This window comes from Campylobacter sp. RM9328 (assembly GCF_012978615.1).
The window spans coordinates 1-57,671 of the sequence record NZ_LIWF01000004.1; the positions used below are offsets into that span (position 1 = coordinate 1).

Here is a 57,671-nt window from a genome sequence, read left to right on the forward strand (position 1 = left end):
CCTTTAAAAAGGTATCTTACAAGATATTTTAGGCTTACGCGTCTTATCTACATAAGAGGCGGCGGATATTATATAGATTTAGAGTCTAGGAGGTCTGTGGAGATTAGGAATCTGCTTACTTCGTTTAACGCAACCGCCGATGATTTTACAAAAGATGAATATAAAAAATACATTTGCGATAAAAATTTACCTATTTTGCCTTGGCAAGATAAGCAAAACGAAATTCTTGATAATCTAAAATGCGAAATAAAAGAGCTAGAAAAAAGCTTAAATTTAAAAGAGACTTTTGTGATACAAAGCGATGAATTAGAGAGCCAAATAACAGAGCTTAGAGCTTATAGAGGTGAACTTTTAAATCTGATTCTAAAAGCTAGGTTTGAAAATTTAGACAACATAGACAAGGTAATAGAGGCTTTAAAAAACATAAATAAACTTGATATCAAGCCTAGCATTGCACTTGAAAAATATATAAATTTAGCATTTAATATCATTAATGACGCGATTAAAATAAAGCCCAATTCGCTTTTTGGTGATGATAATGAGATAATATTTACAGCACCCGCAAATAGACCAGATATTGAGTGTTTTTATGATGGGTTTAACTCTATTTGCGAAGTTACGATCCTAAGCGGACGCAATCAATGGTATAATGAAGGACAGCCTGTGATGAGGCATTTAAGGGAGTTTGAAAATGTTTCTGCAAAAGAAGATAACTACTGCATTTTTATTGCTCCCAAAATTCACAGAGACACTTTAAACACTTTTTGGATAGCAAACAAATATGAATATGAGGGCAAAAAACAAAAGATAATCCCGCTAAATATAGCTCAAATCATAGAAATTTTAACCGCCGTCAAAACGGCAAAAGCGGATAAAAAGATGATTTCTCATATTAAATTTAAAAATTTGCTGGATTTTATCATAAAAGATGTGGAGATATCACAAAACTGCGATGAGTGGATGGCAAAAATCCCTGTAAAAATTTTAAGCTATAAAGAAAGCTTGATATGAACAAAATTTATCACGGAGATTGTATTGAAATTTTAAAAACAATCAAACCAAAAAGCGTTCAGCTTGTATTTGCCGATCCGCCATATAATCTATCTGGTAACGGGCTAAAACTTATAAATAATAAAACTGGCGGTGATTATTTTATGGTAAATGAAGCTTGGGATAAAATGGATAGCGATAAATACGAGCGATTTACTCACGAATGGGTGGAGCTTTGTAGTAAAACATTAAAAGATAACGGATCTATTTTTATCGCTTGTAGCTATCACAATATCGCTGAAGCGATTACGGCTTTAAAGCATAGCAAATTTGAGATAAAAAACATAATCACGTGGCAAAAAACAAACGCAATGCCGAATTTAACAAGGCGAGTTTTGACCCACACGACGGAATTCGTAGTATGGGCGGTCAAAGGAAGCGGTTGGGTTTTTAACTATGAAATTTTAAAAGAACTAAATCCTGATAGACAAAAAGATGGCTCCAAAAAACAGCTTAGAGACGTGTGGCAAATCCCGCTTTGTCAAGGCAAGGAGCGACTAAAAGACGAAAATAGCGGCAAGGCTTTGCACCCGACGCAAAAACCGGAGGAGCTATTAAAACGCATAATTTTAGGCTTTTCAAATGTTGGCGATATAGTGCTTGACCCATTTGCAGGGAGCGGAACGACTCCGTTTATAGCAAAAAGATACGATAGAAAATTTATCGGCATAGAAAAAGATGAGAGATATTATGATGCTATTCTGCAAAGGCTCCATTGTAATTGCGTTGAAAGCTTTATAAAATATTAAGATTTGTATTAATTGTTTATGACTTCAGGATAGATAAAAGGAGCAAGAGCTCCTTTTATTAAAGTTTGCCGCCTTCAACAACTAAAGATTCAGGATTTACACTATCGCCGTAAATTGGTTTAAGTGTTGCATCGTAAGCTTTATGGAAGAAATTTTCTTTCGCAAGTTCTGCTATCTCGTTGTTTATCCACTCAAGTAAAGTTTTGTTCCCTTTTCTAACTGCAGGAGCGATCACGTCGATATCTCCAAGAGCTTCAACTCCAACTTTAAAACCTGGATTTTCTTTTGCCCATGCAAAAAGTAGGGCGTTATCATGAGCTAAAGCAGCACCACGACCATCAAGCAACGCGCCAAATGTTTCTGTATTTTGGTCAAATTTTAAAAGCTCTATATCTGGGTGATTTTTAGTAAAATAAGCATCGGCAGTTGTGCCTTTGTTTACGATAAGTTTTTTGCCTTTTAGTTCACTTATGTCTTTTATAAGAGCGCCGTCTGGACTAACTATACCAAGGCTAACTTTCATATATGGCAATGCAAAATCAACTATTTGTGCACGTTCTGGTGTTTTGGTGAAGTTTGCGAGGATTATATCAACTTTGTTTGCAACTAAGAATTCAGCTCTGCTTGCAGCTTCTACAAGTTCAAATTTTACCTTGTTTTCATCTCCTAGCAAGTCTTTTGCGATACGTTTTGCAAAGTAAACGTCATAGCCTTCGTTTTTGCCGTCTTTACCGATATAGCCAAACGGTGGTTTGTCGCTAAAAACGCCTATACGAACAAATCCTTGCTCTTTTATTTTAGCCAGTGCGTCATTTTGCGCATCGGCAACTTTGTCATTACCACAACCCGTTAGAAAGACGGTAGCGATAAGTGCTAAAAATGAAAAAATAATTTTCTTCATCTCTTTCTCCTTGTGTTAAAATAAGACCAAAATAGTATTAGAAATTTACTAAAAAGAAGTTTAAAAATTTAAAAAATAAATATAATGTAAAAAATAACGGCAAAATAATAAAAAATTTGCCGTTATCTGACTAGAATGTAAATAAATTTAAGAATTTTTTAGCGCGTTCGGTTTTTGGATTTGAAAAGAATTTTTCAGGCGTGTTTTGTTCAATTATGTGTCCGCCATCCATAAATACAATCCTGTCCGCAACTGCGCGGGCAAAGTCCATTTCGTGGGTTACGATTAGCATCGTCATGCCCTCTTTGGCTAAATTTAGTATGACATCTAACACTTCTCGGACGATTTCAGGATCAAGTGCTGCCGTAACCTCGTCAAATAGCATTAGTTCCGGGTTCATGCAAAGCGCCCTTACGATAGCGATACGTTGTTTTTGACCGCCACTAAGCTCTTTTGGACGGGCAAATTTTTTATCGCTAAGGCCGACTTTTTCAAGCCACATATCTGCTTCTTTTTCTACTTCTTCTTTGTTTCTGCCCTGGGCTTTTATGGGACCTAGCATGATATTCTCAAGCACATTCATGTGGTCAAAAAGTTCATAACTTTGAAAGACCATTCCCACGCGTTGGCGCATTTTTGTCCAGTTTTTATAGTCTTTTGTCACTGTATCGCCGGCTATGATTATCTCGCCGCTAGCTATACTCTCAAGTCCGTTTATACATCTTAAAGTTGTGCTTTTACCACATCCCGAAGGTCCTAGAAGAACTACGACTTCACCTTGTTTTACTTGTAAATTTATATCATGTAAAGCCTGTGATGATCCATAAAATTTATTAACGTTTTTAAGCTCTAAAATATAGTCCAAATTTCACTCCTTAGCCCCAACGCTCTTCTAATTTTTTTGAAAATTTAGAGATTGGATAGCAGATTATAAAATATAAAAAGAATATAAAACCATAAACCCAAAACGGCGCCATATTGTTTGTAAATACGTGTCGTTCGATGATTTGCTGACCTACTTTTACAACTTCTACAACACCAATTAACACAACAATAGACGTTGTTTTTATCATACGACTAAGTAAATTTACGGCTCCAGGAACCAGCCTACGAAACGCCAAAGGCACGATAACATAAGTGTAAATTTTAAATTTGCTTAGTCCTAGACTCTGTGCACTTTCAAACTGGTGTTTTGGTATGGAGACGACTGCGCCGCGCACGATATCCATCATCTCAAAAACTCCCCATACGCTAAAAACTAAAAGCGAGGCCATAAACGCGCTAATATGCATCCCCGTAGCCCTTGTAAGACCAAAATAGAATATAAAAAGCCAAACGATGGTTGGCATTATGCGCACTATCTCAAGGCAAATTTTAAGTAGCCAATAAAGTGGTTTGTTTTTTAGGCTCATTAAAACGCCAAGCACCAAGCCGCCAAAAACAGAAATAATAATAGAAATGACCGAAATTTCAAGGCTTACTAGCAAGCCTTGCATGAGGCGCATTAGAGTTTCTTGTTCAAAAAGTATATTAACTCCTTGCATTTGCCATCCTTTTTTCCCATATGCTTAAGGCAAACGAGATAGGCAATATGATGGCTAGATAGCTCATCACTAGCATAAACAGTGCCTCATCTGTCTTATAATAAAGTCCGATGATATCTTTTGCGACATAGACAAGGTCAGCTAATGCAACTATGCTTACGATCGAGGTTTCTTTTAGTAAAAATATCACATTTGCACTGATGCTTGGAAGCGCTACTCTAAAGGCTTGCGGCGAGACGATATGGTATAAAATTTGCGTTTTATTTAGTCCGATGCTAAGTCCTGCTTCGATTTGCGATATTCTTACCGACTCGTATCCTAGCCTAAAACTTTCTGCCATATAACTTCCGCCCAAAAAGGCAAGTCCGATAACCGCACATGAAAATGAGCTTAAATTTATACCAAGTTTTGGCAAGCCGTAGTATAAAAAGAAAAGCTGGATAAGAAGAGGGGTGTTTCTGCTTAGCTCGATGTATCCCGTTACTAGCGGTTTTAAAGGCTTAATGTGAAAATATCTAATCGCCATACATAAAATGCCTATAATGATAGAGAAAAATATACCCAAAAACGCTAGTTCAAGCGTTAAAATGCCGGCTTTTATATACATAGGATAAAATTTAGCAATAAAATCAAAATCCATAATTTTCCAAACTGAAGTAAATTTAAAAAGACTGATTTTATCCAAAAAATACTAAATTTATCTTTTACGGAATTACTAAAGCTAAATTTTGATAAGATATAAACTTTTTTCGGGAGTTAATGTGGATATTTTTCAATTTATTGGATTTTTGGGCATGCTCTGCGTTGTTGGAGCATATTTTTTACTTCAACTTGGACGAGTGGACGCCAACAGCATGCGTTTTCAGGTTATAAATTTGATCGGAGCAGTCTTGCTTATCGTGTCGCTTTGTGTTCATTTTAACCTAGGCTCATTTTTGATAGAGGTTTTTTGGATAGGCATAACGCTTTATGGGATTTATAAAATTTTAAGAGAAAGAAAACGATAAGAGCTTACGCGTTATACCGTGGAAATTTAGCCGTGATACTTATAAGCGGGCTTTGGTTTGACGCAGTGTTGCTGTTTGTGTGACAGCTAGAGTAAAGATAGGTTGTGCCTGTAAAGCACTTTTCATCCAAAGCCTTAGGCTCAAGATATCTTGTAGTTTCATTTACTGGCTTTGCACCACATATAATACTCTTGGCATCTATCACGCCGTTTTCATCCATGCCATGCTTTTTTACCTCACAAGGCGTCACATTTTTAGCCTTTGTTTTTGTCGCTTCAAAGGCAAGTGTGTAAGTAAGCGTCGCCTAGACACCGATTAGCAAGGCTGTCATTTTTATAAATTGTCTGTAAAATTTATGATAAAATATCTGCTTTAATAACATAGTAAGTAAATTTTTGTGAGAATTTGTAATGTTGTCACATAAAAAGGAAATGATCAATGAAAGCTTATGCAGAATGGGAAAAACAAGAGAGTTTGCTTTTGTCTTTGCCGCATGAAAACAGCGACTGGGCGGAGTATCTGGAAGAAATTTTAAACTCATACGAAGAGCTTGTCGCAGCTGTTACGCCTTATCAAAAGTGTGTTTTAATCTGTCCTAATGATAAAATTTTAGATCGTTTTAGAAAGTTTCAAAACTGTGAGTTTTTGCGTATCGACACAAACGATACATGGATAAGAGATTACGGTATGATAGATGTTAAAAACGGCGATAAAATTTTAAGTTATAACTTTAAATTTAATGCTTGGGGCGGAAAATTTGATAGTAAAAAAGACGATCTTGTAAATAAAAGCCTAAATGCACATTTTGGCGGTATGATGCAAGATATAGACATGATACTTGAGGGTGGTAGCGTTGAATTTGACGGAGATAAAACGCTTTTGACGACTGAGCATTGCTTGTTGAATGACAATAGAAATAAAAATTTAAGTAAGGCGCAGATAGAAGAAAAACTTAGTGAATTATTTGGCTTAGAGCGTATAATTTGGCTAAAGCACGGCTTTATTAAAGGAGATGACACGGATCATCATATCGATACTTTAGCGCGTTTTATATCGCCAGATACGATAGCTTATGCTAGTTGCGATGATAAAAATGATGAGCATTACGAGGAGCTTAGTAGGATGAAGGCCGAGCTTGAAGCTACGGGGCTTAAGTTGCTCGCATTGCCGCTACCAAGTGCTAAATTTTACGACGGCAAAAGATTAGGTTGCACGTATACAAATTTTATATTTGCAAATAACGCGTTGATCGTGCCGACTTACGACGACAAAAACGACGAGTTGGTTTTAAGCTTACTTAGTAAAGCGTTGCCGAATTTAAAGATCGTCGGGGTAAATTCTTTGGTTTTTGTGCGCCAGAACGGCTCGCTTCACTGCTCTAGTCAAAATAGATTTGCAGGAAAAAGATGATGGACGCAAAAGACGATACAAAAATGTCTGTTAAAAAAACTCAACGAAATGCTGTTTTGATCGCCGGTTTTACGGCTTTTGTGTTGGCTGTTGTTAAATTTATAGCAGGTGTTTTTAGCGGTTCTGTTGCCGTGCTTAGCTCGGCGATCGACTCTATGCTTGACCTGCTTGTATCGGTCTTAAATTTTTTTGCAATTAGAAAATCCCAAGCCTCGCCAAACGCAAAATTTAACTTCGGCTATACAAAAGTAGAGGCATTGGCTGCATTGTTTGAGGGGATTTTTATCATTGGCATCGCGCTTTTTATCCTTTATGAAAGCATTATAAAGATAAGAGCGAACGAAGTTAGCATAAATGTTGATATTAGTATTTTGGTGATGTGTTTTTCGTTGGTTGTAACCGGCATTTTGGTAGCGTTTTTAAACAGAGTTGCAAAGCGAACCAATAACTTGATAATAAAAGCCGACGCGCTGCATTATAAGAGCGACCTTGTAACAAATTTAGCCGTTGTGGCAGCTCTTTTGATTATTAAATTTAGCGGATTTGTTATGATAGATGCTATTTTTGGTATTATAATTAGCGGTTATATAGCTGTGAGTGCGGTAAATTTAATGAAAGAAAGTGTAGGTGTGCTTTTGGATAAAGCACTTGATGAAAACGTAACAGATGCCATAAAAGAGATAATCTTGTCAAAACCGCAGGTTGCAGGCTTTCACGGGCTTACTAGCAGACAAAGCGCAAACATCTGCTACCTTGGGGTTCATTTGGTTTTTAACCGTGAAATTTCTCTCTTTGATGCTCATGAAATTTCAAATGAGATTGAAAGAGAGATAGCTCTTAAATTTAGCGAATTTGAATGGAATTTCACTACTCATCTTGACCCGTATGATGATTAAAATTAAAATAAAGGAAAATAATGAAAACAGCTTTGATCCAACAAAAATTTCACGGCTCAAAAGAAGAAACGATCAAAAAAACTTGTGACCTTATCAAAGAAGCAGCCAGCGGCGGCGCTAAATTAGTGGTGCTTCAGGAGCTTCACCAGACGCAATACTTTTGCCAAAGTGAAGATACGGCCTTTTTTGATCTTGCAAACGAGTGGGAGAGTGATGTTAAATTTTGGAGCGATGTAGCAAAACAAAACAACGTAGTTTTAGTAACTTCGCTATTTGAGAAGCGCACCGCCGGACTTTATCATAACACGGCTTTTGTGTTTGAGCGCGATGGAAGCATGGCTGGTAAATATAGAAAGATGCATATCCCCGATGATCCGCTTTTTTATGAGAAATTTTATTTCACGCCTGGAGACATTGGCTTTGAGCCGATACAAACAAGTGTTGGCAAACTAGGTGTTTTGGTGTGTTGGGATCAGTGGTATCCTGAGGCTGCAAGACTGATGGCTTTAAAGGGGGCTGAAATTTTAATTTATCCAACTGCGATCGGTTGGTTTGACGGTGATGGCGAAGATGAAAAGTCACGCCAGCTTGAAGCATGGGTAGCAGTGCAAAGGGGGCATGCCGTGGCAAACGGAGTGCCGGTAGTGGCTGTAAATCGCATTGGTTTTGAAACTGATAGCTCTGGAGTCGCAGACGGCATAAGATTTTGGGGTAATAGCTTTGTTTTTGGCTCACAAGGAGAGCAAATTTTTAGAGCCGATAGTGCCAGTGAGAAGTGTTTTTTAGTAGATATCGATATGAAAAGAAGCGAAGAAGTGCGTAGAATTTGGCCGTTCTTACGTGATCGCAGGATAGAGTTCTATGGAAAATTAACAAAGAGATTTATCGACTAAGGGCGAAAAATATTTATAATTTTATAAATACAATAAAAAATAATATAAATTTTTTCTTAGTTATTAAAATTTTAAAGGTAATTTCATTTTTACACATTTTTATAAAAAATGATAAATTTTTTACTAATTTCTTGCAAAAAAATTGTAAAAATGACAAAATAAGGTTGTCTATCGACAAAATCACAAAGGAGAAAATATGAAAAAAAGTTCATTGATACTTTCAGGCTTACTGCTTGCTTCTACTTTAGGCGCTAAAGAATTTGTAAGTATAGGCACTGGCGGCATGACAGGCACTTACTATCCTATAGGAGGCGCTATATGCAGACTTGTAAACAAAGATCCAAATATCAAATGTTCAGTTCAATCAACCGGCGGTTCTGTTTATAACGTTAATAACGTGCTTAAAAAAGAGCTTACATTTGGTTTTGTTCAAAGTGATGTGGTTTATGATAAATTTAACGGAACTGGCAAATTTGAAAAAATGGGTGATCAAAGATTGCGCTCGGTCGTATCTATATATCCTGAGCTTTTAGCGCTTGTTGTTACAAAGGATAGCGGTATAAAAAACATTGAAGACTTAGCCGGTAAAAAATACAATGTAGGAAATCCTGGTAGTGGTAACGAAGTAACAACCCTAGCTGTGTTTAAAGCTAAGAAATTTGATGTTGCTAAGCTTGGATATCGTGGTGTTTTGACGGTGCAAGAGTGCCCTCATGCGCTAAAAGATAAAAAAATAGACGGCTATAGCTTTATGGTGGGACACCCTACAGCAAATATCACTGATGCGGCAAACTCAATGCCTATTGACATCTTGGATATTACTGGCGAAGACGTTGATAAGATGATAGCCGACTATCCGTATTTTGCAAAAGGTGTTATACCAAACGGTAGCTATGAAGGTATAAATAGAGATGTAAATAGTATAGGTGTTAAGGCTGTTTTGGTGGCTGATGAAAGTGCTAGCAATGAGGCTGTTAGAGCTGTTGTTAAGTCAATACTTGATAATTTTGATGAGTATAAAACTTTACACCCTGCGCTAAAATCAGTAACAAAAGAGAGCTTAATCCAAGGTCTTTCAGCGCCTTTACACCCTGCGGCTGAGGCTGTATTTAAAGAAGCTGGGATCATAAAATAATTAAAATTTTCAGCAGATTTTTCTGCTGAAAATCACTTAAATTTTTAAAAAATCTATATTTTAAAACGCTAGCTAAGCAGTTAAAAATTTTTATTTTGATATAATCTAGGCTTTTTAAGATTTTAAGCAAGGAGAGGTATGGAGAATAAAACTCACGAGAACGAAGAGCAATTCGTTGAAGTCAAAACGAGAGAGATAAATAGTAATTTTTACAACTATTTTGTAGCTATTTTATGCTTTTCATGGTCTGTATTTCAGCTTTATATAGCGTATTTTCCTTTAAACACAAACATTGCAAGATCGGCACACCTTGCCTTTGCGATATCACTTGTATTCTTACTTTATCCGGTTACTTTTCACAAAAAAGCACATACAAGCTTGCCATTTTATGATCTAATACTATGTGTTGTCGGTACCTTGGCCGTGCTTTATCCGGCTATTGAATTTTATAGTTTGGCTGAAAGACCTGGTGATTATTTACAAAGAGATGTAATTATCGCATTTATCGCGGTTATCGTGCTTATAGAAGCAGGCAGAAGAGTCATCGGTCCGGCACTTGGTATTATTTCGATTTTATTTTTATTGTATGATTATTTTGGGCGATATATGCCAGATATTATCGCGCATCAGGGTGCAAGTTTTGAGAAATTAGCCGGTCATATGTTTTTAACAACGGAGGGAATTTTTGGAGTTCCTATCGGTGTTAGTGTTAGTTTTATATATCTTTTTGTGCTTTTTGGATCACTGCTTGAAAGAGCCGGAGCAGGGCAGTATTTTATAAATTTAGCCTTTTCTTTACTTGGTAAATTTAGAGGTGGTCCGGCAAAAGCTTCAGTTATAGCAAGTGGATTAACGGGCATGGTAAGCGGAAGCTCAACTGCAAACGTTGTGACTGTTGGAACTTTTACCATCCCACTTATGAAAAAAGCCGGTCTTAGTAGAACAAAAGCAGGCGCTATCGAAGTTGCGGCAGGAGTAAATGGTCAACTTATGCCTCCTATTATGGGTGCAGCTGCATTTATCATCGCTGAATTTTTAGGTATGACATATACAAATGTCATGATGGCGGCTGTTATACCTGCATTTGCATGTTATATCTCGTTATTTTTTATCGTGCATTTAGAAAGCTGTAAATTGGGATTAAAGGGGATAGAGCAAAGCGAATACCACTCAAGGCTTAAAATTTTCCTTAGCGGTATACATTATATCACGCCGATACTAGTCCTGCTTTATACGCTTTTGATTGCAAAAGAGTCTGCTATATCGGCAGCGTTTAATGCGATAGGATTTTTATTTTTGATAATGATATTTCAAGAGCCTGTAAAAAAACTAGCCCAAGGCGAAAAGATAAGCAAAGATGACGTTTTGGTCGGTTTTAGCGATATATTTTGGGCAATGGTTTCTGCGGCAAAAAGCATGACTACGATAGCTGTAGCAACAGGACTTGCGGGTATTATTGTCGGCTCTATATCGCTAACGGGACTTGGTCAAGTGCTTTCAGAGATAGTCGAGCAAGTTGCCGGAAATAATATAATCTTAATCCTACTTCTTACCGCTGTTATGTCGCTGGTGCTTGGTATGGGGCTTCCTACTACGGCAAACTACATAGTTGTTTCAAGCTTGGTCGCGCCTGTTATACTGCTTCTAGCGTATAAAAACGGCTTTTTAGTGCCGGCTATAGCTGCACATATGTTTGTGTTTTATTTTGGAATTTTAGCCGACGATACACCGCCTGTTGGTATCGCTGCATATGCGGCAGCAGGTATTGCCAAGGCAAATCCAGTCATAGTCGGACTTCAAGGATTTTTCTATGATCTTAGAACTGCGATCTTGCCGTTTGCATTTTTCTTTAATAACAAACTTATGCTAATCGAAAGCGTAAACCCAGATGATCCGCTTGATACAAAAGGGATAGTTTGGATGAGTAATCCTTTTGAAATACTACTTGTTTTTGCAATGACAGTAATTGGTATGTTTGCATTTTCGAGTGTGTTGCAAGGGTATTTTGTGACAAAAGTCAGAATTTGGGAAAGGGTGCTTTTGGTATCAGTTGCGCCTTTGATGCTTGTGCCAAACATCTGTGCTAAATACTCTGTTGTGCCAAACGAATACGCCGCTTATGCGATAGGATTTGGTATATATATGTTTGTATTTGCTACTCAGTGGATGAAAAATAAACGAGAAAAATCCCTAGCCACTGCTTAAGATTAAATTCCCGATGTTTAGGTTTTAAATTTGAACATCGGTTTTTTTAATTTAAATTTCCTATACGATCTTGCCGTTTAGTCTTTTCTCTCTCTTTCTAAAGTCAGGCATTATACGCTCGATAAAGTTATAAAAACTCTTTTGATGATGCGGATATATAAGATGTGTTAGTTCGTGAAGAACGACGTATTTTATGAGCTCTTCGTCTTTTTCTATCAAATTTATATTTAAATTTATATATCCTTTGCGAGAGTTGCAACTCCCCCATCTAGTTTGCATATTTCTTACGGTGATGCGATTAACCTCACGATTTATAAGTGGCTTAAATTCCATTATAGCTTTGCTAAAAATTTCCTTTGCTCTGGTTTTTTTAAATTTTTCAAGCAAGTTTTTATCTTTTACTAAAATTTCATTGTCATCGATCACAGGTATCTTGTAAATTTCATCGAATTTTATTTTATAAATTTTGCCAAGCAGGATAAACTCACCATCTTTTGGCATGTTTTTTAAAATTCTCTCATGTGTATTTATAAGCCACTCTTTGTTTTTTTCTAAAAAATCTATGGCTTGTTTTTGAGTTGCACGAAATGGTAGCGTCATCGAAATTTGCGCGTTTTTAGCTACTCTTAAATGAGTGTTTTTAACGCGCGGTTTGAAATTTAGCTTGACTTGTAGGTTATAAAAATTTATACAAGCCGTTTTGACTGCCATTTTTTACTCTTCCAGCGCCAAGTATTAACAAGTCCTCTTAGCCATTCATCAGCCGTAAATCCTATCCAAACGCCAAGTATTCCCCAGCCAAGATAAATTCCTAAAAAATACCCAAGCGGAAGACTTACACCCCACATAAAAACTAAGCCCGTCATCAATGGAAATCTAGCATCGCCGCTAGCACGAAGAGCATTTACGATAACGATATTAAATGTCCTGCCGATCTCAAGCACGATAGATAGCGTAAAAAGTGGCAACATAACATCTTTTAACTCTTGTGTTAAATTTAACTCATGCATGATAAGGTCTTTTAACGCAAACATTATAAGCACAACAACAACGGTTGCAATAACGCCGTATCTTAATGCCCTAAAAGTACGGAGATAAGCCTCTTCAAACTGCTTAGCGCCAACCAAATGCCCGACTATAACTTCGTTTGCTATGCTTATGCTTGCCCCGCACAGAAGTATTAAAAGTGTTATTTGAAAGTAAATCGTTTGCACCGACAAACTTGCTTCTCCCATACTTGCAACAAAGCCAAAGGCGACCATGTATTGAGCCATCCAAAGCAGGTTTTCTCCGGCACTTGGAAGCCCGACATGCAAAATTTTACGCAAGACGTTAAATGGTAAGCTAAATAGTCTTTTAATGAAAATTCTAACTTTTGCAAGGCGGATAAGCATAATGGCAAGCACGATAAGTCCGACAAATCGTCCTGCTATGGTTGATATAGCAACCCCGTATAGTCCGTAACTTGGCAAGCCAAACCAACCAAAAAGCATGATGGCGTTACCTGCAACGGTTATAATGTTCATTAAAAACGAAACAAACATAACCTCGGTAGCATATCCATAAACGCGCAAAATCGCAGCAAGCACCATGCCGATACCGTCAAACATGAGTGCAAAACCAAGCATATGTAAGTAGGTATAGCTTTCTTGTTGTAAATTTGCCGGAACTTTTAGAAGCTCTAAAATTTCATATCCGTAAAAAAAGATAAATGTCGCAGACAAAAGCCCTACGATAGAGTTAAATGTTATACTTGCGTGAATGACGCGTTTTACAAGTTTTTTGTTCTTAGCACCTAAGGCTTGTGCCACTACGATAGAGCAACCCACGCTTAAAAAGCCAAATATCGTCATAAATAGGTCCATGACTTGGTTTCCTGCGCCCATAGCTCCGACTAGATGAACGCTTACCTTTGTCACCATATATGTGTTTATGATGAGTGTTATAAAGTGTAAAAACATATCCAAAAATATAGGTATGGTAAGTTTTTTGAGAGATAAATTCATAAAATTTTCCTTATAAAAGTGCTGATTTTACCTAAAATAGTAGAAATTTTAGTTTAAAGCTTGTAAATTTTACACACTTTGGCTTTTGGACGCATTATTGTTTCTTACAAATAAAAGATATATACTTAAAACAATAAGTATGGGTAATCTTTAAAAAGGTATCTTACAAGATTTTTTAAGTATAATCATACAAAAACTAAATTTTAACGGATGAAAAATGGAAAAGAAAAATTTTACCTCTAGGTGGGCTTTTATTATTGCGTGTGTCGGCTCTGCCGTTGGCATGGCGAATGTCTGGGGCTTTCCGTATAAGGTCGGCGCAAACGGTGGTGGTGCTTTTTTGATCATCTATCTAATGTTTATTGCACTTTTTTCTTATGTTGCATTAAGTGCGGAGTATGCTATCGGCAGAAGGGCTAAAACAGGAACTCTTGGCTCATACGAATACGCCTTTGCAACAAGAGGACTCGGCGGAGTTGGTAAAATTTTAGGCTGGATACCGCTTGCAGGCTCTATGTGTATAGCTATCGGCTACGCGGTAATCATAGCTTACGTTTTAAAGGCTTTAACGCAAGCGCTTAGTGGCTCTTTAATGAGCGTTGATACAAATACCTGGTTTGAGTCCTTCGCTCTTACGCCGTATTCGGTTGTGCCTTTTCACATTATCGTTGTGGTCGGCACTTTGCTTACGTTATTTTTTGGAGCAAAAAGTATCGAAAAAACAAACAAGATCATGATGCCGTTATTTTTTATACTTTTTACTATTTTGGCGGTGCGTGTTGCTATGCTTGATGGTGCTTTTGAGGGGTATAAATTTATATTTAAGGCTGATTTCTCAAAGCTTAGCGACCCTATGGTTTGGGCTGCGGCTATGGGACAGGCGTTTTTCTCGCTTTCCATTACGGGCTCTGGCATGATAGTTTATGGTGCGTATTTGCCAAAGACTGAAGACGTGGTTGACTCTGCAAGAAAGACGGCGATATTTGATACCATAGCGGCTACTGTGGCGGCATTTGTTATGATACCTGCCGTATTTGCCTACTCTATGGATCCTGCTGCTGGACCTAAACTTCTTTTTGTAACCTTGCCTAAAATTTTACAAGATATGCCAGGTGGGCAAATTTTTGCGATCATACTTTTTACGGCTGTTATTTTTGGCGGAATTTCATCTTTGCAAAATATGTTTGAGGCTGTAGCCGAGTCGATACTTCATAAATTTCCAAAACTAAAACGAACTCACGTGCTTGTCGCTCTTTGTGTTGTATGCTTAGGAGTTGGTATAAACATGGAGATGATCTCAAGTTGGGGACCGTGGATGGATCTTGTTAGTATATATATCATTCCTATCGGTGCAGTTATCGGCGCTCTTTCTTGGTTTTGGGTGATAAAAAAAGAGGAGATAATGGACGAGATAAACACTGGAGCGGCCAAAAAGCACGGCGACTTATGGTATAACATCGGAAGATATGTTTATGTTCCTCTTGCCTTTGTGCTTTGCGTCATTGCGCTAAGTATGGGAATTTCATTTTAGGTTTAAAAATGGCGTTGATAGATCTTATCGAAGTTAGTAAAAAATTTGGTCCAAATGAAATTTTAAATGAAGTTAGCCTAAGTATAAATGAACGCGAGAGAATCGCCATAATCGGCAAAAACGGTGGTGGTAAAAGCACATTGATGAAGATTATCTGCGGTGCTTATGATGTTGATAGCGGACGTGTTGTAACACAAAACAACATAAGCGTGCAAATGCTCTCTCAGGCCCCAAAATACGATGATGGTTTAAGTGTTAAAGGTGTTTTAAATTTAGAACTTAAAGAAATTTTTGAAGCACGTGACGAGTATGCAAAAGTGGTTGAAATTCTTGCTCATGAGCCTGAAAATACCGCCATACACGCAAGGGCCGATGAGCTTATTAAATTTATAGAGAGTAAAGACGGCTGGGATATAGAGCGAAGCATAGAGCAAGTGCTTGTTCAATTTAGTCTAAAAGAGTATGAAAATCGCCTAGTAAACAGCCTAAGCGGAGGAGAGATCAGGCGTGTTGCACTGGGTGCACTTATCCTTAAAAAGCCTGATGTTTTACTGCTTGATGAGCCTACAAACCATCTTGATGTTTATATGGTTAGATTTTTAGAGGATATGCTTAAAAACTCAAAGCAAACCATTATATTTATAAGTCACGATCGCTATTTTATAGATGCTATCGCAACTAGAAGCATAGAGATAGAAGAGGCGAAAATAAGGTCATTTGACGGCGGATATGCGTATTATTTGGCTAAAAAACAAGAAATTTTAGAGAGTATGGCTAAAACCCATGAGACGCTTTTAAAAAATTTAAAAAGCGAAGAGGAGTGGCTAAGACGCGGTGTTAAAGCAAGGCTAAAGCGTAATGAAGGACGTAAAGAACGTGTGCTGGCTATGCGCGAAGAAGCCAAGAAAAACCCAGGCGTGATAAGACGCGTAAAGCTAGAACTGGAACGCGCAAGTAAAAATTTCAACCAAACCCACTCGACTAATCGTAAAAAAATGCTTTTTGAGGTAAAAGACCTGACGCTAAAAATGGGCGATAAAGAGCTGTTAAAGGACTTTAACGCAAGAATTCTTCAAGGTGAACGTATAGCGATAGTAGGGCGAAACGGAAGTGGTAAAAGCACGCTTTTAAAAGCTCTTTTGGGCAAAATCCCGCCATTTAAAGGCAAGATAGAGCGTGGAGAAGTGAGGGTTGGATACTTTGATCAAAATCGAAGCGAACTAAACGATGATAAAAATTTAATAGAAATTTTTTGCCCAAATGGCGGTGATCACGTGATGGTGCGCGGACGAAATATGCACGTTTACGGATATCTTAAAAATTTTTTATTTCCAAAAGAGTATCTTGATAAGCCAGTAGGTGTTTTAAGCGGTGGTGAAAAAAACCGCGTCGCACTTGCACTTCTTTTTACTAAAGAGTATGATATTTTGGTTCTTGACGAGCCGACAAATGACCTTGATATCGCTACTATAAACATTCTTGAAGAGTATCTGCAAAGCTTTACGGGAGCGATTATCTTTGTAAGTCATGACAGGTATTTTGTTGATAAAATTTCAAATAAACTTTGGGCATTTGAGGGTCAAAATATCGAGGTTGTGCATAATGAATACAGCGCGTATTTGGAGCTAAAAGATGAGCTTGGCGAGATAGATGAGTTTGAAAACGAGTTAATAAAAAACCAAACCACAACCGTTCAAAAGCAAAAAAGCGGATCAAAGTTAAGTTACAAACAAAATAAAATTTTAAATGAAAATCCGGCTTTGATAGAAAGTTTAGAGGCTAAAATTTTAGAGCTTGAAACAGCTTTAAGCGATCCGCAAATTTATCAAGAGATTGGTATTAATAAAATTTACGACGAACTTGAAAGTAAAAAAGCCGAGCTTGAAAAATTAGAAAATGAATATTTTGAAGTGCTTGAAATTTCAGAAAATTTAGAGAATTTAGTGTAGAAAGTAAAATTTTCACTCCTAAATTTTAAAATTCAGGAGTGAATAAGGTTTTTAGCAAGAAGGAACGTTGCCGCTATCTTTTGCGTAATGGATCACAAAGTCACAAATGTCAGGTTGAAATTTCTTAAATTGTGCTCCACTTAAAAAATCATTTGCACTTGGAAACTTCGATGACATCGCCTTTATAAAGCCTTCACCTTCGTTTTCACACATGCCTTTCCACTCTGCTATTGTGTGTTGTGCCGCAAAAGCATCACCTTTTATGCCTGTAGCATCTTTCATAAACTTAAGATATAGCTTTTGACCTCTTGCATAGTCGGCAAATGCCGTAGTACTGGCTATTGAAAGCCCCATCATTGCTATTAAAGCGCATGAGATTATTTTTTTCATTTCTACTCCTTTTGGTATGTTTAAAATTTTGTTTTAACACTGTAATCATAGCTTAATGTCAGTCTAAAATAATGTAACTTTGTTACAAAATAAATTTTTAGATGATGATACAATTGCTGTGTTTCTTAAAAGAACAATGTAACTTTAAAATTTAAAAATATGATTTTATATAAAGGAGTATTTTATGAGCCAAGACAAGATTATCAATGAAGTTCTTGATGAGCTTGAAAAAAATGATCATAAGCTTTCTCGTAGAGAGGCAATGAAACTTATAGCTATCTCACCTTTAGCGGCGGGAGTGTTGTCAAATGCAGCTGCGCCTGTATCAGCCCAAGCTGCCTCTTCGGCTACTGGCAGGATAGTCATCGTTGGAGGCGGTTTGTCTGGTGTTGCGACTGCGGCAAAACTTTGCAAAAGACTAAGAAACCCAGATATAACCGTGATCGAGCCAAATCCTATATCTGTTTCATATCAGGCCGGTCAGACTCTTATAGCCGCAGGTGTATATAAGAAAGAAGATATTATTTATCAAACAAGTGACTTCATGCCAAAAGAGGTCAATTGGATACAAAAAGCAGCTAAAAATTTCGATCCTGAAAATAACAAAGTGATACTTGAAGACGGCACCGAGGTTGGTTACGACTATCTTGTGGTTGCTATGGGTGTTACTTTAAATTATGGAGCCATAAAAGGTCTTGAGGGTGAGATAACCACTCTTGGAAATTGCGACGAAGTGCGTAAAAAAGTCGGCAAAAACGGTGTTTATTCGCTTTATTTTGCAGAAGGTTCCGTTGATACTTATGATGGTATACAAGAGATAATAAAAAAGGCTAAAAATTTAAAAGGTAACGAAAAACTCCAACTTATCTTTACAGACTCACCTACTGCTGTAAAATGCGGTGGCGCACCTAAAAAGGTAATGTATATCGCAAACGATCTAATTAAAAAAGCAGGCGTAAGAGATAAGGTTGAAATTTTATTTTACACAAATAGCGACAAGCTTTTTGGAGTGCCCGAATATGCAAAAGCTATAGAAGAGCAGTTTAGCAAGCGCGATTTTAAATGGGAATTTAAAACACGTTTGGTAGCGGTAGATACTCAAAATCAAGTTGCAACTTTTGAAAAAACATGGGTCGAAAAAGGCGAGTGGGATAAAGACCTAGAAGAGTATGAGATGATAACCAAAAAGGAAACATTTGAGAAAAAATTTGACTTTTTACATGTTGTTCCACCTCAAAAAGCACCAGATGCTGTAGGTAAATCACCTCTTGGCTCGCCTGCTAGCTGGGTGCCGGCTAATAAAGAAACGCTTCAACATACAGCCTATCCGAATGTCTTTGCTATAGGTGACTGTGCTGCCGTGCCTCTTGGAAAAACCGGCGGAAGCTCTAGAAAACAGTATCACGTGCTTGTGGATAACCTAATCGCCGTAATGGAGAAAAAAGATAAGCTGCCTGCTAAATACGACGGATATACAGTTTGTCCGTTTATCACAAGTATCGGCACCGTAATGTTTGCCGAGTTTGACTGGTCTGGCAAGCCTGCGCCGTCTTTCCCTCTTGATCCGACTAAAGAGCGATGGAGTATGTGGTTGCTTAAGGTATATATGATGAAACCTATAATTTTCCACGGAATGCTACCTGGAAGAATTTAAACCATTTTTACAAAAGGAGAAACTATGCAATTGAAATTTATTAGCGCTATTGCGCTTACAACGGCTTTGATGTTTAGCGGTTGTGCTACGTCAAATACTTCTGCTGCAGCGGCACAAGCTATAGCTACAAAACCGTCCGACTCAGTTAAGTCGTTAATCGAAAAAGGCAAGCTTGAGGTTGTAGACTTTTCTTATGCAAGAAGCAAGCTTGGAAGCGGTATGAGGGGTAACTCGGAAGCGTTATTTATAGACGCAAGACCTGATAGACATTATAATGCAGGAACTATCCCGTCAAGTATCCAAATTCATGATACGGACTTTAAAGATCATGTAAAAAGGATAGACGGCACGCCAAAAGATAAAGAGATTATCGTTTTTTGTCAAGGTTGGGACTGTGCAAAAAGTCCAAAAGTAGCCATCATGCTTAAAGAGCTAGGCTATAAAAACGTAAAATTATACCAAGCAGGCTATCCTGAATGGTCTAAAAAAGACTATATCGAAGTTGGTACCCCAACTGTTAAAAATGCATTTGACGCCAACTCGGCATTTATGATAGATGCTAGACCTTATGCTAAATTTCTAGCAGAAAGCATCCCTGGAGCGATATCTATAACAGATACCGAGCTTGATAAACTTAGCGGTAGATTTCCAAGTGCCAAAGATACGCAGATTATTACGTTTTGCCAAGGTTATGACTGCAAAAAGTCACACATAGTAGCTCAAAAGCTAGTCTCTCTTGGTTATACTAAAGTTGCAAACTACTCAGCGGGAGTTCCTGCATGGAAAGAAGCGGGGCTAAAAACAACTAAAGGTGGAAGCGAAGCCGCAGCAAGCGGAGCCGTTACAAAACTTAGCACACCGTTTATGGGGCCGATCAAAAAAGGGCTTGACATAGGTTCTGTTGACGGCGAATGGTTTTTGGCAAATTATAAAAAATTACCGGCAGGCGTAACTATAGTTGACGTAAGAAGAAGCGATGAGAGAGCGACAGGTTTTGTTCCTGGTTCACTTCATATATCTATTGAAGAAAATGACGAAAAGACATTTTTATCAAAACTTCCTGACACTTATGTAATCTTTCACTGCGCAGCCGGCGGTCGTGCTTTAGAAGCACAGTCTAAGGCTAAAAAAGGTGGCTTTACAAAAGGTGTTTATATAGATGCAGCTGTAAAATGCAAAGGTAGCGAATGCACTTTTACGCCTAACGAGCCACTCGATCCAAGTGATTGGTAAGTGATATCTAGCCGTGTTTTACGGCTAGAGCTTTGTTTATTTGTAAATTTTTTAATGAGAGTTTGCTCTTGTTTGTTTTTAGACATTTACTTTTTTGTGTTATTTTTGATACAAATACAGTTTAAAGGTGACAAATGAGAGTAAAAAAGAGTAAATTTAATCCAAAAGTATTTTATCCTTCGATCATTGTTATATTTTTAATAACAATTTTCTCGCTTATTTTTCCTGAAAGTTCAAGACAAATTTTTAAAGGTGCGCAGGATTTAGTAGCTGATAAATTTGGTTGGTTTTATGTTTTATCTATCGCAATTATAGTCTTAAGCGTATTTGTGCTTGGATTTTCGCGTTTTGGAGAGATAAAGCTAGGTGCGGATCACTCCATACCGGAATACACAAATATCTCATGGTTTGCCATGCTTTTTGCAGCAGGCATGGGGATAGGGCTTGTATTTTTTGGAGTAGGTGAACCGCTTATGCACTTTTTAACTCCTCCCATTGGAGAGGGTAAAAGCGTTGAAGCAGCAAGGCTTGCTATGAATATCACGTTTTTTCATTGGGGTATAAGTGCTTGGTCTGTATATGCTATAGTTGCACTGATCTTGGCGTTTTTTGCGTATAGACACAACTTACCGCTTACGCTTCGTTCGGCGTTTTATCCGCTTATAGGTGATAAAATTTACGGCAGGTTGGGAGATGTTATAGATATTTTTGCTGTTATAGCTACGCTTTTTGGTGTGGCTACTTCGCTGGGATACGGCGTTATTCAGGTAAATGCAGGACTTAGTTATGTGTTTAAGATGCCCGATATTAATATAACCTTGCTTGTTATACTCTGTCTTTGTGCAACAGCTTCGGCGGCACTTGGGGTTGATAAAGGGATAAAAATATTATCAAATTTAAACATCATAACGGCTATTGTTTTTATGAGTTTGATTCTGTTTTTAGGAGAAACCACCGGTCTTTTAAGGGCTTTGGTACAAAATAGTGGCGAATACATCGCGGCTCTTACCGCAAATACCTTTAACCTAAATGCTTATGGAAAGATGAGTGACGGTTGGCTTGGCGGCTGGACACTGCTTTACTGGGCTTGGTGGCTTTCATGGTCGCCTTTTGTGGGGCTTTTTATAGCTAAAATTTCAAAAGGTAGAAGCATAAAAGAATTTGTCATCGGTGCGCTTTTTGTCCCGACGGGATTTACTTTTATGTGGATGACCTTTTTTGGCAATAGCGCTATAAATTTAGTAAACGGCGGTGATGTTACTTTGGCAAACGCCGTTGTTAGCGACGTAGCAACTGCTCTTTTTGTTTTTTTAGAAAATTTCGCACTATCAAAGATATTATGTATTATCGCGATTTTAATGGTAGTTGTATTTTTTATAACATCAGCCGACTCTGCTGCGATGGTGATAAATATGCTTTGTTCAAACGGCTCTGATAATACGCCCATTTGGCAGAAAATTTTTTGGGGACTAGCTATAGGTTTAGTCGCGGCATCGCTTATGCTGGGAGGAGGTTTGGCTTCGCTTCAAGCTATGACTATAGTTGCGGCTTTACCATTTACTCTAGCTCTTATGTTTGCGATTTTTGGGCTATTTAAAGCTTTAAGGATCGATCATATTAAAAGTAAAATGCAAAATTTTTCAAATATGCCTATTGGCGAGTTGTCAAAAAGTTGGCAGGAGCGTTTAAAGACTATCATTGAACTACCAAATAAAAAAGATGCGTATAAATTTATGCAAAGTGTTGTTTTTGACGCATTTTCAGAGCTAAAAGATGAATTTGACAAAAACGGCTTAAGCTCAAAAATAGAGCAAAACTCTGGCGGAAATTTTATAAAATTAAGCGTGAGCTTGGAGGACGAACAAGACTTTAGCTACGGCATAAAACTTGTAAAAAGAAATAGCCCAGGCTACACTCAAGCCCTTAACGGCGATGATTTGTATTATAGAGCAGAGGTATTTTTAAACGAAGGCGGGCAGGATTATGACGTGCTTGGCTGGAGTGAAGCGACTTTGATAAACGATGTTGTTGAACAGTATAGAAAGCACATGCAGTTTTTACACACCGTAAGAAACGCTTGAAGACTTTAAAAATTTGTGATATTTTTGTAAGACAAACAAATAAATTCATATCTTTTTATTAAAAAAATAAGCATTTTTTCGTTAAAATCTTTGCTTTAAAATTTATAGACGGAACAAGAAATGAAAAAGAGGCAAAACTGGAGTTCAAAACTCACATATATCTTAGCTGTTGCAGGTGCTACCGTTGGATTTGGTGCAACGTGGAGGTTTCCTTATTTGGTTGGACAAAACGGCGGAGGAGCGTATGTGCTCACATTTGTTGTGGCGATGATAGTGATAGGAATTCCCATGATATTGGTTGAAAATGCTATCGGCAGACGTCTAAAGGTCAATGCGGTTGATGCATTTAGCGGTATGGCAAACGGCAAGCGTATCGCTAAATACTGGAAGATAGTAGGCTGGATGGGACTACTTGGTGCGTTTGGCATTATGTCTTATTATATGGTTATCGGTGGTTGGGTTTTAAGCTATATCGGGCAGATCATCTTTGGATTATTTGACTTATCAAATATCATAACTATCACGCAAACAACAGAATTTTATAATCAAAATATCATAAACAACCCAATGACTATCAGTTTTGCAACCCTTGTTTTTGTTCTTATAAACTACGTTATCTTGGTGCAAGGAGCGGTTGAAGGTATAGAAAAGGCAGCAAAATATCTAATGCCGATTTTGTTTTTACTTATGCTAACAATGGTTGCTAAAAACATAACTCTTGATGGAGCTGCGCAAGGCATTAAATTTTATCTTACGCCAGATTTTTCTAAGATAAATATGAAGCTGTTTATCGACGTTTTGGGACAGGTATTTTTTGCTTTATCACTTGGTTTTGGCGTGATGATAACACTTTCTAGCTTTGTAAAAAAAGACGAAGGTCTTGTTAAAATTTCAGTGATAACTGGCATTTTAAACACGGCGATAGCCGTGCTTGCTGGCTTTATGATATTTCCTTCTCTCTTTAGTTTTGGTATCGAGCCAAACAGTGGTCCAAGTCTTGTCTTTAAAAGTTTACCGATAGTCTTCTCTCATATGCCGTTTGGTAGCCTTATTGCGACGGCGTTTTTTACGCTTTTAATGATAGCGGCACTTACAACATCGCTTCCGATTTATGAGGTTATGATAACAACCTTACAGGAAAAATTTAAAGTAAGCCGTAAAAAGGCGATATTTATAGTTCTTGGAGGAATTTTTGTTTTGGGCAATATCCCTAGTCTAATGGCTACAAATTTACTTTCTCATATTACAATCTTTGGTAAAAATATATTTGATGCCTATGACGCGATAAGTGCGACGATATTTTTCGTTCTTACTTCGCTTGGATGCGCCTTGTTTGTAGGCTGGGTATTAGGCGATGAAGCGAAAGCTGAAATTTCAAAAGGTAGTGAAAAGTGCGTTAAGATCGTTAATTTTTGGCACTGGTATGTTAAATTTATAATTCCTTTTATTATTTTAATCGTATTCATCAGTTCATTTTATGATAATTTTATAAAGTAGGTTAAATGCTTGGTTTTTTTGTAGTTTTATTCGTTTTTTATGCTGCCTTTAAGGCTTATGTTTCGTTTTTGCAGATTAAATTTATCAAACAAGAGAGTTTAAAGCCTGCCGTTGTTTTAGAAGAAGCCGAGTATAAAAACGCGGCTAAAATTGCCATAGATAATCAAAAATTTGAACTTGCCTCTCTTATTTTTGGTACTTTTGTTAGTATTGTTTGGCTTGTTTTTGGTCTTAGAATTTTATTTGAAGCTACTGTCAAAACAGCCTCAAATACCGAATACATCGTTTTTGTAATGAGTTTTTTGATCATAAATTCTTTATTTGATTTGCCATTTAATGTCTATGAAAAATTTATAAAAGACAAAAAGCACGGTTTTTCAAACGTAACAGCTAAAATTTTTATCATAGACACGATAAAATCGCTCGCGTTAACGCTTGTTTTTGGCTCGGCGTTTGTTTGGCTGCTTCTGTTTTGTCTTGAGGCACTTGGCGAACTTTGGTGGTTTTGGGCATTTTTGATAAGCTTTGGCATCATTTTGATAATAAACCTCATTTATCCAACCGTTATAGCTCCTATTTTTAACAAAGTAACTCCGCTTGAAGACGGCGAACTAAAGTCAAATATCGAAAATTTACTAACCTCCCTTGGCTTTAAAAGTAGTGGTGTTTTTGTGATGGATGCAAGTAAACGTGATAATCGTCTAAATGCCTACTTTGGAGGACTTGGTGCTACAAAACGCGTGGTGCTTTTTGATACGCTTATCAAAAAACTAAGCGTGGATGAGATCATAGCTGTTTTGGGACATGAGTTGGGGCATTTTAAACATAAGGATATTTTAAAAATGATAGCCCTAAGTTCGCTTATGTTGTTTTGTCTTTTTGGAGTATTTGGTAATATTAATAAAGGCGCTTATGACGCGCTAGGTATGAGCGGTGGCGGTGCCGTGATAGTGTTTTTGCTTTTATTTAGTCCTATATTTAGCTTTATATTTAGCCCATTTATCTCATATATAAGTCGTAAAAATGAGTTTAATGCAGATAAATTTGGCGCAAAAACAAAAGATAGGCAAAGTATGATAAATGCGCTTAAAAAGTTAGGCAGTCAAAACAAAGCTTTCCCGCTTGCACATCCGCTTTATGCGACACTATATCACTCGCATCCAAGTCTTGTCGAACGTATAAATGAGCTTGAAAATGAGGATTGAAGAGGCTTTAGTAAAGGCTAGAAGCGAGCTTAAGATCCATGAAAGCGGTGCAAACGTAGCAAGAAATTTAATGCTATTTCACCTTAAGGTAAGCCAAAACGAGCTTTTTTTAAATTTAAAAAACGAACTGCAAGACGAGAGCGGATATTTTGCTTTGATAGAGCGTTTTAAAGATGGCGAACCTCTTGAATACATAACGGGTCTTGCCTCGTTTTATTCGCTTGAATTTGACGTGCTTAGCGGAGTTTTAGTCCCTAGACCAGAGACTGAAATTTTAGTTGAAAAAGTGCTTGAGCTATCAAAGGAATTTGATAATCCAAAAATCGCTGAGATCGGCACAGGAAGTGGGATAATAAGCGTTTGTTTGGCTTTAAATTTAGACACAAGTATAGTTGCAACCGATATCAGTGAAATAGCGCTAAAAAATGCAAAGCAAAATGCGTTAAAATTTAACGTAGCGGATAAAATAAAATTTGTAAAAACTGAGTTTTTAAACACAGTGGATGAGAAGTTTGATATCATAGTTTCAAATCCACCCTACATCGCAAATGACTACAAGCTTGACAAATGGGTTTTAAACGAGCCTAAAACCGCACTTTTTGGCGGTGAAAAAGGCGATGAAATTTTAAAAGATATAATAAGGATCGCAAGTCAAAAAGGTGTTAGATATCTTGCTTGTGAGATGGGATATGACCAAAAAAAAGCGATGGGTGAGTGTTTGAAATTTTATGGATTTAGTGCGGAGTTTTATACGGATCTAGCCGGATTTGACCGCGGATTTATTGCAAAAAATTTAAATAAAACTAAAGGGAAAGTATGAAAAACGTGTATTTGTTTTTGTTGGCTGGACTTATTGGTGTGGAGCTTGCTCTTGGTGTATTTGTAGCTCCTGCGATATTTTATCCGCAAAGATATATGGGAGAAAGCCCGCTTACTCACTTTGAAAGTGGAGTGATAATGACGCAAATTTTTATCAAGTATAATTACGCTTTGCTTTTTGTGAGTGCATTTGCATTGTTATTTGAGCTATTTGGTCCAAAAGGAAAAACAAGCTTTTATATTAAAATTTCAAGCTTTGCATTGGCGTTTATAAATTTAGCGCTCGCTCTTGCTTTTGTGTTTTATTTTACGGATTTTATCATCGCTGCACAAGCTATGGGAGAAGAGATGACGATGGGCAATGCTGAGTTTGACGCTATGCATAAAGCAAGCGAATACGTAATGAAGTTAATGCTTATGGCACAGACTTTACTATTTTTTATAAGTGCGATAAAACCTAAAAGTCAGGCATGAAAGAAAAACCTCATATCCAAGCCGTTACCGACTTTTTGATCGAATACGCTACAAAAATGCTAAGTATCGGCACGTATACCGCAAGGATCGATCGTTGTGTTGGTCGTATAGCAAGGGCTTATGGTTATGATGTTAGTTTAACGATATTTGTTAGAAATTTTACCATTAGCGTTATGGACCCGCTTGATAACTCTATTAGGCGGACTTATGTTAAAAGCACCGCGACTTCTGTTGTAAATTTTAGACTTATCTCGGAACTTAGCGCACTTAGTTGGCAGATATATGATGATAGATTTAGTCTTGAAGTAGCAAAGGAGCATTTTGCCGATATCATAACTCATCAAAATAACTCTTTTGCTAAAACGCTCATTTTTATAACGTTTGCAAATTCGGCTTTTTGTAAGCTTTTTGGTGGTGATTTGGGGGCTGTGATCTCTGTGTTTGTGGCTACATTTATAGGGTTTTATTGTAGATTTTTGCTTGCTAAATTTAGCGTAAATTTAAAACTTCAATACATAATCGTCTCATTCATATCGTCATTTATAGCATATTTGGGAGTTCATTTTGGATTTTCCACGACGCCTGATGTCGCCATAGGTTCTAGTATCTTGTTTATGATGCCTGGAATTTTTATGATAAATTCGATATTTGATATTTTAAACGAAAATATACTTGTCGGCATAAGTCGCGCCTTTAGCACGGGTATACTCATCTTATGTATAGCCATCGGTGTTTATATGACGCTTTCTATCTCAAATATAGGACTAATTGGTGTTTGAACTATTTTTAGCAACCATGATAGATGCTTTGTTTGCAGCTGTTGCGGGACTAGGCTTTGCATATGCGAGTTCGCCTCCTGCTAAAACGTTGGCATTTTCCGCACTCATCGCCGCGATATCACACGCTAGTCGATTTTTGATACTTCAGATGCAAATTCTTAACATCACGGTGGCGACTTTGATAGCGTCGTTTTTAGCAGGGATACTTGGTATGTTTTTTGCAAAAAGGCTTAAGGTGCCGGCTGAGATTATCGCATTTCCGGCGCTTTTGCCGATGGTTCCAGGAATTTACGCGTATAAAAGTATACTTGCGCTTTTTTCGTTTATAAAAAGCGATGATGCAAGCGAAAAGACAAATTTGCTTATAATATTTTTTGATAACGCACTTACGACCGCAGGTGTGGCGATAGCTATGGGAGTTGGTGTTTCTATAACTCTTTTGCTTTTTTACGAGCAGTCTTTAATGATAACTCGCGGCGCAAGGTGTGATATAAAAACTAGAAAAGAGGTAAGATAGTGAGAGTTAAAATTTATTACGAAGATACCGATGCAGGTGGGATAGTATATCATGCAAATTATATTAAATTTTGCGAACGAGCAAGGAGCGACCTGTTTTTTACGGCAGGTAGAAAATTCTTCTTGCCAAGTAGCCATTTTGTAGTATCTTCGCTAGAGGCTAAATTTATAAAGCCATCTGTTTTGGGCGATCTGCTAGAGATTAAAACAAGTGTTTTAGAGATCAAAAAGACTTCGCTTGTTTTACGCCAAGAAATTTTTAGAATAGGCGATATAAACGGCGAAACAAAGCCAGAGTCGGTATTTGCCATGAACGTAACTCTTGCCTTTTTAAAGGACGGCAAGCCTCAAAGGCTAAGTGAGGAATTGTTGTCTTTTATCTCTTCTTCCATGAGTTTGACTGGCGAAAATTTATAGCCCTTTGCTTCATAAATTTTTATATCGTATCCGACTTGTGAGCTTTGTATGCTTTCATGAAAGACCCTTTTTTTGGCAGTGTCTATAAAATTTGTATAGATGTATTCAAGTCCGATATTTGAAGAGTAGGCTATCCAGTTAAAATTTAAATTCACGCCAAAGAGCGCGGTTGTGGCTAAAAGTTCATCATTGATCTCGCTTATGGAGTTTGCAATATATAAATTTTGCCTATTTTTTTCATCTATGGAGTTAAAGATATGCGGAGTGTAGTTTATTTGTGTGCTAAGAAGAGCGTGTGTAGCGATCTCGTAACCTCTTGCTTGCGTAGCTATCAAAGAAGCCTTGATAGTTGGTAAATTTAAAAACATGCTTGTGTTGTTGTATTTGGTTTTGTTATTTAGGTATTCGTCTAAATTTAACTCTTTTGAGTCGATTTGTACATCGTAAAATTCACCATTGCTCGATTGTCTCGTATAGTCGTTTAGTAAATTTCCAAGATAGCTTGTATCGCTAAAAGCAGTAATTTTATCATTTGCCATACTCATTAAAATTCTTATTTGAGCTTCGTAGTCTATACCGCCAAAGACGATATTTGACGCCGTTTCTCCATTTGCTCTAACATTAATAGTCGGTATAAATGCAAACTCTTTTTGCTCTAAATTTTTCTTTAAAATTTTAAAACCGTTTTTCGTAAAAGGAGCTATAAAGTAGCTGATGTTGCGTGCTCTTGCTTGGTCTAGAGCACTTGATACCGAGCTTTCGCTCTCATCCCCGCAAAAGATAAATTCGATTTGAATTTTTGCATTTGTTTGCGCTGCATAGGAGACTATCGCGTCAGTTATTACGTTTGTATATGATTTTATGATTTTTTGTGGGATGATGACGGCTATTTTATTTGATCCGTCAGCGACAAACGTGATGTTTCCGCCAAGGCTTGCATACATCATGCTTAAGTTTTGATCTTTTATGACGCTTGGCTCAAATCTAGCCATAAAACTAGCTAACATATCACTTTCTAAAAGCTCGTTTAGACAGGCTATATCGCAAAAATCCGGCTCTAAATTTATATATTGGATACTTGCTGGAGCGATATTTGACATAATGTGGGTTTTGGCAAAAGCACAAAAATAACTCGCCGTAAGAGCTATAATAATTTTTTTCATATCATACCTTTTATCTTTTTTAAATCAGCACAAAAAACATCTTCAAAACTAGGGTTTTTCATAAGCCACATTACCGAATACGTAGGCATTAAGAGGGTATTTTGAAATTTTAAAACACTTCCTCTAAGGCTCTTGAAATTTGTATTTGCAATATTTTGCCCATAAAGCTTAAAAAACGCCTCTTCTCCAAGAGTTATGATTATGCTTGGTTTTATGAGCTCTATTTCTTCCATTAGGTAAGGTCTGCAAAGTTCAAAACACTCATCATTTGCCATATCTTTGCCTTCTAAATTTAGATTTTTACATCTTAAGATAGAACTTACATAAAACTCATCTTTGTTAAGATTTAGCGAGTTAAAGACCAGTTCGCTAAATTTTGCGCCAAGCATCCCAGAAACCAACTCTGCGTTTTTATCGGCATTTGGACTTGGAGCAAGGCAGACGAACATTATCTTGCTTTGCTTGTTGCCATATCCTAGTAAGACCGTATTTGCGGACTTTCTAAGGTGGCATAAATTGCATTGTGAAATTTGATGATTTAGTTCGTCCACATCGGCAAATTCGGATATTTTTTGCGAAAAAATAAAATTTTCATTTATAAATTTATATCCGATAGCTTTTAAAAAATATAACTTTTTTAGTGTTTCGTTTTTTTGCGAAATTTCCATTTTGGTATTATATTTTAATTTGCTTAAAATTTTAATACTTGTGTCTGATTTTAGTTATATTCAAAGGAATTTAAGTATTTTTTTGATAACATCACGCTTTTATATTAATTTTAAGGAAAGAGATGAAAAGGACTTATCAGCCTCACAAAACCCCTAAAAAACGCACTCACGGTTTTCGTTTAAGAATGAAAACTAAAAATGGTCGTAAAGTTATAAATGCTAGACGTGCTAAAGGTAGAAAAAGATTGGCAGCTTAGCAAACTTTGAGTCTTTAAGCGACTCAAAAGAATTCTCATCGGTTTATAAAGATGCAAAAAGATGGCACAGTGAAGTCTGTGTCCTTTTTTATAAACCTTCAATCCAGAACAAATTAGCAGTAGTAGCTAGTAAAAAAGTAGGAAAAGCGGTCGTCCGCAATAGGGCGAAAAGATTGTTACGTGCAGTTTTTTTAGAAGTTTGTGACGAACTTGAAAGCGGCATTTACGTCATAGTAGCAAAAAATGGGCTTAATGAGTTTAGGTTTGATAAAATTCAAAAAAATGTGCGTTGGTCGCTTAAGAAATTAGGATGCCTGAAATGAATAAATTTGCGATTTTGTGTATTAAATTTTACCAAAACTACATTTCTAAAATTCTTCCTAAATCCTGTCGCTATTATCCTTCTTGCTCGGAATACGCCGTTTGGCAATTTAAAAATAATAATATTTTTTTAGCTTCTTTTGCTGTCCTTATGAGAATTCTAAGGTGCAATCAACTATTTAAAGGTGGTATAGATTACCCTGTTGTAGGCAAAAAATTTACATCCATTTCACTATCAAAGCAGGATAAAGTTGCAGATATTGAATTTTGGTTGGTTCCTTGTAAAAATAGTAAATTTTATGTTATAAAAGTTTTAGATTCATTAAGAGGAAAACATTAAAATGAATAACCTATCGACACAAAAAAGGGTGCTTATCGCAACTCTTTTATCCTTTGTCTTTTTTATCGTTTATGATTATTTTTTTATCCCAAAGACGCTTCCAAATGAACAAAATCAAACCGTTCAAGCGCAAACATCAGTTTCAAATTCAGCTCCCGTATCTCAAAACGGCTCTTTAACTCCAAAAACATCAAGTACAAATAGCGATAAAACGCTAGTTGTTGTTAAGGCTAAAGATTATGAAGCTCATATCGATGAGCTAGGTCGTATCAGTAAATTTTATCTTAACGAAGAAAAATATAAAACAGAAGATGGAGAAAGAACTCAGCTAACGGCAATGTCTCCTTTGCCTCTTGAACTTAGATTTAGCGACACAACTATAAACAGCCAAGCCTTTAATGTAAACTATAGCGCTGATGTAAATGAGATCAGTGTTGATGGCACTAGTAGGAGTGTAAATTTAACTCAAAATTTAGACGGTCTTACTATAACTAAAAAGATAACCTTTAGACCAGATGGAAGTTATGATGTTGATGTTGATTTAAGCCGCGAAGTCGAATACTTTGTAACCCCTGGTTTTAGACCAAATGTTTCGGTTGATAGCTATACGGTCCACGGTGTTCTTTTAAGACATGCAGATGAGAAACTTACTATACTTGAAGATGGTGATTTAGATGGCGGAGAGTCATTTAGTGACGTAAATATAGCTGCTGCTTCGGATAGATACTATACAACCTTGCTTTACTCTTTTGACAAGCCTTTAAATGTTGTTACTAGCGTAGACCTACAAAATAATGCAATAGCATTTATTAAACAAAATGGAAATTTTAAAGGCAGTGGATATATCGGCGCTAAAGAGTATAGGGCGTTAAAAGCGATAGATATACGCCTAACCGATGTTGTAGAATATGGTTGGTTTAGCTTTATAGCAAAACCAATGTTTGCATTTTTGAGCTTTCTTTATTCGCATATAGGCAACTGGGGTTGGGCAATAGTTGTTCTTACACTGGTGATTAGGATAGTATTGTTCCCTCTAACATACAAAGGCATGTTGTCAATGAACAAGCTAAAAGAACTATCTCCTAAGCTAAAAGAGCTTCAAGCAAAATATAAAGGCGATCCGCAAAAGCTAAACGCACATATGATGGAGCTTTATAAAAAGCACGGTGCAAACCCAATGGGTGGATGTCTGCCGATACTACTTCAAATTCCTGTATTTTTCGCGATTTATAGGGTTTTATTAAATGCGATCGAGCTTAAAGGCGCTGAGTGGATACTGTGGATACATGACCTTTCTGTGATGGATCCATACTTTATCTTGCCTATCTTAATGGGTGTAACTATGTTTTTACAGCAAAGACTTACACCAACAACATTTAGCGACCCTATGCAAGAAAAGATAATGAAATTTTTACCGCTAATATTTACATTTTTCTTTGTGACCTTCCCTGCGGGCCTTACACTTTACTGGTTTATAAACAACGTTTGTTCTGTTATTCAGCAAATTTTTGTTAATAAACTTTTTGCAAAACAGAAAAAAGCGGAGGTAAAAGCATAATGCGTATCGAAGCTTCAAATTTACAAGAGGCCTTTCAAAAAGCGGCTACGGAGCTAAAATGCTCTGTGACCGAACTTGATATTAAAGTTATCCAACATCCAAGTTCCGGTTTTTTGGGTTTTTTTAAAAAAAATGCCATTATTGAAGCCGATATAGAAAAAAAGTCAAATCACAGACAAAATGATCGTCATGATGAGCGTAAAAAAGAGCAAAAACACGAAAAACGCGAGCATAATTTAGACAAAAAACATATCGAAAATAAAAAAGAAGACGGTAGAGCCGACAAAAAAGAGGACAAACCAAAAGAGGAACGCAGGCGTAACGGAAAAAATAAAAAAAATAAACACTCTGCACAAAATGGAGCAAAGAAAAGCTTAAGTGACAAAAATAACGCATTGGCACAGGATGCTTTTGGTGTGGATATCAGTGAAAGTAAAGAGGAAAAACCAGAATACATCATAAAACGTATCGACACTCCTGAAGTAAAGCCTCAAAAACGAGAGCAAAAAGATATCCTTGATACCTCTATAATTGATAATTTCAATACAGATAGTAATGAAGCTAAGGTTGAGGAAAAAGAGGATAAAAGACAAAAAAATAGTATAAATTTCGATGAAATTTTACCGATAATCAAAAATGATCTAACAAGACTTTTAAATGCTAGTTGCTTTAGTATAAGCAAGATAGAGGTTTCAAAATTTAGTGACGAATGTCTTCTTATCGAGCTTGACGGAGATGACGCAGCTCTACTTATCGGCAAAGAGGGTTATAGATACAAGGCTATATCATACTTGCTTCATAATTGGTTAAATACCAAATATAACTTATCTATCCGTCTTGAGATAGCTGAATTTTTGAAAAACCAAGAGGCTATGATAGATCAATACCTAACGTCGATAATAGAACGTGTGCAAAATACCGGCAAGGCTCAGACAAAGCCACTTGACGGCGTGTTGGTTAAGATAGCACTTGAGAAACTGCGCGCTACTTTCCCTGAAAAATATGTTGGAATAAAATCAAACGGTAGTGATAAATTTGTAGTTGTAAATGATTTCTTTAAAAAATGAAACTATCGCCGCGATAGCAACGGCAAACGGTATCGGCTCAATAGGTGTGATCCGCTTAAGTGGAGCCGATGCGCTTAATATCTCTCTAAAACTTACTAAAAAATCAGAACTTATGCCTCGCATGGCAACATTGTGTAAAATTTACTCGCTTGATGGTGAATTTTTAGACGAAGCTATAATGATTTATTTTAAAGCTCCAGCTAGCTTTACTGGCGAAGACGTGGTTGAATTTCAAATGCATGGCGGATATATGGTTGCTCGCATGATCTTAAACGAGCTTTTGTCTGCCGGAGCTAGACTTGCTAGAGGCGGAGAATTTAGCCATAGGGCGTTTCTAAACGACAAGATGGATCTTGCTAAAGCAAATGCTATACAGTCGTTAATAAATGCAAAAAGTGAAGGCGCTGTTAAAATTCTTGCTCGTCAAATGAGAGGTGATCTGAGCAAATACGCAAATGAGCTTAGAGCAGAGCTCGTAAAAACTTTAGCATTTGTTGAGACAAGTATTGATTATGCCGATGATGATTTACCAAGTGATTTGATGAGTCAAATTTCAGAGATGTTAAGTCAAAATCACGCAAAATTAGAACGTATCGTTGCTCTTAGCAAAAGTCGTCAAGGCTTGATAGAGGGTTTTAAAATAGCAATAGTTGGCAAGCCAAATGTCGGCAAGAGTTCTATCTTAAATGCGCTCTTAAGCTATGAAAGAGCCATAATATCAGATGAGGCTGGCACTACTCGCGATAGGATAGAAGAAAATCTAAATATCGGAACGCATTTGGTGCGTATAATAGACACGGCAGGTATTCGTAAAAATGCCGGTAATGTCGAAAACATTGGCATTAGTTACTCTTTAAAGGCGATCGAAGAAGCGGATATCGTCTTGGCTGTTTTTGACGGGTCAAATTTTAAAGACGAGCAAGATGAGAGAATTTTAGAACTTGTCAGTGAGTTAAATAAAAAAGTCTTTTTTGTTTTAAATAAAAGTGATTTAGATATTAAATTTGAGCTTGAGTTGCCAGATGTCTTAAAAATTTCAGCCAAAAATAGCACAGAGCTTCTTGTAAGCGAGATAGAACAATACTTAAACTCTCAAGATAGCGATGAAATAATACTAAGTTCAAGCATGCAAATAAACTCCTGTATGGATGCTTCTAATGCTATAAAAAGAGCATTAGAGTTGCTTAATGAGAGCGAACTTGAACTCTTTGCTTATGAGATAAATTCTGCCATAAAACACATAAGCATGATAACAAAACCTTTTGAGCGAAATGAAATTTTAGATGAAATGTTTAGTAATTTTTGCTTAGGAAAATAAATTTTAAAAATAGGAATAATATGAAAATCTTACTTATAAACGGTGGAAAAAAATTTGGTCATTCAGAGGGTAGGCTTAACCAGACTTTGCATGAGGCAGCCAAAGAGCATTTAAGCGCGATGGGACATGAGATAAAAGAGTGTGTGATCGACGCAGGTTATAATATAGAAGAAGAGATCGAGAAATTTTTATGGATGGATGTTGTGATCTGGCAGATGCCAGGCTGGTGGATGGGTGAGCCTTGGATAGTTAAAAAATACATGGATGATGTTTTCACAGCTGGTCATGGCAAATTGTATGCAAGTGATGGTCGTCATCGCACTGCGCCTACGAAGGATTACGGAACGGGCGGACTTTTAAACGGCAAAAAACACATGCTATCTCTTACTTGGAATGCACCGATTGAAGCCTTTACGGATAAAAATGAATTCTTTGAGGGAGTTGGAGTAGATGGCGTTTATCTGCATTTTAGAAAAGCAAATGAATTTTTAGGTATCAAACCTCTTGCGTCTTTTATCTGTAACGATGTTATCAAAATGCCTGATGTGCCAAAAATTATAAACGACTACAAAAGCCATCTAAGTAAAATTTTTGGTTAAATTTAAAATTTGATCGGATAAAAATGGGAAGCTTAAAGAATTTAAAAAGTAGAATTTTAGAGTTAGGCGATGAGTTTAGTTATGTGGACGCTGCTGAAAATGCAGCCGATCTGATGTCCGTAAATGACTTTGAGCAGCATTGTGGATTTAGACTTTGCGATGATTTGGTTGAGTTTGTCTGCGCACTTGGCATGATAGCTATAAAGATAAACCCCGAAGTTTTATCAAATTTAAAAGAAAATGATAGCCTAATTAATGAAATTTATGTTTACGGCATAAGCAATGGAAAAACTCCTGAATGGATGAAGCTAAAAGATTTCAACGCAGAGTCTGTTTGCTTTTTTGAGCAGGGCGGAAGCAAAGCGTATGTGGATATAGATGGAGTAGTTTTTACTGACGAAGGTAAATTTGACGGCGATATGTATGATTTTATCATTTCTAAAATAGACGAACTTGAAGAAAAATACAGCCGACTTATACCTTAAAATGCACAAATTTGATACAAATTCATAGGCTTAATAAAGCGGTTATTTTACCCTTTTTTTAGCCTTGTTAGAGTAAAATAGACTAAAATCTCACAAAGGGCAAAAATGGATAAGGCTACGATAAAAGCTCATAAAATAAGCGACGGTGAATATGAAAATATTCTTAAGATTTTAGGACGTGAGCCAAATTTACTTGAGCTTGGTGTCTTTTCTGCGATGTGGAGCGAACACTGCTCATATAAATCAAGTAAAAAATACCTAAACGGTTTTCCGACAAAAGCACCTTGGGTGATACAAGGACCTGGTGAAAATGCCGGAGTTATAGATGTCGGCGACGGATATGCGGCTGTGTTTAAAATGGAAAGCCACAACCACCCTAGCTTTATCGAGCCATATCAGGGTGCAGCCACTGGAGTTGGCGGAATTTTACGCGATGTATTTACCATGGGTGCAAGAGTCGTAGCTAACATGAACTCGCTTAGATTTGGAAATTTCTTAGGATCTGATAAAGTTGCTCGCTATCAACGCCACCTTATCAAAGGTTCGGTAGCTGGTATCGGACACTATGGAAACTGTATGGGCATACCGACTATCGGCGGCGAAGTAAGTTTTGATGAGAGCTTTAATGGCAATATCCTAGTAAATGCCTTTGCTTTGGGTCTTTGCAAAAGCGATGAAATTTTTTACGCAAAAGCTGAAGGTGTTGGCAACCCTGTGATATATGTCGGCTCAAAGACAGGTCGTGACGGTCTTGGTGGTGCGGTTATGGCAAGTGATAGCTTTAATGATGAAAACAAATCGCTTCGTCCTACTGTTCAAGTAGGAGATCCGTTTGCCGAAAAGCTACTTATGGAAGCTTGTTTGGAACTATTTAAGACTGATTATATTATAGGTATCCAAGATATGGGCGCTGCGGGACTTACGAGTTCAAGCTTTGAGATGGCAGGACGTAGCGGTAGTGGTTTAAAAATGCATCTTGATAAAGTTCCTATGAGAGAAGAAGGCATGACACCGTATGAGCTTATGCTTAGTGAAAGCCAAGAGCGTATGCTAATATGTGCCAAAAAAGGCTATGAAGAGAAGATAAGAGCGATTTTTAATAAATACGATCTTGATGCGGAAGTTATCGGAGAGGTAACTAGTGGCGGTAAGATGGAGCTTTACTGGCATAACGAGTTGGTTGGAGAGATACCTATCGAGCCTTTAAGTGAAGCAGCTCCGGTGCTCGATCGTCCGACTGCCAAAGCTAAGTATCTTGATGAGATAAAAAATGTAACGATAAACGACTATAAGGCCGTTAGCAACGATGAAGCCTTTGACAAACTGCTTCGCGACCCACACGTGCTAAATAAATCATTTATCTATGACCAATACGATGCAAATATCCAAACAAATACAATAAAACAACCGGGCTTTTTGGGAGCAGGTGTAATAAGAGTAAAAGAGACCGGTAGAGCTGTAGCTATGGGTATGGAGTGCTCTCCAAGACATAACTATGTAAATCCTAAAATAGGAGCTGCCATGGCTGTTGCGGCAAGTGGACGTAAGGTAGCTATGAGTGGTGCCGTGCCTCTTGCTATAACAGACTGCCTAAACTATGGAAATCCCGAAAATCCTGAAGTTATGTGGCAATTTGCACAAGGTTGCGAGGGTATCAAGGAGGCTTGTCGCGAGCTAAACACTCCTGTTGTAAGCGGCAACGTAAGTCTTTATAATGATACGGATGGAGTTAGTGTGTATCCAACTCCTGCGATCGTTAATGTCGGTGTAAATGAAGATGCTAATAAAAATTTACCAAGCATATTTAAAGGCGAAAATACAGCCATTTATCTTCTTGGCGAGACAAGCGGAGAATTTGCCGGAAGTTTATATATGAAAACACTTTTTAACGTCGTAGCAGGTGAGTTAAAAGACGTTGATTATAAACAAGAAAGAGCATTATGGGATCTTGTGATAGAGGCAAATAAAAACGACATTCTTGAATTTGCAAATTCTATTGGCACAGGCGGAGTTGCTATGACTTTGGCTAAGATGGCTTGCATGAGCGGTATCGGTGCTACTTGTAGTTGCGACTTTGAGGATAAAAGATGGGTATTTGACGAAAGCTTTTCTCGTGCGATAGTTGGAGTAAAAGATGAAGATAAATTTAAATCTTTAGCACAAAAATACGGCGTAAAGGCTGTGAAGATAGGTGTTACCGGAAGTAATAAATTTGAAATAAACGACATTAAAAGAGATTTAAAGCAAATTAAAGAGATATATCTAAACGAGTTTACAAGACTTGTTAAGCAAGACGACTAAAACTAAAAGGAGAAGAAGTGAGAGCGTTAATTAGCGTAAGCGACAAAGAGGGTGTTGTTGAGTTTGCAAAAGGACTTGTAGAGCTTGGTTGGGAAGTGATATCTACAGGCGGAACTCATAAGATGCTAAATGAAAACGGAGTAAAAGCTCTTGAAGTAGCAGAAGTCACTAAAAGTCCGGAAATGTTTGAAGGTCGCGTAAAGACTTTACATCCTAAAATTCACGGCGGAATTTTACACAAAAGAGATGATGTGGCGCATGTGGCTCAAGCAAAAGAAAACGCAGTTGAGGGTATTGACCTTGTTTGTGTAAATTTATATCCGTTTAAACAAACTACTATTCGCACTGATGATTTTGATGAGATCATCGAAAATATCGACATCGGCGGTCCTGCTATGGTTAGAAGTGCGGCTAAAAATTTCAAGGATGTTTTGATAGTTACAGATGTTCTTGACTATGACGAAATTTTAGTAAGACTTAGAGAAAAACGTGACGATATCGAATTTAGAAGAAGCTTGATGATAAAAGCTTACGAGCATACGGCAGCATATGACTCAATGATAGCAAACTATATGAACGATAGATTTAACGGAGGATTTGGCGCGTCTAAATTTATCGTCGGAAATAAAGTTTTTGATACAAGGTATGGTGAAAATCCACATCAAAAAGGTGCGCTTTATGAATTTGAATACTTCTTTAGCAACAACTTCCGCGCACTAAAGGGCGAAGCTAGCTTTAACAACCTAACAGACATAAACGGTGCTTTAATGCTTGCAACAAGCTTCAATGAAGCTCCTGCCGTGGCGATTATCAAACATGCTAACCCATGCGGTTTTGCAGTAAAGTCAAATTTGCTTGAGAGTTATGTTGAGGCACTAAAGTGTGATCCGGTGTCTGCTTATGGCGGAGTAGTGGCGATAAACGGCACACTTGATAAAGAGCTGGCACAAAAGATCAATGAAATTTATGTTGAAGTAATTATCGCTGCAAATGTAGATGAAGATGCGCTTGCTGTTTTTGAAAGTAAAAAGCGTATTAAAATTTTCACGCAAGATAACAAATTCTTAGTTCGTGCAAACGACAAATACGACTTTAAACGCGTTGATGGTGGTTTTGTTTATCAAGAAAGAGATGACGTTAAAGATGCGGAACTTGAAAATATGAAACTAATGAGCAAAAGAGCCGCCAGTAAGGCAGAGCTATCGGACGCTGATGTTGCTTGGAAAGTTGCCGCTCTTACAAAAAGCAACTGTGTAGTTTATGTAAAAGATAGCGCTGTTGTAGCTATTGGCATGGGTATGACAAGTCGTGTGGATGCGGCTCGTGCTGCAGTTGCCAAAGCAAAAGATATGGGGATTAATCTAAATGGTTGCACACTTGCTAGTGAGGCGTTTTTCCCGTTTAGAGATAGTATAGATATAGCTCATAAAGTAGGTGTAAAATGTATAGTAGAGCCTGGAGGTAGCATAAGAGATGATGAAGTTATCGAAGCTGCAAACGAATACGGTATGGCGCTTTACTTTACGGGCATTCGCCACTTCTTGCATTAATATCTCACAAAAAGACCGTTAAATTTAACTAGCGGTCTTTTTAAATTTACTTAATCAAATTATCTTCTTTAATAATAAAATATTTAAATATTAGTAAAAGTAAATTTTTAATTTGAGCTTTTAAATTTAAGCCTTGTTTTGATAATATGCAAATTATCGTTGAAAATTTAAAGGGAAATTTGTGCCAAATAGCAGTATTTTAGAAATTTTATCGGATAAAAAAGTTCTTTGTTTAGAGGACGAAGTTGGAATTTTAAAAAATTTAACCGAAACTTTAGAGCTGTTTTTTGGCGAAGTTATGGGTATAGAAGATGGACTTGAGGCACTTGATCTAGCCACAAGCGGTTTTTATGATGTGCTTGTTTTTGATATAACGGTTCCTCATATGGACGGGCTTGAGGTGATAAAGAGAGTTCGTCAAAATAATCAAAACATACCCATCATCATACTTTCAAGTCATACTGAGCAAGAGTATTTATGGAGAGCGGTAGAGCTTAAGATAACTAGGTTTTTACCAAAGCCTTATGATAAAGAGGCTTTTATAGCCGCATTAAAAGATATAGCTCGTGAGCTTGGGGGCGATAGACAAATTGTAAATATCAACACCCAAGCAAGATATGACTTTGCTAAAAAGATAATTTACATAAAAGATACCGCCTGTCACCTTGCAAAAAGCGAGAGTCGCTTACTTGAGTATTTTTTGAAAAACAAAAACAAGGCAGTCACTTATGAAGAGTTATTTGACTATCTTTGGGAATTTGACCAGCCAAGCAAAGAAGCGATAAAAACCATAGTTAAAGAGCTTCGTAAAAAGCTTGGCAAAGATACGATTAGAAATTTATACGGGGTTGGTTACATCTGTGAAATATAGATTTCGTTTTGTGGTGGCTATCTTTACTATCCTTTATATAATCATCATGGGACTTGTCTTTAGCTTTTATAGACAGCTTGCGTTAAAAGACGCTAAGCAAGAGGCATTTTATGTGCTTGATACGATGAATGCGGTGCGGGATTATATCTCGATAGTGCAGCGTCCTTTGATAGACGAGCTTAAGGTGGAAGGCGTTATAAAAGATGATTTTTTCGACCCAAGACTTCAGTCGTCATCATATATCACACGTGAAATTTATAATATCCAACTTTCAAAAAATAAGATAAATTACGACTATAAGCTTGTCGCGACCAATCCTTTAAACCCAGAGCATGAGGGAGATGAGTTTGAGAATGAAATTTTAGAAGGCTTTAAAGAGAAAAGATATGAGGAATTCTCGCAGGTAATCAAAGACGGCAACACCTCTTACATATATGTGGGACTTCCTGTTAAAAACTCTCAAGCCTCATGTGCGGTTTGCCATAACATAAATTCGGTTCCTAAAAAGATGATGGAGCAATACGGCAGTTCAAAGGACTTTGAGGGTAAGGTCGGCGATACGATAGCGATGATATCCTTTAAAATTCCCATCAAAAACATCCTTGCGTATCACGCAAATGAGCTTATAACAAGCAGTGTGGCACTTTTTGTAGTTTTTGTGCTTCTTGTATTTTTAGTATACAAGATACATGAAAAAATGGCAAAGATCAAAGAGCAAAACGAACAACTTATGATACATCAAAGTCGCCTTGCTTCAATGGGAGAGATGATAGGCAACATCTCGCATCAGTGGAAGCAACCCTTGGCACAAATAAGCTCAACGCTTATAAATTTAGAGCTTTATAATGAAAAAGGAAAATTAACAAAAGAAAAATTAAATGAGAAGATTAAGGATGTAGATGAGCAGGTTAAATTTATGTCTCAAACTATAAACGACTTTAAAAACTTCTTCAATCCAAATTCTATAAAGCGCGAATTTACCAGTGCTGAAGCGATAGAACAGGCTCAAAAAATTTTAAAATCAGCTCTTAAAAATCATGTTATAAAACTAGATGTAGAAATTAAGGAAAATTTCTCTCATTTTGGAAATATTAATGAAATAATACAAATTTTAATAAACATTATAAGTAACGCCAAAGAGGCTTTTGAGCAGTCGCATCCAGGTGAAAAAAGGGTTAAAATTTGCTCTTTTAAGAACTCTTTATCGCGTATGATAACTATAGAAAATAACGCTGGAAATATCGATGAAAGCGTGATAAAAAAGATATTTAACCCAAATTTTACCACTAAAGAAAAAGGTAGCGGTCTGGGATTATACATGAGTCAGGTTATAATGAAAAAAAATAACGGTTTTATAACAGTGCAAAACACAAAAGACGGTGTTATATTTACAATTTTATTTTTAAATTCATAAAATATTAACTTTCCCCCTCTTTTTACCCCTTTTTATTGTTAGTATTATCAATACGAAATCTTCTTGATTTTTGAAATTTGAAAAATTCTTCGAAGGAGGAAAGTATGAAAGGTCTGGATAGAGCACTCCTTGGGTTGCTTACCGGTATTAGCATATTTGCTTCATCTGCCTGTGCGCACGATATGCAAATGACCGGCGCAGCTCGAGGCGTTATCGCTGATCCTAAGGGAACCCTTAAGGATAGAGGTGTCGTATCTTTACAGGATTACATCGTTGAAGAAAAAGAGATGTATGACTGGTTGTTTAAAAATCACCCGATTTTTACAAAGTACGGCGGAAAAGTTGACGGCAAGATAAATGTCGTAGATAGGGGCCACGAATGGCTAGAGGAGGGGCACGGTAAGGATTTGTCAAAAGCAAGCAAACGTGAACAAGGACAAGGCTATAGTTCTATGATGTATAGAATTCCTGCCGGTTCATCACTAGCTTTTCCTAATAAATTTATAGGTTCTGAAAAATGCGGTGAGTGTCACCCTGCACAATACGAAGCATGGAGTAGATCTCGTCACTCAACTACTATTCGCTTCCCTGGCGAACACCCTGAGGTTAATAACAACCTAACAGAGCCGGTATTTACAGAAGATACCGCATCAATCCTACCAAAAGGTATTACTCCTGATGTTATCTTTGCAACCGTAGGTCACCTTAGAACTAAATTTGGTTTCGTTGATGCTTGGATGTTAAGAGGAACTTACCATGTTGATGGTGGTTTGTTAAGAGATGGTACTGGTACTATCACTCCGGGTTCAAACCAATGGCAAAGAACTTGGGCTCTTAACCTAACTCCAGAAACTGTTAAGAAGATCAAAAAATGGGTGCCGGAATTCCCCGAAACGCTTGAAGAATACGGTCTAAATACAGGCTATGTTCGCGGTCTTGCATCTTATGCTGCAAAATACAAACACACTATGAACTTCCAAGCTAATGCTTCATACTGTGAGGTTTGCCACCCATTCAAATTTGACTTCAAGAGCAAACAAGAGTTTTATGCAGCACTTGGTAATGCTAAAGAGCTACAAAAACACACTATATCAAAAGGTGTAAGTTGCGAAGAGTGTCACGGGGCAGGCGGACACCTTGACGGAGCTACAAACTTTAGAACTTCTAACTGTGAACGTTGTCACCAAAGATTTAACTGGAGCCCTGATCTTTACAAAGCTCATCCGCTTGGTAAAATCGCTCCTGACTTAGCACTAAGCTCTAAATTTAAATCAATGGGACCAGGATGTGGTTCAGAGGGTTCTCAATCATACTTTACAGCTCACTATGAAAAAGGTATGAGATGCGTTACTTGCCACGATCCACACGATAATACAGGTTTTGTTACGGGTGATAAGAATGTCAAAGGACTTAACTATAACTCAGAACAAGCTTATCTAAGCTCATTCTATTCAAAACCAAAAATTAGAAAAACTTGCGCGGATTGTCACCAAGAGCAAGCTTATATAGCAGCAAGAGCCGATACACACAAAGATAACTCTTGTGCATCTTGCCATATGCCGTTTATGATGAGTTGTGAGAACTTCTATGCTATCCAGTTCCAAGACAATGCGGGATTTGATACTCAAAGAAGATCACACATCTGGAAAATCGATGTTAGCCCTGATAAAAAATCATTCGTTGCAGGCGCTGCTTCAAAAGAAGCAAGAGACGGTAAGGATTGGCATTTCCAAAGAAATGAAGATGGTAGAAACTTTGTTGACTTGATGTGGGCTTGTGCTAGAACATCTTGGGCGGATCTTGATATGGTTGAAAACAAAGGTTGCCACAGCCCTGTTGTATCAGAGCTAAAAGAGACCCTACACTTCAAAAATCAAAAACAAGCTTATGATGAAGTTATGGGATGGCAAACTCCTATCAAAAACGACTATACTCAAGTTAAGATCGGCATTGAGGGAATGTATAAGATCCTAGAAACCAAAAAACTTGATCCAAGTAACAAATCAAGAGTTTACGAGCTAATTGAAAAAGCTCAGGACACTGTTGATCTACTTGAAAAAGACGGTTCATGGGGTATGCATGGCTTTAAATATACTAAACAAAGACTTGACGCTGCTAAAGGTTATGTAGAAGAAGCGCAAAGAATTTTGAATAGTAAAATGTAAAAAATAGGGGCTACTTTATGTAGCCCTTTTAATTTATAAAATTTTTTAATTAAGGGTAAAACGATGCAAAAAGTTATATTAAAAAGCTTAATTCCTATCTTTTGTTTGTCAAGCTGTGTATTTGGCGCTCAGCTGTCGACAACTGAAGAAAAAGAGTCTTATGCTATAGGTGCATCAACGGGAAGTTATATATCAAACCAGCTTCACAACCAAATGCAAATGGGTGTAAAGTCTGATATTAATATCGTAATAGAAGGTCTTATAGACGCTCTAAAAAAACAGACAAAAATGAAAGACGAAGATATAATCTCTTTGTTAAATGAAAGAGCTGATAGGCTAAATAAAATAACTGAAGAAAATAAAAAAATACAACTTGCTAATAATAAAAAAATCGGTAAAGAATTTATGGCTAAAAATGCCAAGAATAAAAATGTAAAAACAACAAAATCAGGTTTGCAATATGAAATGCTAGTGCTAGGCGGAGGAGATAAGCCAAAACCGGAAAGTATTGTTGAGGTGCATTACAAAGGGTATTTGCCAAACGGCGAAGTCTTTGAAAACACATACGATAACAAAACGTCTATGCACTTGTCTTTGATAAATGTTATAGAGGGTTTTAAAGAGGGTCTTTTGCTTATGAATGCCGGTTCAAAATACAAATTTGTCATACCTAGCGAGCTTGCGTATGCGGATGAAGAGCTAGAAACTATCCCTGCGGGATCTACCGTGGTGTTTGAAGTTGAGCTTTTAAAGGTATTAAAGCCGGGAGAGTATTCTAAGATAGTAGAAGACATGAGTGAACAAGAAATAAAAAATATACATCAAACAAAGTAAATTCTTTGCCCAAAAATGGAGGAGAATATGGACACAAATTTAAAACGACGAGCATTTGTTAAATACCTTGCTCTTGGTTCGGCTTCTATCACGGCGGCATCTTACGGAGCCGTAAATGATAAGCCAAAAGCGCAAACTAAAAAACCAAATTTCGGCATGATATTTGATCAAAACAAATGCGTCGGGTGTACTGACTGTGAAAGAGCTTGTGTGAAAGTAAATCTAGTCCCTAAAGGACAGATGAGGCTTTTTGTAGAGGATAAAACAGATCCAAATAACAGGATGCAAAAACGATATGTGCGCGTTAGCTGCCAACAATGTGTGGAAGCACCGTGTGCTAGTGTTTGCCCAACAAACGCCTGTCATAAGGACTTGCTAACAGGTATAACTACAACAAATGCCGATGACTGCATAGCATGTAAATACTGCATAGTAGCCTGTCCTTATGATGTGCGCTTTATAAATAGCGAAAATCATGCCGCAGAAAGCTGTAACTTCTGCTTAGATACAAATTTGGCAGAGGGCAAAGAGCCTGCCTGTGTCGAAGCATGCAGATACGACGCTTTAGTTTTTGGCGATCTAAACGATGAAGAGTCGCATATAAGCAAGCTTCTTTGTATAAAAGATAGCTTAAGAATGCGTCCCGAGTGTGGCACAAAACCTAGTTTGCGCTATATACCTGCGGTAAAAATGGGGGTGTGAAATGAATGGTGCGATAAATTATACTCATACTTTTTCAAGCGGAGTCGTGTGGCATTGGCCTATCGCTGTGTATCTTTTGCTAGCGGGCATGAGCGGTGGAGCGCTTATCGTTGCACTTCTTATAAGGTATTATAAAAAGCAAACTGGTGTTACGCCTTTGTTTAAGGGTGCTTCTTTGCTTTCTCTTGTTACTATTTTACTAGGTATGGTTTGCTTGGTTGCCGACCTTGATAAGCCGCTTTATTTTTGGAAAATTTTGATAAATTATAACTTTACTTCGGTTATGTCTATAGGTGTTTTAGCACTTTGTATCTACATACCGCTTAGCTTTGTTATGGTTTTATATGCTTTTGAGAAGGAATTAAATGCATTTTTTGCAAACCATTTTACGTTCTTAAAGGCATTTTTTGGACTAATAATGAACATTTTAAATTTTATTCGTCCGCTTATGTTTGTTTTAACGCTTATTTTTGCTGTTGCGATATGCGCTTATACCGGCTTTCTTATCTCTGTTTTGGTAAGATTTCCTATACTAAATACATCTGTGCTTCCGGCTCTTTTTGTAGCTTCTGGATTAAGTGCGGGCATAGCAGGTTCCGGGCTTATTGCTGCAATGTTTTTTAGAGAAGATACGCATTCGAGCGATCTTAAAATTTTACACGCTATAGAGTGGCCTGTAATGGCTGCAGAAATTTTGCTTATCGGTATGATTTTTGTTTCGCTTATCATAGGAAGCGATGTTCAAAAAGCGGCAAGCGTGGCATTTTTTAGTGGAGAATATGCTAAAATGTTTTGGATAGGAGTCGTTGGTATAGGCTTTGTTATACCTATCGTATTTAACTTCTTATTAGGCAAAACATTTGCACATACTCGTTTTGCTTTTTACGTGAGTGCTCTTGCAAGTATCATAGGTGTTTTGATGCTTCGTATGTTTATACTTTATGCGGGACAAACTTACAGTATTTTTATTTGATTTTTTGGAGATAGCATGAGGTTGTTTGGTTTTTTTTCGTCATATAAATTTGTTATTTTCATGCTATCCATTTTAGCTACTGGAGCTGGGGTGGCTACTTTTTTAGAGAGTATTTACGACACGCAGACGGCTAAAATTTTAGTTTATGACGCCAGATGGTATGAGATCGTTATGCTTTTGCTAACGATCTCGCTAGGCGCTATCATCATAAAGACAAAAATGTGGCGCCGTCTTGGTGCTTTTGTGGTGCATTTTGCTTTTATCGTGATAGCTTTGGGTGCTTTTTTGACTAGGTATTGCGGTGAAGAGGGGGTGCTTCACGTAAGAGAGGGCGAACACTCAAACGAAATGGTAAGCGTCAAGCCTTATTTGCAGATCATAACAGAAGATAAAACATTCGAATTCTTCTTAAATTTATCACAACTGGGTGATAATAGCTTTTCTATCTCACAAGCCATAGACGACAAAATTTTTAACGTAAATTTTAGCTCTTATCAAGCTTTTCCAAAAGGCAAAAGAAGCGTTTTAAATGTAAAAGCAGGCTTTGACGACAAAGAGCAAAAAGAAGTAAGTCTTAGGGGTGGAGTAGGCTGGCTTGGAGAACCACAAGTTATCGAGCAAGATGGCAAGCAAATAATGCTTGCATGGGGATCAAAACTAGTGACATTGCCGTTTTCCGTAAAGCTTAACGACTTTGAGCTAGAGCGCTACCCAGGATCACAAAGTGCGTCGTCTTACTCAAGCAGTGTTGAGGTTTTGCAAGACGATAAAAAAGTAATGGACTATAAAATTTTTATGAATAGCCCTTTAAATTTTAGCGGTTATAAGCTTTTTCAATCCTCGTATGACAAAGACGAGCAGGGAACTGTTTTGGAGGTAAATAAAGACCCTGGTAAAATTCCTACTTATGTAGGGTATTTCTTGCTTTGTTTTGGTTTTGTAGCTAACTTTTTTACCAAAAATTCACGCTTTATGAAACTTGCAAAATTTATAAAAAATAACGCCACTTTATTTATCTTTGCTCTTGTTTTTGCGACCAATTCAAATTTATATGCAAATGATGATCTAAAACAGTTTGGTAAATTTACAAGATCTCATGCAAACGGTGTTTTTGCAGAGCTTTTAGTGCAAGACTTCATGGGGCGCATAAAGCCGATGAGCACGGAAGCTAATGAGATAGTAAGTAAATTTGCAGGTCAAAATTCTTTATTTGGTTTAAGTGCAGAGCAAATAATTTTGGGCATGAGTATAAACCCTACGCTCTGGCAGGATCTAAAGATCATAAAGATTAAAAATAGCGATATTAAAAAAGTTCTAAATTTAAACGAGAGTGAAAATTTTGTTAGTTTTAGTTTTATGTTTGATGAAAAGGGCGAATATAAGCTAATGAGTCAAAGCGATGAGGCAAATGCCAAACCAGCCTCGCAACGTTCTAAATTTGATAACGAAATGGTTAAATTTGATGAGCGTATAAATGTTGCATATTTAGCTCTTAAAGGTGTATTTTTTAAATTTATACCGATACCAAACGATCAGAGCGATAGATGGCTTTCTCCAAACGATGCATTTGCTAATCCCGGCGTAGCCAAAGAGGTGAAAATGCTTTTAAATGACTATATCTCTTCTCTTGGAGAGGGTATTTATAAAAACGACTGGACAAAGGCAAATTTTGCGCTTTCACAGCTTAAAAACTACCAAAGAGAAGTATCGGCACACATCTTACCGAGTGAATTTCAGATAAAAGCCGAGGTTGCTTATAATAAACTTGAAATTTTTAAAAAGCTTGTTTATTTTTATATGGTATTTGGCGGAATTTTACTTATTTTGGCATTATCCGAGATACTTACGGGCGGGAATTATAAAGGTATTAAAAAAATATCTTTTTGGCTATTTGTTTTTGGATTTGCAGCTCATACTTTTGGTCTAGCTCTTCGTTGGTATATCGCAGGACATGCGCCATGGAGCGATAGTTATGAGAGCATGATTTATATAGGTTGGTCGGCTGCACTAGCCGGAGTGGTGTTTTTTAGAAGCTCGCTTCTTACGCTCTGTGCTGCGTCGCTACTTGCAAGTGTTGTGATGCTTGTGGCGCACATGAGTTTTGTTAACCCTCAAATAACAAATTTAGTTCCGGTGTTAAAGTCTTATTGGCTAAGCATACATGTTTCGATTATTACGGCGAGTTACGGCTTTTTGGGTCTTGGGTGTTTGCTTGGAATTTTAGCTCTTGTATTAATGATATTAAAAAATGGCAAAAACAAAGAACGTTTAAATGATCAAATTCGCTACATCACAGCTATAAATGAGATAAGCTTGATAGTTGGACTTTCTATGCTTACGGTTGGAAATTTCTTTGGTGGAATTTGGGCTAATGAGAGCTGGGGCCGCTACTGGGGATGGGATAGTAAAGAGACTTGGTCGTTTGTTTCCATTGTTGTTTATGCTATCGTTTTGCATTTGAGGTTTATTCCTAAATTTAATAACATATATACTTTTTGCGTATCTTCGATGATATCTTACGCTAGTATCGTGATGACGTATTTTGGTGTGAATTTTTATTTAACGGGCATGCATTCATATGCTAGCGGTGATGCTATGGGAGTGCCTAAATTTATATATTTTATTTTGACATTTGTGATCTTACTCGCTGTTTTTGCTTATAGAGGGCGAGAAGTAAAAGCTATATAAAAGGAGAGAAGGTGAAGAAGCTTGTTTTGGTATTGATCTTGGCAGTATTGGCAAATGCCGGTTTTATAAAAAAGGGCATTGAGGCGCAGCAAAGCGGAGATCATAAAAAATTAGTAGAAATTTATGAAAAAGCTTGCGAAGAGGATAAAAAGGCATCTGGGTGTTATAACCTTGCGGTTGTGTATTATGAGGGAACAGGTGGCGTAGCAAAGGACTTTGTCAAAGCTGTAAATTTATACGATAGAGCTTGTAAGATGAATTTTGCTTTAGCTTGCAACAACCTTGCATATATGCATGAAAGCGGTCAAGGTGTTGACCAAAACTTTACAAAAGCAGCGCAGTTTTACGACAAAGCTTGTAAAGATAACGAAGGATGCACCTCGCTTGGGCTGCTTTATGCAAATGGTGCAGGAGTGGAGCGTGATTTTAAAAAGGCGATCGAACTATACACTAAAGCTTGTAATTACGAAGATATGATGGGATGTAATAACCTTGGCTATCTTTATAACCAAGGAAATGGCGTAGAAAAAGACTACAAAAAGGCAAAAAGCTTTTACGAAAAGGCATGCAACGGAGGTATCGGTATGGCATGTGATAACCTTGGCTACTTGTATGCGCTAGCTCAAGGCACAAGTCAAAACTACGAGCAAGCAGCAAAGAGCTTTGAAAAGTCTTGTAATCTAGGCTATGCAAAAGGTTGTAATGATATTGCCATAATGTATGCTGAGGGCAAAGGTGTAAAAGCCGATAACGAAAAGGCTAAAAACTTTTTTAAGAAAAGTTGTGACGGCGGGCTTGTAGAAGCTTGTGAGAATGCAAAAATTTTAGAACAACTTATGAAATAAAGGAGTTGGTATGAAAAAATTTATGATACTTGCTTGTATCGTTGGAGCGTTGCAAGCGGCAATGTTTCAAAGTGTAGAGCCTGATAAATCAACTCTTATCATGCAGGGAAATGCAAAAGAGTATTGTCCTAATTGCGGGATGGATTTGGCTAAATTTTATAAAACAAATCATACTCACAACGGTAAACAATACTGCTCAATGCACTGTCTTCATGAGGCTACAAAGGGAACTATGCCAAAAGATGTCATGGTTGTTGATACAAAGAATTTAAATTTTATCGATGCCAGCAAGGCTTACTATGTTGTCGGTAGTCGAATGAAAGGAACGATGACGCAAAACAGTAAATACTCATTTTTAACCGAAGATGATGCTAAAGAGTTTCAAGCTAGAAACGGTGGCGAGATAATGAGTTTTGAAAAGGCTTATGAGGTAGCAGGAAAAGACTTTGTAAGTGACATGAAGATGATAAAAGCAAAACGCGAGGGCGGAGTTTATGCAAAAGGTAAAGAAATTTATGAAACCAAATGCACAAAAGTCGATAAAAACATTTATGAAAGTATCGCGCTTTTAAAAGACGACCTCAAAAAGTTCTGTCAAATTTCAGCCGATGGCGACTTGCAAGCGGCAGCACTTTATATCTGGGATGAACCAAAAAATGTAAATGTGGTTAAAAAAGCTGAAAAGATCGTCGTTCCAAAAGATGCAAGATGTCCGATATGCGGGATGTTTGTAGCTAAAAACCCACAATGGGCTGCGATGATAGAAGCAGATAGCGAAAAGTTTTATTTTGACGGTGTTAAAGACATGATGAAGTATTACTTTAAAAACAATAAAAATTTCAATAAATTATTTGTGAGTGATTATTACAAGCTTCATAAGATAGATGCCAAAAACGCGTATTTTGTAGTCGGCTCAAATGTCTTTGGCCCTATGGGTGATGAGTTAATCCCATTTGCAAGTCAAAACGAGGCCATAAATTTTGCAAAAGATCATGCAGGCAAGCAGATCTTAAAATTTGAAGATATAACGGAAGAAATGTTAAAAGGGTTATGAAATTTTTAGGTATTTTAACTGTAGTTTTTAGTGTTGTTTATGCTTTTATCGGATTGCATTATATAAATTTTGATGATAAAACTAGAAGTGATGAGCTGGAAAATATCTCTAAAAAAGTCAAAGACGTAAGAGCTTCGATAGTTTTTAAAAGTCCAAAATACAAGGAATTTGTCTATGGTAAGTAAAAATTTTATCGACTACGCCATAAAACTACTTTATAAAGATAGAGCCGATCATGCTTTTAGCTTTATTATTTTTACCTTTATAGTTTTTATTTTAAGTTCGGTTTTGTTTATATCAAGCTCTATTCAAAACGACCTAAGTCTTAGTATACAAAACTCTCCAAGTGTTGTCGTGGAGGCAGTAAGAGCCGGTAAAAAGGACACCATGCATGACGGTTATATCTATGACATAAAGCGCATAAACGGTGTAAGTGATGCGTGGGGCGTTGTGGATGGGTATTACTACTTTGGACAAAAAAGAATTTGGTTTCATATAATTGGCTTAGATGAGCTTGATGAAAACGAGATGATAATAGGCGAGGGTGTAAAAAGGGAGATGGCAGAGCTTTACTATGAAGATGTATTTAACTTTTTAACAGAACACGCTTTAATTCCTATCAAGATAAACAAAACCGCTTCGCATAGTAGTAATATCATCACAAACGATGTCATCTATCTAAATCCCACAACCGCACGAGCGGTGTTGAGCCTGGAAGAGGGCGAATACACAAAAATTTATGTCGATGTTCCAAACGAGAACGAGATAAGTCAAGTCGCACTTAGTATCTCAAATTTATACCCAAACACACAAGCACTTAGCATGGAGGATAGAATTTCTGATATAAGACATCTTTATTATTATAAGGGTGGAATTTTTATGGTGATTTATTCGGCGGCTATGATCTCGTTTTTCATACTACTTAAAAACCAAATTTCATTAGCATACGGCTCAAAAAAGCGAGAGATCGCCATCTTGCGAAGTATCGGATATGCGATCAAAGACATAATTGCATTAAAATTTATACAAAATTTTACAGTGGCAACGAGTGCCTTTTTGCTAGGTGTGGCACTTGCTTATATTTATATTTTTATCTTTAACGCTCCATTATTGCGTAATGTTTTTTTGGGACTTGAGATTGAAAATTCAGTTACGTTTACGCCTATTGTTGACTTTAATATGCTGTTTCTTATATTTTTGTTTAGTGTGATACCGTTTTTAGCATTTGTTATCATACCATCGTGGCGTATAGCTATAGCAGATATGAGTGAGGCAGTAAAATGAACGCAGTAGAAGTATCTAATCTAAATAAAATTTACCACGAGGGTGAAACAAATGAATTTTATGCTTTAAAAAATATAAATTTAAGCATAAAGAGCGGTGATCTGGTGATATTAAAAGGAGTGAGCGGAAGTGGTAAAAGCACGTTGCTTTCACTTATTGGGGGGCTATCAAAGCCAAGTAGCGGCGAAATTTTAATAAACAGACAAAATGTTTCAAAGCTTCCTGATATCATGGCTTCAAATATCCGTCATACACAGATAGGATTTGTCTTTCAAAGTTTTAATTTACTTGAGGGACTAAGTGTTAAAGATAACGTAAAAGCCCCGCTAAGTATATTAAGTCTTAGCAAGTCACAAACTGAAGAGATGGTGCAAAAAGCTATGCAAATAGCAAATATAGCTCACAAAAAAGATCAAAATATATCAAGCCTAAGCGGAGGCGAAAAGCAAAGATGCGCTATAGCAAGAGCACTTGTTATGGAGCCAAGCATTATACTAGCCGATGAGCCGACCGCAAATTTGGATAAACAAAATTCTCTTGTTTTTATCCAGATGCTTAAGAAATTTAAAGAGTTAAAAAAGACGGTTATAGTAGCAACTCATGATATTTTATTTGATGATTTGGACTTTGTAGATGAGATCGTTGATGTTAAAAACGGTGAAATTTTATGAGTGTATTTTTATCAAATGATGTAATTGCGTTTTTGTTTGCCGAGCTTATAGTTATCGTTTTGATGGCTATCTCACAGTTTTATATCGTGCGCATTTTACGCTACTGGGACTTTAATGCAACTACAAATTTACAATACACTCTTGAAAAGTATAATTATCTTGTAAATACGATCTTGTTTTTTACTATATTTTGCAAGATTATCTTGTTTGTTTTCTTTGCTCTTTCGTTAAATAAACTCTCTTCCGTAGTGCCTGGCGCTATGTGCTCGGCAGGAGTTATCGGCTCAAACGAATACGGCAATATACTGTTTTTACTAAAACTCTTGCTTATATTTGGACTTGGACTTTGGCTTGTTGTAAACTATCTTGACTTAAAAGCGATAAATTTTCCGTTTTTAAAGCGAAAATACATCATCTTTAGCATACTGTTTTGTGCTATTTTGGGTGAATTTGTGCTTGAAATTTTGTTTTTTACAAACATACCTTTAAGTGTTCCTGTTTTTTGTTGTTCTGTTGTTTTTCAAGCTCCTAAACTACCTTTTGGCTACACTCAAGCGATGTTAGCGATGTTTTTTTATGTTATATTTGCCTCTATCGCGGTTTTAAATTTTTTAAAGCAGTCAATGGCTAGTTTTGCCTTAAATTTATTGTTTTTATTTATCGCTTATTATGCTATAACTTACTTTTTTGGGCTTTATGTCTATGAACAGCCTAATCACAAATGCCCGTATTGTATGTTAATGGGCGAGTATTATTACATTGGTTATCTTATCTGGGGTTCGCTGTTTTTGGGAATTTTTTACGGTATTACTCCTTTTTTGGTCGAGCTTATCACAGGATATGACTACACTCATTTACTTCGCCTTTCGTCGTTTTGGCTACTTATAAATGTGGCTATATGCTCGTTTTATGTTGCAAAATACTACTTTACGATCGGAGTGTTGCTATGATAAAGAAAATTTTTGCGCTCACTCTTCTTTTTTGTGTTTTTACCTTGCTTTATGTTAGTATTGACGTAAAGGAGGGTAGTGTTGTAGTCAGGCATGGAAATCTTGAGAAAAAACCACTTGAGATCGAGCTTGGAAAATACCTTTGCACAGAAAGCAAGACGCTTATCGCCGATCTTTATAATACGGCTCAAGCTGTAATGCCAAACGGTGATACTTACTTTTTTAACGATATCGGCAATTCATTTATCTGGCTTATGCGTCAGAAAAATAAAGATGACATTATGCTTTGGGTTTATTCGCAAGATAGCGAGAAGTATATCGATGCAAGAAGGGCTTGGTATTCTAGGGTTGAGATGACGCCGATGATGTTTGGATTTGGTGCGTATGAATTTAGAAGCTATGGCACGAGTGATTATTTTTTTGAAGATGTTGTGTTGTGCGCCGCACGTGGCGAAACTACGATGAACCCACTCATCTACATTCTGCTTAAAGAAAATAAAATTTAACCCCGTAATAAACTAAATTCGCCCTAGCTTATATTAAAGTAGGGCAAATTTAAAAGAGCTAGACTTTAAATTTATTTAAGTCCATTTTAAAGCTTTGGGATATGGCGTCAAGTGAGTTTGCGACCTCTAAAAGGCATTGTGCTGTGTGCTCGTTAAGTTCGGCTAATTGGACTGATTTTTTACTTTGAGCTAAAAGTTCGGTTATGTTTTCTTTACTGTGATCCGTTCTTTCTTCTATGCTTTTTGCCATCTCGATCGAGTTAGTATTTGCATTTTGAGCTTGTGCTGCGATTGCTCTTAGTTCGCTTGCATTGTTGCTTAATTTTTTAATACTTCTTGAATTCTCTTTTAAGGAGTCGTTTAGCTCATTTACTCTTGAGATAATACTTCTTGAATTTTTTGAGATGTCATCTATTTGCTGGTTTGTCTGCTCGGCAAGAGTTCGCACTTCTTCAGCAACTACAGCAAATCCTCTGCCATACTCTCCGGCTCTTGCGGCTTCGATAGCTGCGTTTAGCGCAAGAAGGTTTGTCCTGTCTGAAATTTCATTTATGATACCTAAAATTTGATCTATATTTTTACTTTCTGTAGCTACTTGCGTTGTTTTATCGGCTAGGATTTGCTCGTTTTTACTAGCGGCATTAATGTCGTCTACTACATGCTCTAGCAAATCTATAACAGTATCTAGCTTTTTATTAGAGTCGTTACTTAGCAAAACTGCGTTTTCGGTCATCTGCTTTGTTTGCACGAAATCATCATCTATGTCTTTTGTAAAGTTATGTGAACGCATAGCTTGCTCTCTTCCGTCTTGAGAGCTTTTATCAAGGTCTAGCGAGCTGTTTCTTAGTGTTAAGATTTGCGATTTTATCTCATCTGCACCATCTTGTATGCGTTTTACTATATCGGCTATTTGTTTGATAAAGATATTTATGTTGTTACTAACTTCACCTATCTCGTCGTTACTTGAGATGGGTATCCTGCTTTTTAGATCACCCTCTCCGTTTGTTAGATCTTTTGTTCTATAGGAAAGCAGCTTTAACGGGTTTATAACAACTTTTTTTATGATAAATAGCATAAAAAGTAGGGTAGCGATCAAAATAACGGTAAAAATACTTAAAAAGACCCATGTTTTATTTTGGATATATCCGTTAAATTCCTCCATCGAGTAAGACATATCAAGAACACCAAGGACATCATTTTCTTTTGAGGTAGCATGACAGGCAAGGCAGTCGTTAGTTGCTTTTAGAGGTCTTATAAGTCTTAGGTAGTGCTCATCTTTTGTTTGAACGTTTATATTTTTATCGTTTGGTGATGTAAACTGCTCGTTTATCTCCTTTTCGGTGCTAACTACTTTTTCAAGACCAAACATTTCACTAACTTCTTGTGCTCTAAAAACTCTTATATTTCTTATATTTTCTATTTTTGAGTTTGTTTCAAGAGCCTCTCTCATTGCGTCTCTGTCGCCTGTGTTCATTGCTGAGCGTAATGAGAAAAACACCGATTCGCTAATCATCTTAAGGCTTTTTAGAGCCTGTTCCTGGGTGGTTTGTTTAAATTCTTGTATGATTATCGCCTGAAGAACAACAAAACTGACCACAAGAATGGCAAGAACGCTTAATGTTAGCTTTTTAGCTATACTTAAATTTCTCATTTTAACACCTTATAATTTAATATTTAAAAATAATTGTAACTAAATTAACTTAAAATAAAACATAAAACTCATTGAGTTTAATCAATGCTTAACAAAATAAATCAGAGTATAATTATCGTAAATTTAATAAGGAGCTAAGATGGATTATTTTAAGGATTGGCAAAAATTTTCACCTAAAGGTGCTACGGTGGATTTTTTTAAAACCCAAAAAGATGATGAAAAATATATAGGTTTTGATACACGTGCTTGCGTGCCGCCAGAGCCCATGTTAAACGCGATGTTGGCTTTAAAATTTGCAGATAAAAACACTAAAATCGTAATGATAAATCACAAATTTCCAGCAGGTCTTATACCAAAGATTGAGAAAAATTTTTATGTGATTAGTGAAAATTTAGAAGGAGAGCAAGTAAAGCTTACTTTTAGTTTAAAAGATGGAGCTTCGCTTGAGGGCTTTGATTTTAACCAAACATGCCATGGATAAGAGATGCTTTTAAATACATTTGCACCACCTTTTAAGCTAGTTGGTGGTTACTTTATCGTTGGAATTTTATTTTTGATCGTTAGTATCTTTGCTTTTTTGATGGCAAATTTTGATACGCCAACAGCTTTTACTACGGCTGGATTTGTGCATATTTATTTGGTAGGTTTTGTTATGAGCATAATTATCGGTTCACTTTATCAATTAACTTCCGTGATACTTGAAAAACCGTTTTTTACCATAAATGGAGCTATTTTAAATTTAACTATTTATGTCATAGCCACGCTTTGTTTTGGTTTTGGGCTAGTGTTTGATGAAAATTCGATCACATATGTTGGCGCTTTTTTGCTATTTGCCTCGCTTATGTTTTTTTGCGTGACTTATTTTTTAAGTTTTATAAAAAACCAAAAGCGAAATTTTGCCGCAACGGCACTTTTATGTTCGTCGGTATTTTTGTTTATGGGTATCTGTCTTGGTACATGTTTGTTTTTAAGTATGTTTGGGTTTTTGAATTTTGATTTCGAACTGCTACTTAGATATCATGTTTATTTTGTGCTTGGATTTATATTTTTTATAATAGTAGGCGTAGCAAGCGTGCTTTTACCGATGTTTGCGCT

The 57,671-nt window shown here is 36.9% G+C and carries 57 protein-coding genes (1 of these 57 running past the window's edge); 46 read left to right on the plus strand and 11 right to left on the minus strand.

Annotated elements, in window-relative coordinates:
- On the plus strand, positions 1–1,011 hold a 1,011-nt coding region (locus tag CCAL9328_RS03495; RefSeq protein ID WP_170000011.1), incomplete at its 5' end, for an AlwI family type II restriction endonuclease.
- Positions 1,008–1,799 carry a DNA-methyltransferase gene (locus CCAL9328_RS03500; protein WP_169935535.1) on the plus strand — a complete coding sequence of 264 codons (792 nt, stop codon included), beginning with the start codon at positions 1,008–1,010 and terminating at the stop codon, positions 1,797–1,799. The genes CCAL9328_RS03495 and CCAL9328_RS03500, both read left to right, overlap by 4 nt.
- 58 nt (positions 1,800–1,857) lie before the next feature.
- Here the strand turns inward: CCAL9328_RS03500 and CCAL9328_RS03505 are convergent, their stop codons facing one another.
- From CCAL9328_RS03505 to CCAL9328_RS03520, 4 genes are all read right to left on the minus strand, one after another.
- Positions 1,858–2,700 (minus strand): cysteine ABC transporter substrate-binding protein, encoded by an 843-nt coding sequence (locus CCAL9328_RS03505; RefSeq protein ID WP_169935537.1) that lies wholly within the window; start codon positions 2,698–2,700, stop codon positions 1,858–1,860.
- Positions 2,701–2,830: 130 nt separating this feature from the next.
- Entirely contained in the window at positions 2,831–3,565 is a 735-nt protein-coding gene (locus tag CCAL9328_RS03510) for an amino acid ABC transporter ATP-binding protein (RefSeq protein ID WP_194238990.1), read from the minus strand.
- 10 nt (positions 3,566–3,575) lie between these two features.
- Positions 3,576–4,244 carry an amino acid ABC transporter permease gene (locus CCAL9328_RS03515; RefSeq protein WP_169935539.1) on the minus strand — a complete coding sequence of 223 codons (669 nt, stop codon included), beginning with the start codon at positions 4,242–4,244 and terminating at the stop codon, positions 3,576–3,578.
- Positions 4,231–4,884 carry an amino acid ABC transporter permease gene (locus CCAL9328_RS03520; protein WP_169971558.1) on the minus strand — a complete coding sequence of 218 codons (654 nt, stop codon included), beginning with the start codon at positions 4,882–4,884 and terminating at the stop codon, positions 4,231–4,233. The genes CCAL9328_RS03515 and CCAL9328_RS03520 overlap by 14 nt, the downstream gene beginning before the upstream one ends.
- 121 nt (positions 4,885–5,005) lie before the next feature.
- On the opposite strand from CCAL9328_RS03520, the gene CCAL9328_RS03525 reads away from it, so the two are divergent.
- On the plus strand, positions 5,006–5,251 hold the full coding sequence (locus tag CCAL9328_RS03525; protein ID WP_169935543.1) for a CBU_0592 family membrane protein: 246 nt from the start codon (positions 5,006–5,008) through the stop codon (positions 5,249–5,251).
- A gap of 4 nt (positions 5,252–5,255) precedes the next feature.
- Here the strand turns inward: CCAL9328_RS03525 and CCAL9328_RS03530 are convergent, their stop codons facing one another.
- Positions 5,256–5,501, minus strand: coding sequence for a hypothetical protein (locus tag CCAL9328_RS03530; RefSeq protein WP_169935545.1), 246 nt, complete (start codon positions 5,499–5,501; stop codon positions 5,256–5,258).
- Positions 5,502–5,689: 188 nt separating this feature from the next.
- On the opposite strand from CCAL9328_RS03530, the gene CCAL9328_RS03535 reads away from it, so the two are divergent.
- The 5 genes from CCAL9328_RS03535 (at position 5,690) to CCAL9328_RS03555 (ending at position 11,790) form a co-directional block, all read left to right on the plus strand.
- Positions 5,690–6,661, plus strand: coding sequence for an agmatine deiminase family protein (locus CCAL9328_RS03535; RefSeq protein WP_170000012.1), 972 nt, complete (start codon positions 5,690–5,692; stop codon positions 6,659–6,661).
- A complete protein-coding gene (locus CCAL9328_RS03540) occupies positions 6,658–7,557 on the plus strand; it encodes a cation diffusion facilitator family transporter (protein ID WP_170000013.1) in 900 nt (299 codons plus the stop codon). Before CCAL9328_RS03535 ends, CCAL9328_RS03540 begins: the two co-directional genes overlap by 4 nt.
- Positions 7,558–7,577: 20 nt before the next feature.
- The gene (locus CCAL9328_RS03545) at positions 7,578–8,450 is read left to right on the plus strand and encodes a carbon-nitrogen hydrolase (protein WP_170000014.1); all 873 of its coding nucleotides are present in this window, start codon (positions 7,578–7,580) and stop codon (positions 8,448–8,450) included.
- Between the two features lie 196 nt (positions 8,451–8,646).
- Positions 8,647–9,585 (plus strand): TAXI family TRAP transporter solute-binding subunit, encoded by a 939-nt coding sequence (locus CCAL9328_RS03550; RefSeq protein ID WP_170000015.1) that lies wholly within the window; start codon positions 8,647–8,649, stop codon positions 9,583–9,585.
- Between the two features lie 138 nt (positions 9,586–9,723).
- The gene (locus CCAL9328_RS03555; protein WP_169971564.1) at positions 9,724–11,790 is read left to right on the plus strand and encodes a TRAP transporter permease; all 2,067 of its coding nucleotides are present in this window, start codon (positions 9,724–9,726) and stop codon (positions 11,788–11,790) included.
- A gap of 60 nt (positions 11,791–11,850) precedes the next feature.
- On the opposite strand, the gene CCAL9328_RS03560 is transcribed toward CCAL9328_RS03555, so the two are convergent.
- The gene (locus CCAL9328_RS03560; RefSeq protein WP_170000016.1) at positions 11,851–12,501 is read right to left on the minus strand and encodes a M48 family metallopeptidase; all 651 of its coding nucleotides are present in this window, start codon (positions 12,499–12,501) and stop codon (positions 11,851–11,853) included.
- Positions 12,477–13,796: an MATE family efflux transporter gene (locus CCAL9328_RS03565; protein ID WP_169935559.1), complete on the minus strand. Its 1,320-nt coding sequence runs from the start codon at positions 13,794–13,796 to the stop codon at positions 12,477–12,479. Before CCAL9328_RS03565 ends, CCAL9328_RS03560 begins: the two co-directional genes overlap by 25 nt.
- Positions 13,797–14,013: 217 nt before the next feature.
- On the opposite strand from CCAL9328_RS03565, the gene CCAL9328_RS03570 reads away from it, so the two are divergent.
- Positions 14,014–15,327, plus strand: a complete 1,314-nt coding sequence (locus tag CCAL9328_RS03570) for a sodium-dependent transporter (RefSeq protein ID WP_170000017.1) — start codon at positions 14,014–14,016, stop codon at positions 15,325–15,327.
- A gap of 8 nt (positions 15,328–15,335) precedes the next feature.
- Positions 15,336–17,276 carry a ribosomal protection-like ABC-F family protein gene (gene abc-f / locus CCAL9328_RS03575; RefSeq protein WP_169971570.1) on the plus strand — a complete coding sequence of 647 codons (1,941 nt, stop codon included), beginning with the start codon at positions 15,336–15,338 and terminating at the stop codon, positions 17,274–17,276.
- Positions 17,277–17,327: 51 nt separating this feature from the next.
- Here abc-f and CCAL9328_RS03580 read toward each other — a convergent pair whose 3' ends face one another.
- The gene (locus tag CCAL9328_RS03580) at positions 17,328–17,666 is read right to left on the minus strand and encodes a hypothetical protein (RefSeq protein WP_169935565.1); all 339 of its coding nucleotides are present in this window, start codon (positions 17,664–17,666) and stop codon (positions 17,328–17,330) included.
- 184 nt (positions 17,667–17,850) lie between these two features.
- On the opposite strand from CCAL9328_RS03580, the gene CCAL9328_RS03585 reads away from it, so the two are divergent.
- The 10 genes from CCAL9328_RS03585 to CCAL9328_RS03630 all read left to right on the plus strand — a co-directional run bounded on the left by CCAL9328_RS03585 (position 17,851) and on the right by CCAL9328_RS03630 (position 28,341).
- Entirely contained in the window at positions 17,851–19,320 is a 1,470-nt protein-coding gene (locus CCAL9328_RS03585) for an NAD(P)/FAD-dependent oxidoreductase (RefSeq protein WP_170000018.1), read from the plus strand.
- Between the two features lie 24 nt (positions 19,321–19,344).
- The gene (locus CCAL9328_RS03590; protein ID WP_170000019.1) at positions 19,345–20,553 is read left to right on the plus strand and encodes a rhodanese-like domain-containing protein; all 1,209 of its coding nucleotides are present in this window, start codon (positions 19,345–19,347) and stop codon (positions 20,551–20,553) included.
- A gap of 134 nt (positions 20,554–20,687) precedes the next feature.
- Entirely contained in the window at positions 20,688–22,634 is a 1,947-nt protein-coding gene (locus tag CCAL9328_RS03595) for a BCCT family transporter (RefSeq protein ID WP_170000020.1), read from the plus strand.
- A 120-nt stretch (positions 22,635–22,754) separates the two neighbouring features.
- Complete coding sequence (locus tag CCAL9328_RS03600) at positions 22,755–24,131, plus strand: sodium-dependent transporter (RefSeq protein ID WP_170000021.1); 1,377 nt, start codon at positions 22,755–22,757, stop codon at positions 24,129–24,131.
- Positions 24,132–24,136: 5 nt separating this feature from the next.
- Complete coding sequence (locus CCAL9328_RS03605; RefSeq protein ID WP_169971580.1) at positions 24,137–25,336, plus strand: M48 family metallopeptidase; 1,200 nt, start codon at positions 24,137–24,139, stop codon at positions 25,334–25,336.
- Positions 25,326–26,156: a peptide chain release factor N(5)-glutamine methyltransferase gene (gene prmC, locus CCAL9328_RS03610; RefSeq protein WP_170000022.1), complete on the plus strand. Its 831-nt coding sequence runs from the start codon at positions 25,326–25,328 to the stop codon at positions 26,154–26,156. Before CCAL9328_RS03605 ends, prmC begins: the two co-directional genes overlap by 11 nt.
- The gene (locus CCAL9328_RS03615; RefSeq protein ID WP_170000023.1) at positions 26,153–26,629 is read left to right on the plus strand and encodes a DUF4149 domain-containing protein; all 477 of its coding nucleotides are present in this window, start codon (positions 26,153–26,155) and stop codon (positions 26,627–26,629) included. The genes prmC and CCAL9328_RS03615 overlap by 4 nt, the downstream gene beginning before the upstream one ends.
- Entirely contained in the window at positions 26,626–27,408 is a 783-nt protein-coding gene (locus tag CCAL9328_RS03620; protein WP_170000024.1) for a threonine/serine exporter family protein, read from the plus strand. The genes CCAL9328_RS03615 and CCAL9328_RS03620 overlap by 4 nt, the downstream gene beginning before the upstream one ends.
- A 16-nt stretch (positions 27,409–27,424) precedes the next feature.
- Positions 27,425–27,925 (plus strand): threonine/serine exporter family protein, encoded by a 501-nt coding sequence (locus tag CCAL9328_RS03625; RefSeq protein ID WP_194239002.1) that lies wholly within the window; start codon positions 27,425–27,427, stop codon positions 27,923–27,925.
- The gene (locus tag CCAL9328_RS03630; RefSeq protein WP_169935583.1) at positions 27,925–28,341 is read left to right on the plus strand and encodes a YbgC/FadM family acyl-CoA thioesterase; all 417 of its coding nucleotides are present in this window, start codon (positions 27,925–27,927) and stop codon (positions 28,339–28,341) included. Before CCAL9328_RS03625 ends, CCAL9328_RS03630 begins: the two co-directional genes overlap by 1 nt.
- Here the strand turns inward: CCAL9328_RS03630 and CCAL9328_RS03635 are convergent.
- Entirely contained in the window at positions 28,272–29,504 is a 1,233-nt protein-coding gene (locus CCAL9328_RS03635; protein ID WP_170000025.1) for a hypothetical protein, read from the minus strand. The two genes, CCAL9328_RS03630 and CCAL9328_RS03635, sit on opposite strands and share 70 nt — an antisense overlap.
- On the minus strand, positions 29,501–30,172 hold the full coding sequence (locus CCAL9328_RS03640; RefSeq protein ID WP_170000026.1) for a uracil-DNA glycosylase: 672 nt from the start codon (positions 30,170–30,172) through the stop codon (positions 29,501–29,503). The genes CCAL9328_RS03635 and CCAL9328_RS03640 overlap by 4 nt, the downstream gene beginning before the upstream one ends.
- Positions 30,173–30,294: 122 nt before the next feature.
- On the opposite strand from CCAL9328_RS03640, the gene rpmH reads away from it, so the two are divergent.
- From rpmH to CCAL9328_RS03760, 24 genes are all read left to right on the plus strand, one after another.
- Positions 30,295–30,429, plus strand: a complete 135-nt coding sequence (gene rpmH / locus CCAL9328_RS03645; protein ID WP_002940373.1) for a 50S ribosomal protein L34 — start codon at positions 30,295–30,297, stop codon at positions 30,427–30,429.
- On the plus strand, positions 30,417–30,752 hold the full coding sequence (rnpA, locus tag CCAL9328_RS03650) for a ribonuclease P protein component (RefSeq protein ID WP_169936029.1): 336 nt from the start codon (positions 30,417–30,419) through the stop codon (positions 30,750–30,752). The genes rpmH and rnpA overlap by 13 nt, the downstream gene beginning before the upstream one ends.
- Positions 30,749–31,090: a membrane protein insertion efficiency factor YidD gene (gene yidD / locus CCAL9328_RS03655; RefSeq protein WP_169935588.1), complete on the plus strand. Its 342-nt coding sequence runs from the start codon at positions 30,749–30,751 to the stop codon at positions 31,088–31,090. Before rnpA ends, yidD begins: the two co-directional genes overlap by 4 nt.
- Position 31,091: 1 nt before the next feature.
- Complete coding sequence (gene yidC, locus CCAL9328_RS03660; RefSeq protein ID WP_170000027.1) at positions 31,092–32,648, plus strand: membrane protein insertase YidC; 1,557 nt, start codon at positions 31,092–31,094, stop codon at positions 32,646–32,648.
- The gene (locus tag CCAL9328_RS03665) at positions 32,648–33,715 is read left to right on the plus strand and encodes a Jag N-terminal domain-containing protein (protein WP_170000028.1); all 1,068 of its coding nucleotides are present in this window, start codon (positions 32,648–32,650) and stop codon (positions 33,713–33,715) included. The genes yidC and CCAL9328_RS03665 overlap by 1 nt, the downstream gene beginning before the upstream one ends.
- Positions 33,696–35,033 carry a tRNA uridine-5-carboxymethylaminomethyl(34) synthesis GTPase MnmE gene (mnmE, locus tag CCAL9328_RS03670; protein ID WP_170000029.1) on the plus strand — a complete coding sequence of 446 codons (1,338 nt, stop codon included), beginning with the start codon at positions 33,696–33,698 and terminating at the stop codon, positions 35,031–35,033. The genes CCAL9328_RS03665 and mnmE overlap by 20 nt, the downstream gene beginning before the upstream one ends.
- A gap of 20 nt (positions 35,034–35,053) precedes the next feature.
- The gene (locus CCAL9328_RS03675) at positions 35,054–35,632 is read left to right on the plus strand and encodes an NAD(P)H-dependent oxidoreductase (RefSeq protein ID WP_170000030.1); all 579 of its coding nucleotides are present in this window, start codon (positions 35,054–35,056) and stop codon (positions 35,630–35,632) included.
- 23 nt (positions 35,633–35,655) lie between these two features.
- Positions 35,656–36,117, plus strand: coding sequence for a hypothetical protein (locus CCAL9328_RS03680; protein WP_170000031.1), 462 nt, complete (start codon positions 35,656–35,658; stop codon positions 36,115–36,117).
- Positions 36,118–36,222: 105 nt separating this feature from the next.
- Positions 36,223–38,418: a phosphoribosylformylglycinamidine synthase subunit PurL gene (gene purL, locus CCAL9328_RS03685; protein ID WP_170000032.1), complete on the plus strand. Its 2,196-nt coding sequence runs from the start codon at positions 36,223–36,225 to the stop codon at positions 38,416–38,418.
- A gap of 17 nt (positions 38,419–38,435) precedes the next feature.
- Complete coding sequence (gene purH / locus CCAL9328_RS03690) at positions 38,436–39,968, plus strand: bifunctional phosphoribosylaminoimidazolecarboxamide formyltransferase/IMP cyclohydrolase (protein ID WP_170000033.1); 1,533 nt, start codon at positions 38,436–38,438, stop codon at positions 39,966–39,968.
- A gap of 181 nt (positions 39,969–40,149) precedes the next feature.
- Positions 40,150–40,839, plus strand: coding sequence for a response regulator transcription factor (locus CCAL9328_RS03695; protein ID WP_169935604.1), 690 nt, complete (start codon positions 40,150–40,152; stop codon positions 40,837–40,839).
- The gene (locus CCAL9328_RS03700; protein WP_169936031.1) at positions 40,829–42,253 is read left to right on the plus strand and encodes a c-type heme family protein; all 1,425 of its coding nucleotides are present in this window, start codon (positions 40,829–40,831) and stop codon (positions 42,251–42,253) included. The genes CCAL9328_RS03695 and CCAL9328_RS03700 overlap by 11 nt, the downstream gene beginning before the upstream one ends.
- 104 nt (positions 42,254–42,357) lie before the next feature.
- Positions 42,358–44,418, plus strand: coding sequence for a cytochrome c3 family protein (locus CCAL9328_RS03705; RefSeq protein WP_169935607.1), 2,061 nt, complete (start codon positions 42,358–42,360; stop codon positions 44,416–44,418).
- A gap of 63 nt (positions 44,419–44,481) precedes the next feature.
- Complete coding sequence (locus tag CCAL9328_RS03710; RefSeq protein WP_170000034.1) at positions 44,482–45,252, plus strand: FKBP-type peptidyl-prolyl cis-trans isomerase; 771 nt, start codon at positions 44,482–44,484, stop codon at positions 45,250–45,252.
- A 27-nt stretch (positions 45,253–45,279) separates the two neighbouring features.
- Positions 45,280–45,954, plus strand: a complete 675-nt coding sequence (locus CCAL9328_RS03715; RefSeq protein ID WP_169971627.1) for a 4Fe-4S dicluster domain-containing protein — start codon at positions 45,280–45,282, stop codon at positions 45,952–45,954.
- A 1-nt stretch (position 45,955) separates the two neighbouring features.
- A complete protein-coding gene (nrfD, locus tag CCAL9328_RS03720; protein WP_169971628.1) occupies positions 45,956–46,927 on the plus strand; it encodes an NrfD/PsrC family molybdoenzyme membrane anchor subunit in 972 nt (323 codons plus the stop codon).
- Between the two features lie 15 nt (positions 46,928–46,942).
- The gene (ccsA, locus tag CCAL9328_RS03725) at positions 46,943–49,615 is read left to right on the plus strand and encodes a cytochrome c biogenesis protein CcsA (protein WP_170000035.1); all 2,673 of its coding nucleotides are present in this window, start codon (positions 46,943–46,945) and stop codon (positions 49,613–49,615) included.
- A gap of 11 nt (positions 49,616–49,626) precedes the next feature.
- Positions 49,627–50,460 carry a tetratricopeptide repeat protein gene (locus CCAL9328_RS03730; protein ID WP_169971630.1) on the plus strand — a complete coding sequence of 278 codons (834 nt, stop codon included), beginning with the start codon at positions 49,627–49,629 and terminating at the stop codon, positions 50,458–50,460.
- Between the two features lie 10 nt (positions 50,461–50,470).
- Positions 50,471–51,514: a nitrous oxide reductase accessory protein NosL gene (locus CCAL9328_RS03735; RefSeq protein ID WP_228026724.1), complete on the plus strand. Its 1,044-nt coding sequence runs from the start codon at positions 50,471–50,473 to the stop codon at positions 51,512–51,514.
- Positions 51,511–51,699 (plus strand): hypothetical protein, encoded by a 189-nt coding sequence (locus CCAL9328_RS03740; RefSeq protein WP_169935618.1) that lies wholly within the window; start codon positions 51,511–51,513, stop codon positions 51,697–51,699. Before CCAL9328_RS03735 ends, CCAL9328_RS03740 begins: the two co-directional genes overlap by 4 nt.
- Positions 51,689–52,798: an ABC transporter permease gene (locus CCAL9328_RS03745; RefSeq protein WP_169935620.1), complete on the plus strand. Its 1,110-nt coding sequence runs from the start codon at positions 51,689–51,691 to the stop codon at positions 52,796–52,798. The genes CCAL9328_RS03740 and CCAL9328_RS03745 overlap by 11 nt, the downstream gene beginning before the upstream one ends.
- The gene (locus CCAL9328_RS03750) at positions 52,795–53,469 is read left to right on the plus strand and encodes an ABC transporter ATP-binding protein (RefSeq protein ID WP_169935622.1); all 675 of its coding nucleotides are present in this window, start codon (positions 52,795–52,797) and stop codon (positions 53,467–53,469) included. The genes CCAL9328_RS03745 and CCAL9328_RS03750 overlap by 4 nt, the downstream gene beginning before the upstream one ends.
- Positions 53,466–54,419, plus strand: a complete 954-nt coding sequence (locus tag CCAL9328_RS03755; RefSeq protein ID WP_170000036.1) for a hypothetical protein — start codon at positions 53,466–53,468, stop codon at positions 54,417–54,419. Before CCAL9328_RS03750 ends, CCAL9328_RS03755 begins: the two co-directional genes overlap by 4 nt.
- On the plus strand, positions 54,416–54,925 hold the full coding sequence (locus tag CCAL9328_RS03760; protein ID WP_169935626.1) for a hypothetical protein: 510 nt from the start codon (positions 54,416–54,418) through the stop codon (positions 54,923–54,925). The genes CCAL9328_RS03755 and CCAL9328_RS03760 overlap by 4 nt, the downstream gene beginning before the upstream one ends.
- 58 nt (positions 54,926–54,983) lie before the next feature.
- Here the strand turns inward: CCAL9328_RS03760 and CCAL9328_RS03765 are convergent, their stop codons facing one another.
- Positions 54,984–56,576, minus strand: coding sequence for a methyl-accepting chemotaxis protein (locus tag CCAL9328_RS03765; RefSeq protein ID WP_170000037.1), 1,593 nt, complete (start codon positions 56,574–56,576; stop codon positions 54,984–54,986).
- Positions 56,577–56,715: 139 nt separating this feature from the next.
- Between CCAL9328_RS03765 and CCAL9328_RS03770 the strand changes: the two genes are divergently transcribed.
- Both CCAL9328_RS03770 and CCAL9328_RS03775 read left to right on the plus strand, forming a co-directional pair.
- A complete protein-coding gene (locus tag CCAL9328_RS03770; protein ID WP_169935630.1) occupies positions 56,716–57,057 on the plus strand; it encodes a hypothetical protein in 342 nt (113 codons plus the stop codon).
- Positions 57,058–57,060: 3 nt separating this feature from the next.
- A protein-coding gene (locus CCAL9328_RS03775) for a peptidase M50 (RefSeq protein ID WP_169971633.1) crosses the window boundary here: on the plus strand, positions 57,061–57,671 show its 5' portion. Its footprint extends 571 nt past the window's final position; the window shows 611 of its 1,182 coding nt (coding positions 1–611); the start codon lies at positions 57,061–57,063; the stop codon falls past the right edge of the window.

What these genes read in the sequence shown, in the direction of transcription:
- CCAL9328_RS03735 (WP_228026724.1), top strand. Translation starts at nt 50,471, where the DNA reads ATGAAAAAATTTATGATACTTGCTTGTATCGTTGGAGCGTTGCAAGCG.
- CCAL9328_RS03550 (WP_170000015.1), top strand. Translation starts at nt 8,647, where the DNA reads ATGAAAAAAAGTTCATTGATACTTTCAGGCTTACTGCTTGCTTCTACT.
- CCAL9328_RS03560 (WP_170000016.1), bottom strand. Translation starts at nt 12,501, where the DNA reads ATGGCAGTCAAAACGGCTTGTATAAATTTTTATAACCTACAAGTCAAG.
- CCAL9328_RS03740 (WP_169935618.1), top strand. Translation starts at nt 51,511, where the DNA reads ATGAAATTTTTAGGTATTTTAACTGTAGTTTTTAGTGTTGTTTATGCT.
- CCAL9328_RS03615 (WP_170000023.1), top strand. Translation starts at nt 26,153, where the DNA reads ATGAAAAACGTGTATTTGTTTTTGTTGGCTGGACTTATTGGTGTGGAG.
- CCAL9328_RS03605 (WP_169971580.1), top strand. Translation starts at nt 24,137, where the DNA reads ATGCTTGGTTTTTTTGTAGTTTTATTCGTTTTTTATGCTGCCTTTAAG.
- CCAL9328_RS03620 (WP_170000024.1), top strand. Translation starts at nt 26,626, where the DNA reads ATGAAAGAAAAACCTCATATCCAAGCCGTTACCGACTTTTTGATCGAA.
- CCAL9328_RS03590 (WP_170000019.1), top strand. Translation starts at nt 19,345, where the DNA reads ATGCAATTGAAATTTATTAGCGCTATTGCGCTTACAACGGCTTTGATG.
- yidC (WP_170000027.1), top strand. Translation starts at nt 31,092, where the DNA reads ATGAATAACCTATCGACACAAAAAAGGGTGCTTATCGCAACTCTTTTA.
- CCAL9328_RS03635 (WP_170000025.1), bottom strand. Translation starts at nt 29,504, where the DNA reads ATGAAAAAAATTATTATAGCTCTTACGGCGAGTTATTTTTGTGCTTTT.
- yidD (WP_169935588.1), top strand. Translation starts at nt 30,749, where the DNA reads ATGAATAAATTTGCGATTTTGTGTATTAAATTTTACCAAAACTACATT.
- CCAL9328_RS03765 (WP_170000037.1), bottom strand. Translation starts at nt 56,576, where the DNA reads ATGAGAAATTTAAGTATAGCTAAAAAGCTAACATTAAGCGTTCTTGCC.
- CCAL9328_RS03505 (WP_169935537.1), bottom strand. Translation starts at nt 2,700, where the DNA reads ATGAAGAAAATTATTTTTTCATTTTTAGCACTTATCGCTACCGTCTTT.
- CCAL9328_RS03760 (WP_169935626.1), top strand. Translation starts at nt 54,416, where the DNA reads ATGATAAAGAAAATTTTTGCGCTCACTCTTCTTTTTTGTGTTTTTACC.
- CCAL9328_RS03750 (WP_169935622.1), top strand. Translation starts at nt 52,795, where the DNA reads ATGAACGCAGTAGAAGTATCTAATCTAAATAAAATTTACCACGAGGGT.
- CCAL9328_RS03675 (WP_170000030.1), top strand. Translation starts at nt 35,054, where the DNA reads ATGAAAATCTTACTTATAAACGGTGGAAAAAAATTTGGTCATTCAGAG.
- purL (WP_170000032.1), top strand. Translation starts at nt 36,223, where the DNA reads ATGGATAAGGCTACGATAAAAGCTCATAAAATAAGCGACGGTGAATAT.
- CCAL9328_RS03520 (WP_169971558.1), bottom strand. Translation starts at nt 4,884, where the DNA reads ATGGATTTTGATTTTATTGCTAAATTTTATCCTATGTATATAAAAGCC.
- rpmH (WP_002940373.1), top strand. Translation starts at nt 30,295, where the DNA reads ATGAAAAGGACTTATCAGCCTCACAAAACCCCTAAAAAACGCACTCAC.
- CCAL9328_RS03625 (WP_194239002.1), top strand. Translation starts at nt 27,425, where the DNA reads ATGATAGATGCTTTGTTTGCAGCTGTTGCGGGACTAGGCTTTGCATAT.
- CCAL9328_RS03600 (WP_170000021.1), top strand. Translation starts at nt 22,755, where the DNA reads ATGAAAAAGAGGCAAAACTGGAGTTCAAAACTCACATATATCTTAGCT.
- prmC (WP_170000022.1), top strand. Translation starts at nt 25,326, where the DNA reads ATGAGGATTGAAGAGGCTTTAGTAAAGGCTAGAAGCGAGCTTAAGATC.
- ccsA (WP_170000035.1), top strand. Translation starts at nt 46,943, where the DNA reads ATGAGGTTGTTTGGTTTTTTTTCGTCATATAAATTTGTTATTTTCATG.
- mnmE (WP_170000029.1), top strand. Translation starts at nt 33,696, where the DNA reads ATGATTTCTTTAAAAAATGAAACTATCGCCGCGATAGCAACGGCAAAC.
- CCAL9328_RS03770 (WP_169935630.1), top strand. Translation starts at nt 56,716, where the DNA reads ATGGATTATTTTAAGGATTGGCAAAAATTTTCACCTAAAGGTGCTACG.
- CCAL9328_RS03565 (WP_169935559.1), bottom strand. Translation starts at nt 13,796, where the DNA reads ATGAATTTATCTCTCAAAAAACTTACCATACCTATATTTTTGGATATG.
- CCAL9328_RS03500 (WP_169935535.1), top strand. Translation starts at nt 1,008, where the DNA reads ATGAACAAAATTTATCACGGAGATTGTATTGAAATTTTAAAAACAATC.
- abc-f (WP_169971570.1), top strand. Translation starts at nt 15,336, where the DNA reads ATGGCGTTGATAGATCTTATCGAAGTTAGTAAAAAATTTGGTCCAAAT.
- CCAL9328_RS03580 (WP_169935565.1), bottom strand. Translation starts at nt 17,666, where the DNA reads ATGAAAAAAATAATCTCATGCGCTTTAATAGCAATGATGGGGCTTTCA.
- CCAL9328_RS03665 (WP_170000028.1), top strand. Translation starts at nt 32,648, where the DNA reads ATGCGTATCGAAGCTTCAAATTTACAAGAGGCCTTTCAAAAAGCGGCT.
- CCAL9328_RS03680 (WP_170000031.1), top strand. Translation starts at nt 35,656, where the DNA reads ATGGGAAGCTTAAAGAATTTAAAAAGTAGAATTTTAGAGTTAGGCGAT.
- CCAL9328_RS03545 (WP_170000014.1), top strand. Translation starts at nt 7,578, where the DNA reads ATGAAAACAGCTTTGATCCAACAAAAATTTCACGGCTCAAAAGAAGAA.
- CCAL9328_RS03515 (WP_169935539.1), bottom strand. Translation starts at nt 4,244, where the DNA reads ATGCAAGGAGTTAATATACTTTTTGAACAAGAAACTCTAATGCGCCTC.
- CCAL9328_RS03710 (WP_170000034.1), top strand. Translation starts at nt 44,482, where the DNA reads ATGCAAAAAGTTATATTAAAAAGCTTAATTCCTATCTTTTGTTTGTCA.
- CCAL9328_RS03585 (WP_170000018.1), top strand. Translation starts at nt 17,851, where the DNA reads ATGAGCCAAGACAAGATTATCAATGAAGTTCTTGATGAGCTTGAAAAA.
- CCAL9328_RS03715 (WP_169971627.1), top strand. Translation starts at nt 45,280, where the DNA reads ATGGACACAAATTTAAAACGACGAGCATTTGTTAAATACCTTGCTCTT.
- CCAL9328_RS03570 (WP_170000017.1), top strand. Translation starts at nt 14,014, where the DNA reads ATGGAAAAGAAAAATTTTACCTCTAGGTGGGCTTTTATTATTGCGTGT.
- CCAL9328_RS03705 (WP_169935607.1), top strand. Translation starts at nt 42,358, where the DNA reads ATGAAAGGTCTGGATAGAGCACTCCTTGGGTTGCTTACCGGTATTAGC.
- CCAL9328_RS03595 (WP_170000020.1), top strand. Translation starts at nt 20,688, where the DNA reads ATGAGAGTAAAAAAGAGTAAATTTAATCCAAAAGTATTTTATCCTTCG.
- CCAL9328_RS03555 (WP_169971564.1), top strand. Translation starts at nt 9,724, where the DNA reads ATGGAGAATAAAACTCACGAGAACGAAGAGCAATTCGTTGAAGTCAAA.
- nrfD (WP_169971628.1), top strand. Translation starts at nt 45,956, where the DNA reads ATGAATGGTGCGATAAATTATACTCATACTTTTTCAAGCGGAGTCGTG.
- CCAL9328_RS03535 (WP_170000012.1), top strand. Translation starts at nt 5,690, where the DNA reads ATGAAAGCTTATGCAGAATGGGAAAAACAAGAGAGTTTGCTTTTGTCT.
- CCAL9328_RS03745 (WP_169935620.1), top strand. Translation starts at nt 51,689, where the DNA reads ATGGTAAGTAAAAATTTTATCGACTACGCCATAAAACTACTTTATAAA.
- CCAL9328_RS03755 (WP_170000036.1), top strand. Translation starts at nt 53,466, where the DNA reads ATGAGTGTATTTTTATCAAATGATGTAATTGCGTTTTTGTTTGCCGAG.
- CCAL9328_RS03540 (WP_170000013.1), top strand. Translation starts at nt 6,658, where the DNA reads ATGATGGACGCAAAAGACGATACAAAAATGTCTGTTAAAAAAACTCAA.
- CCAL9328_RS03640 (WP_170000026.1), bottom strand. Translation starts at nt 30,172, where the DNA reads ATGGAAATTTCGCAAAAAAACGAAACACTAAAAAAGTTATATTTTTTA.